A 57671-nucleotide genomic window follows, 5' to 3' on the forward strand; every position below is an offset into this window, starting at 1 on the left:
CTATTATAGACTAAATAAATATTAATACCATTTCTTCAATGCATTTATATCCGATTGCTTGGCTTCTACCCAATTTTCGCCACTAGAGGTCTGTTCCTTCTTCCAAAATGGAGCCTCATTTTTTAGTACATCCATAATAAACTCCGCAGAAGCAAAAGCATCACTGCGGTGTGCTGCACTAACACCAACAAAAACAATACTTTCATTTGCATAAATTTGACCGACACGATGGACTATTGCAACACGATTAATCGACCATCTATCTCTGGCTTGATTAATAATATTGCACAGCACCTTTTCAGTCATTTCTGCATAATGCTCTAACGTTAAACTTATAACTTGGTTTTCAAAACTACGCACCTTCCCCATAAAAGTCACTACAGCACCATCTATAGGCGATTGATAAAGCCAAGTTATTAATGAATTCACATCAATGGGAGATTGGTTAACCTGAATAATGTTCACGCTGTTAACCACCTGTAACTGGAGGGAAAAAAGCAATTTCATCACCCTTTTGAATGACATAGTTATAGTCAACTAAAGTCTGATTAACTGCACATAATACTGTTTTTTCTTTTAAAGCTAATACCCACTTATCACCACGCAAACTAAGGTGATCTAAAAGTTGATTTATTGACATTTGCTCTACCGATAATTCAAGTTTTTCAACCCCAATTAATTCTCTAATTTGTGCAAAAAAAATAATTTTGTTCATAGTATCACTGCTCTGCCGCATTAAATTCGCCCGATTTACCACCAATTTTATTCAGTAACCGAACTTGATTAATAACCATATCTTTTTGGTTAGCTTTACACATATCATATATCGTTAATGCAGCAACTGAAGCAGCAACTAAGGCCTCCATTTCGACACCTGTTTGGCCCCTTAGCCGACAAATTGTTTCAATCCTAATGCTGTGATTTTCAAATACAGGTTCAATATTGACTTCAATTTTACTTAGAAGTAGTGGATGGCAAAGTGGAATCAAATCCCATGTTCGTTTAGCCGCTTGAATACCGGCAATTCTTGCAGTTGCAAAAACATCACCTTTATGATGTTTCCCTTCAATAATTAGGTTAAATGTTTCAGCATTCATTAATACTATTGACTCGGCTCGAGCTTCTCGTAAAGTTAACTTTTTTTCAGAAACATCAACCATATGTGCATCACCATGTTGATTAATGTGTGAAAATGATGCTGACATTTTTAACTACCTTTAAATATTATGCTTTAACTTGCTGTTCAAGATAACAAATTTTGTTTATGGATACTACTATATATAAATAAAGTTTTTAGATAGTTAACTCAAAAATAATTAATTTCTCTATGTAACTTTTGCGAGTTAAATAAAATCTGCGTACAATATCAATTTTTAATAATAGTGATTGTTAATGCTGATTGCCCATGTAGCCTTACCGGTACCCCTTTATCGACTGTTTGATTACAAACTAACAGTACCTGCTGAAATTGGTGCGCGGGTTAGAGTGCCTTTTGGTAAAAGGGAAATGATTGGAATAATCATTAAAATTGATCAGCAATCGACCTTTGATAGCGAAAATATAAAATCAATTACCGCAATTATTGATACCAAAAACCCCTTTCCTCAACCAATTTGGAAGTTATTGAATTGGGCAACAAGTTATTATCACTTTCCAATTGGCGAAGTCATATTTCATGCCATGCCAGTTCTATTAAGGCAAGGTCGTCAAGCTATCAAGGATGATATAAAACAGTGGCAATTAACACCTTTAGGGCAACAAATTGATTTAAACTTATTATCACGTACACCAAAACAAAAGTTATTATTATCTTCACTTAGAAACAACTGTTTAAATGAAGACAAATTTAGTTCAAATTTATATCAAGAATTACAAAAAAAACAGCTTATAGAGTTAGTTTATCAACAACCTGACAATATTTGCTGGCAAACAAATTACTCGACCAACCCAACATCGATCCAATTAAATGATGAACAATCTAATGCCATAGAGACTATTAATAAACAGAATAAACAATTTGGTGTATTTTTGCTTGATGGTATAACTGGCTCAGGAAAGACTGAAGTTTATTTAAATATAATTGCAGATGTTTTATCACAAGGTAAGCAAGCTTTAGTTTTAGTTCCTGAAATTGGTTTAACACCTCAAACAATAAAGCGTTTTAAACAGCGCTTTAATGCCCCGATTGATATTTTACATTCAGGCTTAACAGACAAGGAACGTTTAGATGTTTGGTTAAGAAGTAAAGAGGGTGAAAATGCCATTGTCGTAGGTACTCGTTCTTCACTTTTTACTCCCTTTAAAGATTTAGGTATCATTATTATCGACGAAGAACATGATAGTTCTTACAAACAACAGGAAGGATGGCGTTATAATGCTAGAGATCTAGCAATTATCCGAGCTAGAATTGAAAATATACCTATAGTTTTAGGTTCCGCAACGCCTTCTCTTGAATCGATTAATAATGCACAAACTCATAAGTACCAGCACCTCAAGCTTACTCAAAGAGCGGGTAACGCCCAATTAGCCAAACAATCTATTTTAGATATTCGCGGCATGGCTTTAGCTTCAGGTTTATCTCAACCACTTATAGAAAAAATAAAAACGCATTTAAATAACAATAACCAAGTGATGTTATTTCTTAACCGTAGAGGGTTCGCACCATTAATAATTTGCCATGATTGTGGTTGGATAGCAGAATGCCCACGTTGTGATCGCCCTTATACTTATCATAAAAAGCAGAATAAACTGAATTGTCATTATTGTGATACGCCAAGAGAAGTACCTAAACAGTGCCCTAAGTGTGGTTCGACCCAGCTACTACCAATTGGATTTGGGACGGAGCAACTTGAAAAACAACTCAATATTCTGTTCCCAAATATAAAAGTTACTCGTATTGATCGCGACACGATCACTAAAAAAGAAGCATTGAATACCTATTTAAATGATATTCATAAAGGCGGAGCTCATATTTTAGTCGGTACACAAATATTGGCTAAAGGTCATCACTTTCCTGATGTGACCTTAGTTGGCATAATTGATGTTGATGGCGCCTTATTTTCAAGTGATTTCAGAGCAACTGAAAGATTTGCTCAGATTTATACTCAAGTATCAGGCCGAGCTGGTCGTGAAACAAAAGCTGGCGAAGTGATTCTACAAACCTATCATCCAAAGCACCCTTTATTAAATACTTTATTAAATGAAGGTTATCAGGCATTTGCAAAACAAACATTAATTGAACGTCAACAAACTTTACTGCCACCATTTAGCTATCAAGTGTTAATTCGTGCTGCTGACCGTAATAATTTACAGGCACCAAAATTTTTACAGCGTATCCATGATTGGTTAAAGTCTAATTATGACCATAACTTATGGCAACTTGGTCCAATGCCTGCTAGTCAACCTAAAAAAGCGGGTTATAATCGTTGGCAATTATTGTTACAACATACGAACAGACAATTATTACAACAAATATTAGATAATCTTATAGCTGAACAGTGGAGTGAAGCATCAAACGTAAGATGGAGTATTGACGTTGATCCAATTGATAATTAAAAATATCTTCCAACAGATAGATTATCTGTTGGAAGGTAGAATATTTATAAAGTGATTTTTCCTATATTTTTATCCAGCGTTGCTTGACCAATACCAGAAACTTCCTTTAATTGTTCTATAGAAACAAAAGGACCAAATTTTTCTCGATACTCAATAATTTTCTTAGCCTTACTCATCCCAATACCCGTTAATACTTTACTTAGCTCTTCAGCTGTTGCCGTATTAATATTGACTTGTACAATTTGCTCTTCTTTTTTAGTGACTTCTGTTTTCGAATCAGCAAAACTCACTGTTGAAAAAAGTAAAGATGAAAATAAAAGGCATAATAGTGTAAAAATTCTCATGTAAATTAACTCCAAAATAATTATGCAACTAAATTTGCTTCATAACTATCTCATGGAATTAATTTTCTAAATTTTAATATTCATAAAAATGTGAAAAGCCACCAAAGTGGCTTCTCTTTTTTTGATTTATCACCAAAATTTTTCGATCTTTATCACAAATTTGCATCAGGCATGATTTCAATCTTCGCTTTAGAACGAATATCATCAGCAAAGTAATAATGAGTATCAGCTATAGATAATGGTAATAATTCGGCAGAAATATCTTGATATTCTTTAGGCGTATCAACATCAGTTATGACGACAATATAAGCGGTATTATCCTCTAAAAATTCCGCATTAAAACGATTAGATTTTCGCCCGGAAATTGATGGTTCTAAATTAAAGACCATATCTACGACTTTTTTGTCTAAATCTGTCGAATCTCTATGTAAAACATATTTATTACTAAAGCTTATTTTATCTGATTTTCCAGTAGTATTTAACTCATTTAAAAGATTTTCAACATTAGCTTTAAAACGATTCTCAGAGATGTCTTTAGATAGTTTTCTATTAATGTCTTCTTTAACCTCATCAAAAGGAGCTACCCCTTCGGGGCGATAGTCAGTAACTTGAACAATAAAATCATAACTACCATTAGATCTTTCAACAGGAATTAAGTCTGATATATTAAGAGTCGATTGTCCATTAGCGATCATTTCTTCGCTAAAGACTAAATCACTAATTTCAGGATGAATCATGATTGTAGATATCTCTTTATAACTTGTCCAATCAGTTGTTTGAACTGGAAGACCTGTTTTTTCAGATAACTCTTCAATAGATTTAGGCGATTGAGATAAGGCATTTTTCATTTTATCTTCAATAGCATTAAATTCATTTTGTAATTTTTGTTTGTATAAATTCTCGTAAATTAAAATTGAAGCATAATCAAAATCCATAGTCTTTGATGGTACCAGACCATCAAGTTTAATTATGATAAAGCCATCATCAGTAGGAATTGGTTTTGAAATTTGGTTAACTTTTTTCAAGTTTGCTTTTTTAAAGAACTCAGGCAGAGAATCATCATCAACAAACCAACCTAAAGAACCATTTTTACCATAAGCTGAAATATTATTATTATTTTGATTTAGACTTTCAGCTATATTTTGAAAATTTGCGCCTGAAGATAACTCTTTAACGATCTTGTCTGCTTGCTCTTTGTCTGTAACAAAAATAGCACTAAACTCTTTTTTTGCTGGATAAGAATATTTTTTTAAATTTTGTTCATATTCTTTTTTGATATCATCATCAGTTACCTTAATGGTTTTAGCGATGTCATCTTTTGAATTATAGATATATTTTAATTTTACTCGATCTTTCTTTAAAAATTCATTTTGATGTTCATCATAATACTTTCTTTCATCTTCTTCAGTGATATTAACATCTTTCATATCATCTATAGATGAGTCAACTTTAGCCGCATAAATTTTTCTAGTTTGATTTTGTAACAAGTTGATTTCAGAATCAGAAGGTAAAACAAAACTAGTTTTTACTAATGCATCAATAACTTGTTCTTGTTGTAATGATGTTTTTAATATTTCAGCATAACTATCAGGAGTAAAACCGTTTTCAGCAAGTAGATTTAAATAATTTTGATTATCAAATTTACCATTTACAAAAAATACTTTTTGCTTTTTAATGAAATTTTTTACCCGTTCATTACTAATTGCTGCATGAATTTTTTGTGAAAATTGATAAGCTAAATAGTTATCTATTTGCTGAGCTAAAACACTTCGTCGGACCATTTTAATAAACGAAGCATCACCACCCTTGATATTATTTAATTGTTGTTTTACTTGAGTCTCAAATTGAGCTCGACCGATACCTTCTCCATCAACTTTAGCAATATATAATTGCTCATCATTTACATTTCTACTACTGCCACCAAAGCCTAAGAATCCAACACCAGTAAAAATAAAACATAAAATAATAATAGCAAAGATTATTTTAACAACAAGACTGTTTGCAGCTGTTCTAATTTTTTCCATCATAGCTTGTCATTCTCCATATACCTGAATTTTAATTTCGCAAGTATATCATATTTGCCAAAATTGGCTATTATCTAATTAAAAGTCAAAAAAAAGCCAACATAAGGTTGGCTTTTTGATTTTTTTATTTTAGTTCAATCGAGTTGAAATATTTGCTGTATTTTTAATTTTTTTAACAGATTTTTTAACTGGTGACTTTATTTGAACTTTTTCCTTAACTGGCTCAATACCAAATGGATTATTTTGCAATGCAATCGTCAATACGTCATCTATCCATTTAACAGGTTTTATATCAATTTCAGCTTTAACATTTGCTGGAATTTCTTCGAGATCTTTAACATTATCAATAGGAATTATAGCTGTTTTTATACCACCTCGGTGAGCAGCCAATAATTTCTCTTTTAATCCACCAATTGGTAATACTTCACCTCGTAGAGTAATTTCACCTGTCATGGCAACATCAGCACGAACAGGGTTACCCGTTAAAGTAGATACTAATGAAGTACACATTGCAATGCCTGCACTTGGACCATCTTTCGGTGTAGCACCATCAGGAACATGCACATGTATATCACGCTTTTCATAAAAATCGCTATTAATGCCCAATTTTTCAGCGCGCGAACGAACAACCGTAAGTGCTGTTTGAATGGATTCTTGCATAACGTCACCAAGTGAGCCGGTATAAGTTAATTTTCCTTTACCAACAACACTCATTGATTCAATGGTTAGCAAATCACCACCAACTTCTGTCCATGCTAGACCATTCACTTGACCGATCCGGTTTTCACTTTCGGATTTACCATAATCAAAACGCTGTACACCCAAGTAATCTTTTAAGTTAGTTTGAGTTACACTTACTTTACGTAAACGCTTGTTTAAAGCCAATTGTTTAACAACCTTACGGCAAATTTTAGCAATTTCTCTTTCTAAGCTTCGGACACCAGCTTCACGAGTGTAATAGCGAATAATGCCAATTACAGCTGAATCATCAATATCAATTTCATTTGCTTTTAGGCCATTATTAGCAATCTGTTTAGCGATTAAATGTTGTTTAGCAATGTTCAATTTTTCGTCTTCGGTATAACCAGATAGCCGAATAACTTCCATTCTATCAAGTAGTGGTGCTGGAATATTCATTGAATTAGCTGTCGCAACAAACATTACATCAGATAAATCATAATCCACTTCTAAATAATGGTCATTAAATGCATTATTTTGTTCAGGATCCAGAACTTCCAATAATGCCGATGCAGGATCACCACGCATATCAGAAGCCATCTTGTCAATTTCATCTAATAAAAATAGCGGGTTTTTTACACCAACCTTTACCATACGCTGAATTAATTTACCTGGCATTGAACCAATGTAGGTTCTTCGGTGTCCTCGTATTTCGGCTTCATCACGCACACCACCTAAAGCCATACGAACATATTGTCTTCCCGTAGCTTTAGCAATAGATTGACCTAATGATGTTTTACCAACACCTGGCGGCCCGACTAAGCATAAAATTGGGCCTTTAACTTTATTTACTCGACTTTGTACGGCCAAATACTCTAAAATTCGGTCTTTTACGCGATCCAACCCATAATGATCTTTATCTAAAACTTTTTGTGCAGAATTGATATCTTTTTTTACTTTACTGCGTTTATTCCAAGGAACTTGTAACATCCAATCAATATATCCGCGAACAACAGTTGCTTCGGCAGACATAGCGGGCATCATCTTAAGCTTATTAAGCTCAGATAGTGTTTTTTCCTTTGCCTCTTTTGGCATTTTTGCTTTAGTAATTTTTGAGTTTAGCTCTTCAAATTCATCAGGTTTATTATCTATATCACCTAGCTCTTTATGAATAGCTTTGATCTGTTCATTTAGATAATATTCCTTTTGCGCTTTTTCCATTTGTTGTTTGACGCGTTGACGGATGTTTTTTTCAACTTGCAACAAGTCAATTTCTGATTCCATTAATGAAATAAGCAACTCGAAACGTTTTTCTAAATCAGCAGTAACTAAAATCTCTTGTTTTTGTTCAACTTTTATATATAAGGTAGCAGCTATGGAATCTGCCAATTGAGATGATTCTTTAATTAAATGAATAGAATCAACAACCTCTTGAGTGACTTTTTTATTAAGTTTCGCATAATCATCAAAATTTGATAATAAGACTCTTATCATCGCTTGACTAATACTATCTGCTTTTTTAGGTTCTTTTAGTGGCTTAATATTTGCGATTAAAAAATCTTCTTCTTTTCGCTCAATAATATCAACAATTTTAGCTCGCGCGACACCCTCAACCAGAACTTTAACTGTACCGTCAGGTAATTGAAGTAATTGTAAAACATTGGCTATAGTACCAACTTCATACAAATCCTCTACATCAGGTTCATCTTGTGAAGGATATTTTTGTGTTACAAGAAAAACTTGTTTATCCATCTCCATTGCACTTTCCAAACAACGGATTGATTTATTACGACCAACGAAGAGAGGAATTACCATATGTGGAAATACAACAACATCACGCAATGGTAAAATAGGCATAATCATTTGTTTAGTTTGTTTTGTCTTCATTTTATTCTCTCGGTAGTACAAACTTATCTGTCTTATATTGGGGTGATTTTAAGATATTCAAGCTTATCCTGTTTTAAATACGTAGTACAATAAATGTACATACGTATTTCATTTTTTACATAAATGCTACTTACCAATTTGAATAGGATAATTGCTTATCTATTATGCAGATAGTTCTGTATCTTCACGAAAAATCAATTTAGGTGATTGCAAATGATTTACCGTATCTTTCTCAATAAGTACTTTTTTGACGTTTTGCATTGATGGTAAATCATACATTGTATCTAACAGTATATTTTCGACAATTGAACGTAATCCTCGAGCACCTGTTTTACGTTTCATCGCTTTAATTGCAATGGCATCTAAAGCTTCTTTAGTAAATTCCAGTTCTACACCATCCAATTCTAATAACGCATTAAACTGCTTGGTCAAAGCATTTTTGGGTTCAGTTAGGATATTAACTAAAGCATCTTTATCTAGCTCTGATAACGTTCCAATAACAGGTAATCTACCAATAAATTCAGGTATAAGACCAAATTTGACCAAATCTTCAGCCTCAATTTGAGCTAATAACTCAGATTCTGTCGCTTTATTTTTAGTGCTTTTTACATCAGCACCGAAACCAATACCTGTATTGGTTGACACCCTATTTTCAATAACTTTATCTAATCCACTAAATGCGCCTCCACAAATAAAGAGGATTTTAGAAGTATCAACTTGTAAAAACTCTTGTTGAGGATGCTTACGTCCGCCTTTAGGAGGAACAGATGCAACAGTACCTTCAATAATCTTTAATAAGGCCTGCTGAACTCCTTCACCAGAAACATCTCGCGTGATAGATGGATTATCTGATTTTCTAGAAATCTTATCAATTTCATCAACATAAATAATCCCTCGTTGCGCTTTTTCTACATCATAATCACAACTTTGTAATAATTTCTGAATAATATTTTCTACATCTTCACCAACATATCCAGCCTCAGTCAATGTAGTTGCATCAGCCATGGCAAAAGGGACATCAAGAAAACGCGCTAATGTTTCAGCTAATAATGTTTTACCACTACCCGTAGGACCAATTAATAAAATATTACTTTTACCTAATTCAACATCACTACGGTTAGAATAGCTACGTAAACGTTTATAATGATTATAAACTGCAACTGATAATACTTTTTTAGCCCGCTCCTGACCAATAACATATTCATCAAGGTGAGCTCGTATTTCATGCGGTGTCGGTAATGGTTTACTAATAAATTCTTCATGTGAAAGAAAACTTTTCGTTTCTTCTTTTAGAATATCATTACATAGTCCAATACATTCATTACAAATATAAATAGATGATGGCCCAGCAATTAGCTTACGGACTTCATGTTCACTTTTGCCACAAAAAGTACAATAGAGTAATTTTTCTGAGTTTTCTTTATCCACTTTCTTTACCTATTTATTATTAAGAGCGTTTACTGTATATGGCGTCAACTAATCCATATTCAACTGCTTTTTCTGCTGACATAAAGTTATCACGATCTGTATCTTTTTCAATTACACTAATATCCTGACCAGTATGCATTGATAAAATATTATTTAATCGGCTTTTAACCTGTAATATTTCTTGAGCATGAATTTGAATATCTGACGCTTGTCCTTGAAAACCACCTAATGGTTGATGGATCATGACGCGTGCATTAGGCAGGCAAAAACGTTTACCTTTAGTACCAGCAGTTAAAAGTAATGAGCCCATTGAACACGCTTGTCCAAGACAAATAGTACTAACATCTGGTCGAATAAATTGCATCGTGTCATAAATAGCCATACCAGCAGTCACTACGCCACCAGGAGAATTGATATATAAATGGATATCTTTTTCAGGATTTTCAGCTTCAAGAAAAAGCATCTGAGCAATAATCAAATTTGCCATATTGTCTTCAACTTGCCCAGTTAAAAATATAATTCTTTCTTTTAATAATCGTGAGTAAATATCATAAGCTCTCTCGCCACGAGAACTTTGCTCAACAACCATTGGAATCACACTCATGTATGGTTCTAAAGGCATTTTCATCTCCTAATTAAACAAAATAGCCCAAACAATTGATCCTTATTTGGGCTTATGATGAATTTTAATTAATTAAAGTGACAAGCTGCTTATTAAGCAACTTGTTGATTCATTAATTCTGAGAATGAACAAGTCTTATCTGTTATTTTTGCGCTAGCTAATAATAAATCAACTACTTGATCTTCTAGTGCAACAGAACGGATATTATCCATTGCTTTCTTATCTTTACGATAATAATCAACCACTTCTTTAGGATCTTCATAAGCAGTCGCTATTTCATCAATTAAAGATTGTACTTTTGCTTCGTCAGCCTTTAACTTGTTACTTTCAATAATTTCGCTAAATAGTAGTCCTACTAACACACGGCGTTTTGCTTCTGCTTCGAATAACTCTTTAGGTAAATCCATTGATTGTTTAACATTACCACCAAAACGAGTTAACGCTTGTTGACGTAAGACATCAATTTCGCGATCAATTAAAGCAGATGGAACTTCAATATCATTATTTTTTACTAAACCATCAATGACTTGTGTTTTGATTTTATTGCGAATTGTTGCATTAAGTTCACGTTGCATATTTTTACGTACTTCTGCTCGTAAACTTTCAACTGTGCCATCTGCAATACCAAATCTTTTCACTACTTCTTCAGTTAGTTCTGGTAACTCAAGCTCTTCAACTTTTTTAAGTGAAGCTGAAAATACTGCTGGTTTACCTTTTAAATTCTCAGCATGATAATCTTCTGGGAATGTAACATTAATATCAAATTCATCTCCAGCTTTGTGACCGATGATTGCATCTTCAAAACCAGGGATCATTCGACCTTGTCCTAATACAAGTGCAAAATCATCAGCTTTACCGCCTTCAAATTCAGCGCCATCGACTTTACCTAAAAAGTCAAGTGTGACACGATTTTGTTCTTTTGCTGTCTTTTTAACTGCTTTCCAAGTACCTTGTTGTTTGCGTAAGGTTTCAATCATTGTTTCCACATCAGCATCAACAACTTCAGCTACTGGTTTTTCAACTTCAATTTTCTCTAAATCTTTGATTTTAATTTCAGGATAAACTTCAAATTCAACAGTGAAAGTATAATCTTCACCATTTTTATATTCAGTTGGAATATATGTTGGCGCACCAGCTGGATTTAATTTTTCTTGGATAATTGCATCGATGAAATTACGTTGCATCAAATCACTTAAAGCGTCTTGTAAAATAGAAGCACCATAGCGTTGTTCAACAATTTTTAAAGGTACTTTTCCTTTACGGAAACCATCAATACGAACTTTCTTTGCTGTATTGATAAGTTCTTTATCAACTGCTTTGGTAATATCTTCTGATTTAATTGTAATTGATAAACGACGGCCTAAACCTTCTGTTGTTTCTACCGAAACTTGCATCTTTATACCTCGGAATTATTGAATATATTTGCTCATAATTATAAATTGATTAATTGAGCTAATTAAATTTATAAAATAGGGAAGCATTATACCGACCGTAATCGTCTACGTCGAGACATTTAATAGCTTCTTCTCAAGTGCTTTCAAACGTTTATTCATTTCATCAATATGTAAAACTAATGAAGCTGTTTTACGCCATACTTTATTTTGTTGTAATGGAATACCCGATGAATATACACCCGGCTCAGTAATTGGTCTCATAACCATACCCATTCCAGTCACAGTTACTTGATCACAAATTTCCATATGGCCGTTAATAACACTCGCACCACCAATTAGGCAATGGCGTCCAATCTTTAAACTACCAGCCATAATAACACCACCAGCAACAGCAGTATGATCACCAATAACATCGTTGTGCGCAATTTGACATTGATTATCAATAATGACGCCATTACCGATGACAGTATCATCTAAAGCACCACGATCGATTGTTGTTGATGAGCCAATTTCAACGTTATTACCAATTACTACCCGGCCAAGCTGAGGGATTTTTATCCATTTACCTTTATCATTTGCATAACCAAATCCATCTGCACCTATTACTGTTCCTGATTGGATCAAACAGTTTTCACCAATAATACAGTTATGGTAGATAGATACATTAGACCATATTTTTGTGCCTGCACCGATTTGAGTATCTTTCCCAATAAAACAGCCAGCACCAATACAACAGTTATCACCAAGATTTACACCACTTTCTATAACAGCATTTGGACCAATTGAGACATTTTGTCCAAGCTTAGCAGTAGAATCAATTACCGCAGATTGCGCGATTCCTTTAGCTGGTAACGGTGTCGTATCTAAAAGTTGTGCTAATTTTGCATAAGTAAGATAAGGATCTTTAACAATCAAAGCAGCCCCATTCCAATATTTAAGGCTATCTTCTGTCATAACAACTGCTGAAGCGTTACAAGTTAATAAATTGTTTTGGAATTTTTTATCCGACAAAAAAGTGATTTGACCTTTTGTGGCACTTTTCATTGATGCTATACCGGTGATAGTTAATTCACCATCACCATGTAATGTAGCATCAAGTTTGTCAGCTAATTGCTCTAAACGAAAAGCAAACATTATTTTTTAACCTTCTCCAAAACTTTGTCAGTAATATCAACAGCGTCTGAAGCATATAAAACCGTATCGACTCTTAAAATAAGATCATATTTTTCTTCAGCAACGATGGTTTTGACTGCTTCTTGAATTTTAGTTAGTAATTTACCAGCTTCTTTTGTTTCGCTTTCACGATATTCATTTGCGAAAGCTGTGGCTTTATTCTGAAAATCTGCAATAGTTTTATTTAACTTAGTTTTTTCAGAAGATGACAAAGTTAGTCCTTCTTTCTTTAAACGTGCAGCAGCTGCATCAGCAATTTTTTCTTCTTTTTCTAATGCTTTTGCTCTTGCTTCAAATTTTTGGTTCAATTCTTTACCGATCGCTTCTCGTTCTGGCATACGATCCATTACGGATTTAATATCGATAACACCAATTTTAGTTTCAGCGTTTGCAAAGCCTGTAAAAAGTAGAGCAATACTGATGCCAATAACAGATATAATTTTTTTCACTTTATTCACCTATGTGTATTTTAGTTATTAACAACATGGCATTACCATGTTGAACCTATATTAAATTGGAACTGCTGAGCTGAATCACCCTTATATTTCTTTAACGGCTGTGCATAAGAAAATACCAGTGGCCCTAATGGCGACATCCATTGAACAGCAAGACCAGCAGACATTCTAATATCAGATGGGGAACTATAATCTGGAATATTTTTGCCTTTTAGATCCCATTCGGTATCCCAAACCGTTCCTGCATCAAAAAATACTGATGTTCTAATACTATCTGCATACTTTTCACTTGCAAATGGTGTGGGGACTATTAGCTCCGTACTTCCGAATGCTAACGCATTACCACCTATTGCATCTTTAGAACTAGTACATTGAGCTGTATCACCTAAGGTTTTACATCCGGGTGTATTAAAGTATACTGCTTTAGGGCCGACAGTATTTGTTTTAAAGCCACGCAATACAGTTGAGCCACCTGCATAGAAATTCTCATAGAATGGTAATTCTTTTCCGCCAAATCCACCACCATAACCTAATCGTCCACGAGCTAAAAATACCCATTTATGGTCGTTATCAATTGGATAATAATAAGAAGCATCACTAACCATTTTATAGAATCTATTGTCAAATACTGGCGCTGTCGCTTTCAAACTAGCGGTAAGTTTTAACCCATCTGTTGGGAAATAGCCGCGATTTAACGAGTTATATGTCCAATAGGCGTTCAATAACAAATCATTGGTGTCATATGAATAAGACTTATCTTTATTTGTCATATTTTCACCCATTGATTCAAAATAGCGCCACATATTATACTGAGGTTTCATATCAGTTAATTTATGATTAGCGTATTCTGTGCCAAAACGAACAAAGTTATTTTCACTAATCGGGAAGCCGAGGTCTAAATTAGCCCCCCAAGTTTTACTTGAATACTCAGATTCATCATCATCACTATCAGTTTTATAAGTATTGTAGTAAACGCTACCACCTAAACTAACACCATCAACAGTAAAATAAGGATTAACAATCGAAACAGATGCACTTTTATCACTACTGGTTGTATTAATATCAAATGAAACGCTATTCCCCGTTCCTAACCAGTTATCTTGAGAAATTCCGGCATTAAAACTTATACCACTGTCTGAGCCAATACCCACGCCAAATTTAATACTACCCGTATTACGTTCAGCTACTTTATAAATAATATCAACTTGATCATCAATGCCAGGAACTCGTTCAGTATTCGCTTCAACGCTTTCAAAGAACCCTAATCGATTTAGACGTTCTTTACCTAGTTCAACCAAACCATTACTCAACCATGAGCCTTCCATTTGACGAAGCTCACGACGAACCACACTTTCACTTGTAATTGTATTGCCGACAATTTTAATATTGCGTACGTAAAAACGTTGCCCTACATCAACTAATACTACCAATTTAACAGTATGTGATGAGTCATCCATTTCAGGCTGAATAGCTACTTGAGGATAAGCATAGCCAAAATTAGCCAGCAATCGCTTAATATTATCCTCAATATCAGTTATTTTTTTACCATTATAAAGTTCACCTACAGTAAGCTTTTCTTTGGCTAATTTTTGTATTGCCTCTTCATGCCCAGCAAAGTTACCTTTAAAATCAAAATCGGCTAACTTATATTGTTCACCTTCATGAATATTAATAGTAACATAAATCCCTTTTTTATCTGGCGTTAAGCTAACTTGTGTAGACTCAATATTAAATCGAGCATAACCTCGATTTAAGTAAAAACTTTGCAACTCATCTAAGTCCGATGCCAATTTTTGCTTTTGATATTTGCGATCACCAAGCATATTCCACCAAGGCACATCATCACGTAATGAAAAACGTGAAATAAGCTCTTCAGATGAAAAAGCTTTTGCACCCACGATATTGATTTGATCTATTAAAGCAGATTTACCTTCAGCAATAACTAATTTTAAATCAACGCGATTTCGGGATAGTGGTGTTACGACGGCTTTGATTTGAGCATTATATTTACCAACACTATAGTAAAAATCTTCTAGACCTTTCTCGATTCCTGAAAGCATTGTACGATCTAATGCATCGCCTTCACGAATACCGGTACTATCTAAATTCTTTTTCAACATGTCGTCTTTGACAGATTTGTTACCAGAAAAGGTAATACTTGCTATAGTTGGGCGTTCTTGGACATGGATAATTAATCTATCGCCATCACGAGAAACAGTAATATCATCAAAATTACCGCTGGCGTAAAGTGATTTGATAATGCGACCTAAATCAGATTCATTTACATAGTCACCGACTTGAACAGGCATTTCAAGCATCGCAGCACCGATTGTAACTCGTTGCAAACCTTCAAACTTGATGTCCCTAACCACAAAATCATCAACACAAAATGCATTGGAACTATATACTGCTGTGCTACTAAACAGCAAAGATGCTATAAGTAATTTATTTATTTTCATCGTATATATTTATAACCTCATCCCATTACAATCGTAAAATATCATTAAATAGTGCAATTCCCATTATTACCATTAATAAAACAAATCCGATACGAAAAAAACGCTCTTGTGCTTTATTTGATAAGGCATTTCCTTTTATTTTCTCAAAAAATAAAAAAAGCAACTGCCCGCCATCTAACATAGGTAATGGAACAAGATTGATAACTCCTAAACTTATACTAATAAAGGCTAGAAAATATAAGTAAGGAGTAAATCCATAACTTGCTGTTTGCCCTGCGCTTTTTGCTATTGTAATTGGTCCTGATAAATGTTTTAGACCAATCACTCCTGTTACTAATTGATAAAGAGAACGAACCGTTAACTTGGTTGTTAACATTGTTTGTTTCATCGCTTTATCAAATCCATTAAAAAAATCATATTGTTTAATTACTGCATCAGATGTCGGATAGAAACCTGCAACACCTTCTCCATTTCTATTTCTTGTTGGCTCAAGTATAAGATCGATGTCTTTGTTGTTCCTACTTACCTTCAGTTTTAAAATTCCAGCCTTTTTTATAGTATCAGTAAAATCATTCCAATTTTGATAAAGGTGATCATTATAACTAAGTATTTTATCACCTACTTTTAAACCAGCTTGAGCCGCTGCTGAATCGGGTACAATTTTACTCACAATTGGATAAATTTCCAATTGTTTAGGTATAAATCCAAATGCTGCGATTGAAGATTCCTTTTCAATATCAAAATACCAATTACTAATATTAACATCTCGACTAACTTCTTGTTGATCAATATCAGTACTATAGGTAACCTTAATATTGCTTTTACCTAAAGCAGAAATCAATGCTGCATTTACATCATTCCAAGTGCCTATTTTAGTATTATCAATCATTCTTAACTCTGCATCTGCTGGCATATTGATAGATGCAGCTGGTGTTGAAGGTATAATACTTTTTATTTTAACAGGATAATCAACCACACCCGTCAAAAAAATAACCCAATAAATAATTAAAGCTAAAACAAAATTAGCAAATGGCCCTGCAAAAATAATTGCAGCCCGTTGCAAAATACTTTTTTTATCAAAAGCGTGTTTTTCTAAATTGGGGGATAATTCACTCGTTCTGCTATCAAGCATTCTAACATATCCGCCAAGTGGAATCATAGCGATAACTAATTCAGTTCCATTTGAAAATCTATGCGACCATATTTTTTTTCCAAACCCGATTGAAAAACACTCTACATGTACTTTACATAGCCGAGCAACAAAAAAATGCCCAAACTCATGAACTGTAACTAATATACTGATAGTAATAATAAATAACAACAGTGACCAAAGCAAAATCAGTAACCCTTTAGAATAAATGTAAAGATAATACAGTAAATACAGGAACTGCCGCGGTTAAACTATCAATACGATCCAAAATACCACCATGTCCTGGGATAATATTTCCACTATCTTTAATTCCTGCTTCACGCTTAAACATGCTTTCAGTCAGGTCACCTAATACCGAAGCCAAAATAGCCAATAGGGAGCTAAATAAAAATTGAGTAAAATTAATATTAAAATAACCAGTTAAGTAAGCGATCACACAAACTAAAGTTGCTAAACTGACACCACCGATAAAACCTTCTATCGTCTTTCCTGGTGAGACTTTAACAGCCAATTTCCGTTTACCAATCGCTCTCCCAGCAAAATAAGCACCTGTATCGGTTGCCCATACTAACACAAATACATAGAGCAACCAAATAGCCCCAGTATAACTATTAACACTGTAATTAATAGTCCGTAATTCAAGCATTCCTATAAAAAAAGGGACTAAGGTAAAAAAAGCAAACAACAGCTTAATTAATGGTGATTTAGACCAGTATTTTGCTGAGTTAGGATAACCTACAACTAATAACAAAGCGGCTAACCACCAAATAACTGATAAGCAAATTATTAAAGCAAATAACTGACTTTTTAGTGTTGACTCAATGGGTATGAAGTAAAGCAAAACTATTGAAAAAACAATAAAAAACAAAAGAACTGTTTTCTCGTTTTTTTTTGCTAAAAAATTACGCCATTCCCATGCCGCTAATGCACAAACAGCGATGATTAAATAAGAAAATATCGATAAAGGTGCAAAAAATAGTGCAATAATAACAAGGGGAATAAGTACGATGGCAGTTAAAATACGCTGGATTAGCATGAAAGGTCCTCATTTAGAACGCCACCAAAACGCCGTTCTCTAGTGTTAAAAATATTTATCGCTTCATCAAATGATGCTTGATTAAAATCAGGCCACAATGTGTCAGTAAAATACAATTCTGCGTATGCACATTGCCATAATAAAAAATTACTAATTCGGTATTCTCCACCGGTGCGAATAACTAAATCAACTTCAGGTAAATCATTCATACAAATAATCGAGCCAAAATATTCCTCATTGATATCCTGTGGCGTTATTTTACCATCTAAAGCTTGTGAAGCTATTTTTTTAGCTGATTCAACAATATCCCAACGGCCACCATAATTAGCTGCAATATTTAAGGTAAGGCCAGTATTATTTTTTGTTAAAAGCTGAGCATCAATAATAAGATTTTGAAGATTTTGATTAAATTTTGATATATCACCAATGATATTTAATCGAACATTATTTTTATTTAAATTTTTAATTTCGCGATTTAACGCATAAATAAACAGTGAAATTAAAGCAGTAACTTCATTAGCTGGACGTTTCCAATTTTCACTACTAAAAGCATATAAAGTTAGCACTTTTACATCTAATTTTGCTGCATATGTGACAATTTTACGCACCGCTTTTAAACCAGCTCGATGGCCTTTAGCGCGTAACTGATTTCTTTGCTTAGCCCATCGACCATTACCATCCATAATAATCGCCACATGATTGGGAATATATTGCGTCATGTATAATCTCGTTATATATCTATCATATTAATGATAATTTCGATAAATCAACGGGTGCCATAAACAACTATCGTTTTACCATGTGCTGAAATTAGGTGTTGATCTTCAAGCATTTTTAAAATTCTTCCAACGGTTTCACGTGAACAGCCGACAATTTGCCCAATCTCTTGGCGGGTTATTTTTATTTGCATACCATCTGGGTGAGTCATCGCATCAGGCTGTTTAGTTAAGTTTAATAGTGTTTGTGCAATTCGACCGGCTACATCCAAGAAAGCTAGATTACTGACTTTTTCTGATGTAACTTGTAATCGGCTTGCCATTTGACTAGCTAACCGCATTAATATATCTGGGTTAACTTGCACTAGCTGTTTAAATTTTTTATATGATATTTCGGCCACTTCACAACTTGTTTTCGCTTTAACCCAAGCACTACGTTCTGTGCCTTCTTCAAAAAGACCTAATTCACCTAAGAATTGATTTTGGTTTAAATACGACAAAATCATTTCATTACCTTCATCATCTTTAATCAATACCGCTACAGATCCTTTTAAAATATAATAGAGAGTTTCGGCTTTTTCACCTTGGTGAATAAGGGTACTTTTAGCTGGATATTTATGAATATGGCAATGAGATAAAAACCATTCCAATGTTGTATCTGATTGCTGTTTACCAATCATTATTCCTTCCTCTCTATTCAAATTACTACAGTAACACTATAACAAAGTTACAGAATAAATCATATACTCACTAAAATGATTTTAATCATTACTTAATAAATTTAATATCTACTGTTTCATGTAATTCAGACCAAAAAATTACAGCCGAACCATTAATTAAATGAAGTTTTACATCATTCACTTTATCTTCAAGTGATTTTTCTTCCTCCCCATAATCAGTCCCTTCACGTAAAACAAAGTATTCTATTAGATTGTTTAATGTAGTTGAATCAAGAGATTGCCAAGGAATTATCATAATTATATTTGCTAAGTTAACTTACATTAAGTTATTTTAACAAGTTAATTATAAGAAGTGCATACGGAATATTAAATAAAAAAAACCACTCAGTTGAGTGGTTTTAAATAGTTTCATTAAATAATGATTAGTTTGCAGTAACTTTAAGTTTGTAGCCTTGAAGACCTGCTTTAGTGCCCATTGAATATTTTAAGTTATGTTTAACTGTAGCAGAACGATCTCCTAATTCAATCATTCCATAGCCATGAGTACTATCTCTACCTAATCCAAAGCTAATTGCAGCAGCAGGAGCTGCATCTCCCTCATAAGTACCATCTAGATGCCATGTATAGCTATATGCTGAAGATTTATTCATATCAGGAGTAGATCCCGTAAAATTAGGGGCATTCGAAACAGTACCACCTGAATTATTCATCCATACAATAGCTGCCAATTTATCACCATACATTGGAGTTGAAGCTGCATCGGTATTTCCTGTAGTAGCAAGGTTAACTGTTAAATCTACAGAACCGTCAGCCTTATACTTGAAGATACCCAAAGCAGTAGCCCCTGGAAGTTCGACAGGACCAACTGGGTTATCTGGATCAGGATCACCTGGACCTTCGTCGCCTGTACCTGGATCGTTTGGTCGATCATCACCTGTACCAGGATTATTAGTATTAGACCAAATATCAGCAACATTTAACCATTTACCATGGTCTGGACTACCAAATTCTGTCCTTTCTTGAAGTTGGAAACCAATTTGTTCAGCCCCAGCCATTGAATTACTAATTTGGAAAGAAATATGACCTTCTTCACCATTAGTTTCATATGCTATAGCGGTGCCAGTGATATCTGTTACTTCTTGCCAAGCACCATTAACACGATCCAATTTCATCCAAACTTTTAATGTACCTGCTACTTTCCTTGCAGTTACTGGATCTTGATCCCCATCTACATCTTTTAAATTATAAAAAATGTGGATGTAATCACCAACTTTAGCTTTTTCACCATTACCAATAGCAGTTGTACCAGTAGCATTATTTGAGATACGAACGGTCATAGTATGAGCTGCTGTTCCAGCTTGAGACCACATCACAGGCGCACTACCTTGAACCGCATTCGTTGTAGTTGCAGGAGTTATTGCATAAGCACTACTTGCAGCATAACCAGCTAAAAACAAGCTTAATGCAATTTTATTTATTGCTAATTTTTTCATGTTTAACTTCCTATTTTCTCTAATAAATTAACATGTTATATTTATATGAATACACCATTTTTATTGGTGTTGCCTTTTAAATCACCTTCGATAATTCGAAGATGATTAAAATTTTTCTCTAATTAACTGAAACTTGTAATTTAAATCCTTGATCTCCAGCACATGCTACTGGTGATGCTGTTACCTGATTAAGATTTATATACCCTGGAGCTCCAGCCACAGCAGGAATGCTTGTACCTGTTGTTGCATAACTAGTCATGTTTGTTCTGATAGTGTAAGGTGCATTCGGTCCCATACTTACGTTAAACCAAGGACCATTAGGATTATCAACATAACTTGGTAATGTTGTCATTGCACTTCCAGGACATGCCAAGTTATTTGAACCAACAAGTGACCATATAATAAATGGGTTGGTAATTTCCACAGTTTCAGTATCATCAACGTAAGCTTTTACATTATATTCAGTACCTACATACCATCCAGTAATACCGGGTTCAAAATCAAGTACGTTTCCATTTTGTCTAGCAACTAAAGTCCCATCATTACGATATACTTTAATGTAACCAGCTCTACCCCCACCAAAATTAACCGAAGCTTTGTTGAAAGACTGACCATAACCATCTAATTTGATAGAAAAATCAACTGCTCCATCAAAGTTTGAAGCAACGTCGATGGTGTAAGTATCACCAATAGCTGTTGTACCCGCTGCGGTAGACGCATTTGCTGAAATGTTATCGCCCATTTTAACTTTTTCAAAAGATTTAACAATGACACAACGTTCTGATGTAGGACAACTTCTTACAGTACCGGAAGTACCATCAATTAAATTGACTTTTGTACCATTACTGGTTGCTGTCCACAAATCAACCACTGAGGATTTGAATGTATTGCTTACCTTAGACATCAATGATTGGTCACTAAAACCATCATAACCATCCCCAAAGTTTCCACTTCCAGTAGGCGTTCCAGGGGTAACCAAACTTGCTAATAGTGTTACTGAAGTCGTACCATCAGCTACAGCTTGTACAGACGTTGTTGGATTTCTTAAACTATCAATCGCCCAAACACCTACTTTACGAATATTTAAATTAGGTAGAACTTCAAATGAAACTGAATTAGATGTTGCTGATTTTCCTTTGCTATCAGTAACCGTTACTGCTAGGTTATAAACGCCATTTGTACTAATTGGCAATCTGTTCCCATTTCGGTCTACATAACTAGGTGCAACAATCTTCCAATTCTTAACATCAGCAGGAGGTGTTAACCATGAAGAGCTAGTACACACTCCCACAGCAGAACATAAGAAACCACCACCATTATCAATATCTTGCATATTGCCTGACCAAGCTAAACTTGATATACCTTTGGCATTATGAACACCTATAACTAGATCATGAGTAGTACCTTCAAGTAATTGAAGAGAATCTAACCCTAAATCAACAGTCATTTTCTTTTCTTTATATTCAAGAACAATATAGTTATTACGATCAACTAGATCATATCGACTGCCTTTTAAAGAACGAGCCGCTTGAACCATATCTGGGTCTAACTGATCTTTTAACGGTGTACCAATACGATAATTCATTGTTAATTCAGCAGATGTGATTTTTTTACTATCCTGTCCGCGCTTATGTTGAGCTTTAACGGTAAATAAAGGAACTGGGGTATAATCTAATCCGACTGTGATCGCTCTTGGATCTTTTTGTAAATTATCCTTACCAAATAAAGCGACCTTATCACCATAGTATTGTTCATACATAAGTGATCCGCCTAAATGAGGATATTGAGGTAAATAGCCCTGAAAGCGAATGTCAAAACCTCTAGCTGCTCGTTCTAAATAGTCATCAAAGTCTCTGGAATCTTTCCAGTCAGATAATGGATGATAATAGTTAGCAGCAAACTTCATATAATCAGTCCAAGCTTCAGCACCTAGACCTAAACGATTGTGTGAACGTTGGAAATCATGATCAAGAAAGGCGTTATACCCTAATAGCCATGTATTATCAGCAACATCCCAACGTTGACCAATACCAAAGTTACCAATATGACGATTATGTTCGTATTCTTGGAATGATAACTGACTAAAAATCAGCGTGCTGTCCGTATCAATCAATGGGCTAAATAATTTAACATTAATATTATTGAATTCACCCTTATCGCTTAAATCAAATTGTAATTGAGCAGTACCAAAACGGCCTAAAAAATTTTGAGCAGCGCTACGAAGAGGATCTACTACTTGTGAATGAATACCATTACGGACATAATTTTCAGCATAATCTTTACCTTTGTTTTTCAAATGTCCTGAGATACCACCATTATCCGCTGAAGTAATACTTTTCCAATCTTGAGTTGCAAGTGTTTGCAAGGTGGTAGCTATTTGGCTTGATAGTGCATCTTTGTCTTTATTTACATCGTAATTATCATCAGAGCCTAGCGAAGGTAAATTTGAGTATTTATCTTTCTTATTATTTTTATTTATTGCTGGTAATAAAGGAGAATTTTCAGGTAAAACTAATCGTTCATCGACTTCAACCATATCTTTTTTATCGAAACGACCTGCATTCATAGCACGTAATTCAGAAATTGAAATATTACTTAATAATGCAATTTGGTACAAACTACGTTTTTGATTATTAATCATTTCTCGAGCTTTAGTACCATTTTTTAATTCAATGATTTTATTGCTATCAACCACATTCGACAATTGCTGAGTATCAATAGCATAAGCATAATTCCAACTTAATGTAGCCATTACAAATGCTGAGATAACTCTTAAATTAAGATTCTTTCTCACCGTAATCATTCCTTATATTTCACCAACTTTAATAAAGGCATCGTTTTTATTTACTTTGCTATACTGTTTTTAAAGTTGCTATTATTTAATATGTTGTTTTCATTATGCGACTTTTATACTAAATATTATTCGCGTCAAAATTAAAACTTCTTTACAAAACAGCTGTATTTGGAAAGATTTTATTACATAAATGTAATTTATAAAACTATTTTATAACTTTTTTTGACATCTTTTTGTAAAGACTATTTTTTTTGATATTAATCAAAGAGTTAATTCATTATATTTTTGTGTAAAACTTACGATTTTTATTAATTAATCAACTTAATATTACTTTTTAGTAATAGAAATTAAGCAACAGAGTAATATTTCATATTGTAAAATAGGGAGGCTAATTTATGGGGTAGAAATAAGCTTGAACTATTCAGGTCAAGCTTATTCAAAATTATAGGTTATATTTTAGAAAATTAAATAACTAGTATTGACCTTCATTATAAATTTCAAGATTTTCAGATTCTGGTATGATTGATTTATTTTCGGCTCTGTGATGCTCTAGAGTATCAAAATAATTATCATCAATTCCTTCAGTAACATATTTTCCATCAAAAACAGAACATTCTAGATGATGAATATTAGGATTTTGCTCTTTAATACAATCAATTAAATCAGAAAGATTTTGAAATATTAATTTATCTGCTCCAATTTCTTTTGCAATTTGACCAACAGAACGGTTATAAGCTATAAGTTCACTAGCCACTGGCATATCAATACCATAAACATTAGGATGTCTAATTTCAGGCGCTGCCGAAGCTAGATAAACTTTTTTAGCACCAACTGAACGCACCATCTCAAGTATTTTTTCTGATGTAGTCCCTCGAACAATGGAATCATCAACTAGAAGAACATTCTTACCTTCAAATTCAATACGATTAGCATTTAGTTTTCTTCTTACTGAAAGTTTTCGTTCCGCTTGACCTGGCATGATAAAAGTACGCCCAACATAACGGTTTTTAACAAATCCTTGTCGATAGGGTTTATTTAGAATTCTGGCAATTTCAAGCGCGGCATCACATGATGTTTCAGGAATAGGAATTACGACATCAATATCAATGTCTTTCCATTCTCTAGCAATTTTTTGACCTAGTTTCTGTCCCATTAATATACGAGATTGATAGACTGAAACACCATTCATCAATGAGTCTGGGCGGGCAAAATAAACATATTCAAAAATACATGGGTAATATTGAGGATTATTTGCACACTGTTTTGAATAAAGTTGTCCATCTTGAGTAATATAGATAGCTTCACCGGGTTCTACATCACGCATAAATTCAAAATCGAGAATATCTAAAGCAACACTTTCTGATGCAACCATATATTCTGTCTTTTGATTATCAAGCACTTTTTTACCTATCACCAAAGGACGAATACCAAATGGGTCACGAAATGCGACTAATCCATGTCCAATAATCATTGCAACACATGCATAAGCACCTTTAATGATTTGATGTACCCGATTGATAGCGGTGAAAATATTTTCTGCAGTTAATGGATAGGTAGGGAATTTATCAAGTTCGCTAGCAAAAATATTAAGTAATACTTCTGAATCAGAGCTTGTATTAATGTGGCGTCTTGCTAATTCAAATACTTTATTTCTTAATTGGTCAGTATTAGTTAAATTACCATTGTGTGCAAGTGCAATACCATAAGGTGAATTGACATAAAATGGTTGCGCTTCTGAAGGACTTGAGCTGCCCGCAGTGGGATAACGAATATGCCCTATTCCTAAATTACCTTGTAAACGCAACATATGATGTTCTTGAAATACATCTTTAACTAAACCATTTGCTTTACGTAAGCGAAAACGATTTTGCTCGTCGATAGTTACAATCCCCGCAGCATCTTGTCCTCGATGCTGCAAAACAGTTAAAGCGTCATAAATAGATTGATTAACTGTACTGCATCCTACAATACCAACAACACCACACATACAATGATTACCTCAAAGTTATTGAACTAAAAATGAAGACGACTGCTGTATAAAATCAAAAAACCAACGAATAATAAAATGAAAATGCGGAATTAGCTGCGATTGCTCCCATTCAGGAGATTGGGATAACGGTGTGAAAGTATCGACAAAAAAGAGCACTGCCGCAACAACTAAAATACCCCTTAATACACCAAAACAAATACCTAATACGCGATCTGTACCTGATAGTCCTGTTTTTTGAACCAATTGCCCAATAATATAAGAAACAATGGCACACACAATTAGTGTAGCAATAAATAAAATAGCGATAGCTACAGCAATACGAATTACATCACTATCAAAATAAGTTAAGTAACTAGTGATATGCATGTAAAAACGGCTTGCTATAAAAAAAGCCAGAACCCAACTTATTAGGGATAACGCTTCTTTAACAAAACCTCTAATAATACTAATTAGTGCAGATAAAATAATCACACCAATAATCGTATAATCAACCCAATTCATCATAATAACTCACAATTTTATATTAATATTTTTATTTAATGTTTGTACTCACTAAAGAGTAAAATAATTTTTAATTTGTAACAATAACACCTTTTAATTTTGTTAAATTGTTTAGGTTACTAAGCAATTGTTCTGCTTGCTCTTTTTTTGCATAAGGACCAACCTGTAATTTTATTAATTGATTAGGTCCTGGATTACTTGGAATGATTCTAACGTCATAATTGTTTAGCCTTAATAATGCCACTAATTCCTCAATTTTTTTCTTATTTTTTAATGCTCCAAGTTGAATCATATAGGGCTTATCTGTTTGTTCAGAAATAGATGAAGAATCACTATTATCATTATCAGGTGATGCTAAAGGGCTAGTATATTGATCGGAATCAGGTGTATAAGATTGTTCAAATCGTGAACCGCCATTAATCGTTGACTCATTTTGTGATGTGATCACTTGATTTTGTTCATTTACTACTTCTGGTTGTAAAATAGGAATTGTAGGCGTATGTAAATTAGATTTATCTGTAATGATATTAGGTGCAATTATAGCAATAATTAGCAATAATGTAGCAAAACCAACTAGTTGATTCCTAATTTTATTTGAAGTAGTTTTCTCTTGATTAGTATCCATGATTACATTTGCCTAATTTATCTAACACGGCAGATACAGTATAAAATGAACCACAGACGACAATAATATCATCTTCTTTTGAATCTTGCATGGCCTTTTGATATGCATTATCAACTGATTCAAACGTAGTTATATTTTCTACTTTATTATCTTGCAAATACTGCTTTAATACCTCAGCATTACACCCACGCTCACCATAAAGTGAAGCACAATACCATTGATCAGCATTTAATAAAGATAGAGTGCTTTTAATATCTTTATCTTTCAACATACCAATCACAAACCTAATCTTACCAATAGTAGGTTGTTTCTTTACCAATAACTTAATTTGGTTAGCTAAATAGTTAGCAGCATGAGGATTATGTGCAACATCAACAATTACAATTGGTGATGTCTGTATTATTTGAAATCTTCCAATTAAATTTGTTTTTTCAAGACCCTCGATTATTTGATTCTGGTCAATTGAAAGCGAAGAATAAGTTAGTGCTGCTATTGCAGTAGCAGCATTAGCTAAAGGCACATTGGGAATAGGCAATTGATCATACTGTTTTAACGGTGAAATGAATTGCCATAATGAATCATCAATTTGTTGATATGACCAATCTTTATTAACTACATAAATAGGACAATTCACAGTTTTAGAAACATCTATAATAGATGATGGTATCTCTGGCTCACCAACAATAGCAATACTATTGGGTTTAAAAATACCTGCTTTTTCTCGACCAATACTTTCTCGAGTATTGCCTAAATATTCTACATGGTCGATACCGATTGTAGTAATAATTGCTATATCAGCATCGATAATATTGGTGGCATCAAGTCTTCCACCTAAGCCTACTTCTAGAATAACTACATCCAATTGAGCCTGTTTAAATTGATATAATGCAGCTAACGTTGCATATTCAAAATAAGTTAAGGAAATATTTCCTCTCGCTTTTTCAATTTCAACAAATGCATCAACTGTGTCTTGTTCTTTTGACTCTTGATTATTTATTCTAACCCTTTCAGTAAAACGCACTAAATGAGGAGAGCTGTAAACTCCAACACGCTTATTTGCAGCAAGCAATATCATCTCAAGCGTGCGGCAAGTCGTTCCTTTGCCATTAGTCCCTGCCACCGTAAAAATATAAGGGGCTGGCTGCAAAAGATCTAGACGCTCTGCAACTGTTCTAACACGCTCAAGTCCTAAATCAATGGTCATTGGATGTAATTGTTCCAAATAAGAAAGCCATGTTTCAAGATTAGACATGGCATCAGGAATTTCAGTTCGCATGATTAATTAAATAGTCTCATCATTAACGATAGAATCAAAAGGAACTGGGAGTTTCATTAATTTAGCTAACAGACCTGCAATTTTAGGGCGCATATCACGACGATCAATAATCATATCAATTGCACCTTTTTCTAATAAGAACTCGCTACGTTGGAATCCTTCTGGCAGTGTTTCACGAACTGTTTGTTGAATTACTCGAGGCCCCGCAAAACCAATTAACGCTTTAGGTTCAGCAATATTAATATCACCTAGCATCGCTAGACTAGCAGATACACCACCCATTGTTGGATCGGTCATCACAGAAATATAGGGTAAACCTTCATCTTGCATTTTTGCTAAGATGGCACTCGTTTTTGCCATTTGCATTAATGAAAATAATGCTTCTTGCATTCGGGCTCCACCACTGGTAGAAAAACAGATTAGTGGGCATTTATCTTCAATTGCCTGTTCTGCAGCTCGCGTAAATAAAGCTCCGACAACAGACGACATTGAACCACCAATAAAAGCAAATTCAAAGCAGGCAACAACGACTGGAATGCCCAGTAATGTGCCTTTCATTACTACCATGGCTTCTTTTTCATGCGTTTCTTTTTGAGCGGCAGTTAAACGATCTTTATATTTTTTGGTATCTTTAAACCTCAAAATATCTTTAGGAGCAAGTTCTGAACCAATCTCTACATCAGAACCTTCATCTAAAAAACGATATAAGCGAACTCGGGCAGGAATATGCATGTGATGATCGCATTTTGGGCAAACTTCTAAATTACGATCAAGTTCAGCTTGATAGATAACCTGCTCACAATTACTACATTTGGTCCAAACACCACCTGGAATATTTGCCTTTTTATGATCTGACGATATATTATTTTTACTCAGAATTTTTTCAATCCAGCTCATTATGATTCTCTCATTTGGTACTCTTTTCAATTAACAACACATTGTATAATACTTTGCAATAATTCTTAATAGTTGTTTTTATTTTTATCGCAATTAGAAGGAAAATCGATAAATTTATCGACAATTTTATAAAAATATTATTATTTCATACTTCAAAAAATTTGATTTAAAACAAAACTCAGCAAGCTTGATTGATATTTAAATTTAACATTTTTCAATAAAAGTATATTTAGTATGACCTTAAAAAATTATTGGTATATAATTAACTCAGAATCGTTTTCCATTTTTTAGAAATAAGGGGTTATAGATGGACAAGGAAAAATCAGCCGCACCATCATTTCAAGATGTACTAGAATATATTCGTTTATCACGTCGTTTAAATAAATTAAAACGTGAAATTTCAGATAACGAGAAAAAAATTCGCGATAACCAAAAACGTGTGCTATTACTTGAAAATTTAAGTGATTACATTAAACCTGATATGACTTACGAAGAACTTCAAGCTATTATTGCTAATATGAAGAGTGATTATGATGATCGTGTTGATGATTATATAATCAAGAATGCTGAAATTTCTAAAGAAAGACGTGAAATCAGCAAAAAAATGCGTAGTTACCGTTCTAATTAATGTTTTTATGAATAACAACGCCCTTTTTCTCAATAGGGCGTTATTACTTTATTTTTAATCAATTAACCGCCAGCAAATTTGACTTTAAAACCTTTATCTTCTAATAATGATTTTAATAGTTCACGTTTGTCGCCTTGAATTTCAATTTTTCCGTCTTTAACTGAACCTCCACAACCACAACGCTTTTTCAGCTCAGCAGCTAATTGCATCAACTGAGAATCCTCTAAATCGAATCCCTCAATAACACAAACTCCTTTACCTTTACGCCCTGATGTCTGGCGTGAAATACGGATAAAACCATCGCCTTTAATACGAGGTTTAGCAGCCTGCTTTGGCGTAATTCGACCATGTTCAGTTGAATAAACAATAGCGTTATCAGACATAATTATTAACTCTTTGATAAATCTAGTGTTGTTAAAATAGTATGTAATGCTTTGGTTGGGTCTTCCGCTTGAGTAATAGGACGCCCAATAACTAAATAATCTGAACCAGCAGCTTGTGCTCGTTGGGGTGTCATAATACGGCGCTGATCATCAGGTGTTGATCCTGCTGGACGAATTCCTGGAGTAACTAATTTAAAATCACTTCCTAGTCTAGTTCTAAAACTTTGTACTTCTTTAGCAGAACATACAACTCCATCGAGTCCGCAATTCTTTGCCAGTAATGCCAGCTTTGTTGCTTGCTCTAATGGTGAAACGTTAATACCTATTTCTTTAAGATCAGAAGACTCCATACTCGTTAATACAGTCACTGCGATTAACATTGGTGCATCCTTACCGTATGAATAAAGCGCATCTTTTGCAGCTTCCATCATACGAACACCACCACTAGCATGAACATTTGTCATCCAAACACCTAAATCAGCAGCAGCAGCTACTGCTTTGGCAACAGTATTCGGAATATCATGGAATTTAAGATCTAAAAAGATATCAAATCCTTTTTGTTTTATTTGCCTAATAAAGTCAGGACCTGCATGAGTAAATAATTCTTTGCCTATTTTAAGACGACAATCTTTTGGATCAACTTGGTCTATAAAGTTCCATGCTGACTTAGTATCTGAAAAATCAACAGCAACAATGATTGGAGATGACATAACTTATTTGTTCCTTTTTATAAACTCATTAAAACCAGTATAGAAAATTTTAGCACTTTCTTTGTAGCCTTGTAAGGTTTGATGTACTAAATCTGGTCGAGTCAGTCCACGTTTTTGCCAAACTTTAACTGAACCAGCTCCCCCCATAGCTGCTTGCCAATTCCAATATAGTGTCTTTTCAGATTTAGCTACTTGCTTTTGAATACTCATAATTGCTGAAAATGATTTAGGGATCTTATTTTCATTTACCATTGTATCTGGTGGTGTCATCAATAAAATGGCTGCATTAGGTAATGCTCTACGAATTTGGCGAATATTATTCACTAAGTTTTTGCGGTAATCATTAACATCTAAAGTTTCATCAAAACTTTCATTTGTTCCGTATTCAAGAATAACTAAATCACTTTTTGAAGCAGATAATTCTTTCAACCAACTTGAACCCCATTTTTGCCATATGCTCTGTTTAGCGCCATTAGTTGCAATTGAAGATACAATAACCCCTGATTTTTTTGAGCGATTTAACCAAATTCCTCCAATTTCAACATCGCGGTTTCCTTTAATCGTAAAAGGGTTTTTAGTCACAAATGACACCGTTTGCCAAACTCTACTTTTGGGTAAATAACTTATATTTATTTTTTTACCGTCAGCGTCATAAATACTCAATAAATTAGGGGTATTTTTCAATGCTCTGAAGGTTAATTTTACTTGCCAATTTTTGTTATCTAAACTTTTAGGTGTTATTTGTATAGTGGCTAAATCGTTAGTCGCTTTTGCAATAAATCCACCCATAGGAAAATCTACGTCACTTACGGTACGGCTAGTTATTACACGCCAATCTTTTGCTTTCCAACCAACAGCTGTATGGTTTTGACCTTTAATGGCAACAGGTGTAATCCAACCAATTCCGGCATCACCATATTTTTGTTGCATTAATGTTCGAAATTCACCAGTAAAAAAATCTGCTGCTGAATGCGAATCTCCAAATTGTGTAATATTAACGACTTGGTTACCATTTCTATTTCTAGCTAAGGAATTTAAACGTTGAGCAAATTGCTTTGCATTTGGGTCACCAAAGTCAACAACAGTAGATTGTGCATCTGTTTTACTTTCTGCTACACTGCATCCTACTGAAACAGTGATAGTCACTATAGTAATAATATACTTTAAAAGTTTAATCACTATCGTCATCCTCTAATTGTTTAAAAATGATTTTATCCATAATTGCTTTAGCTAAAATTTTTTGGCCTATAGGTGTAAAATGGATTCCATCATCAACTCTAACTTTTATTTTATCTTTATTAGATTCAATAAAACTATTAAATGTTTCATAAGTACAACCTAGTAATTGATTGGTTTTTAGAAAGTGTTGTTGTCTCTTTTCTACTTCAGACTGATACAGCGTATTTAAATAAACCATCCCTAAATTTAGTTGCGGTTTACGCATACAAGGAGCAGCCAGCCAAAGCACTTGAACATTATGTTCACTAGCACTATTTAAAATTGTGGCAATACGTAAACGGTATTGTTCTTCCCACAACTCGGATTTAAATTTAACGTATTTAGCATAACCTTTTACAGGAAAGTCCCAAGGATCATTAGGTCCTAAAAAAACAACAAGTAACTTGATAGAAGGATCGGCAATTAAATAATCATTGATTGTTTTTGGCCAATCGAAAGCCTTTGGATAAGCGAGACCAGTACTTTGTTTGCTTAGATTTATACTTTCTATTTTATATTCTTTAAATAACATTTTTTTAACATATGGTGCAACGCCTTGCATCAAAGAGTCGCCAACAAACAATACTTTGTCATTTTGAGTTAATACAATCGGTAATGGCTCATGAATTAATGGAATATTTTCAATTTTAGGTGATTCATCGTTAGCTTCGGTATCTATCTGTTCAGTTACTGGCGCTCCATCAAACCTAGTTTTGTTTAATTTAGTATTTTCTTGCTTAATTGATATTGGTTGAACATGAATTATTTGCCTTTTTTTATCATTTTTAATATTAACCATTCCAGATGGTGAAATAACTAACACATTTGTTACTGGTTGGTTTAAATATAACTCATCATCAATGGAGCTAATAACATTATTTTGATTAATAACTACATCTTTCGAAGATTCTTCTACTCGACCATCAGAATCGTCTAGATCCGTTTTTTGGGTCATACTTCCTGAATTAAAGAGATCATGATGATACGTTTGTTGCCAATAAATTAATACCGATTTGTGATAAATTGCTATTAATGCTATTGCGGTAATCAATAGCATAATAAAAACATATTTAGGTGAAAGTGATTCTTTTTGAGTTATTGCGGCTTCTGATACTTTAGTCTTAACATTATGCTTTCTTGATTGCTCATGTAAGCCATTTTCGAACAAATCAATTTGTTGCCTATTTTTTTGAGGCCTATTTCTTCGTCTATTTTTTGATAATGTTTTTTTATATTTCATTTTTATTGTTCTTCATAATCAAAAATTAGCATAAATAAAATATGGCACTCCAGATGGTGCAAAATAGATAGTTAGCCATAATATAAATATAAAAATGATAGGCAAATAAATCCTATTTATTTTGCTAAGTTGTAAAGCACACCAATCAGGAATATTTTTAAATAATGGGTATAACAAAAATATGACACATATACTTAGAAATACCTCAATATAATGTGACTCAATTAAAAAGTTATGACCTAGAGCCGTCAAATAATCTAATGCGTCAGGTAAGCTTACACAATAAAAAAATAACCAAGTAAAACAGATATAATGCCAAGTAATTAATCTAGCAATAATTGGGGAACGTTGAGTAATCCAACCTCTCCCCATATAACAATCTAATATATTAAGAACAATAATCCCCAAACCATGACATCCCCCCCAAATAACAAAATTAATCCCCGCGCCATGCCATAAACCTGACAATAACATAGCTGACATAACATTAATTTGAGTGCGAATAAAACCACGACGATTACCACCAAGAGGGATATAAATATAATCGCGAATCCAATGAGATAAACTAATATGCCAACGTTCCCAAAATTCGCGGACATTACAGGCTAAATAAGGAAAGTTGAAGTTGATAGGAAGTCGAAAACCTAATAATAAAGCAATACCTGTAACAAGGTCGGTATAACCAGAAAAATTCAGGTAAATTTGTATAGCATAACCGTATAAGCCTACCAATAAATCAAGAGTACTGTATTCTAATGGATTTGAAAAAATCGGAGTTATCCAGTTTTCGCTAATTAATCCACCTAAACAATAAACTTTTATCACGGACAGAATAATTAACGTAAATGCCCGAAAGGGTTCTAAAATCTCTCTAGGTTGACTCACCACAATTTGTGGAATAAATGTTTTTGCTCGATTAATTGGACCCGCAATTATACAAGGAAAAAAGGACAAAAATAAGGCAAAATCCCAGAATTTAGCAACAGGTAATTCTTTCTTTTTTATCGAAACTAAATAGCTTACCGAGTGGAACGTATAAAAGGAGATGCCTATTGGAATAAAAATGGTTATTGCTGGCAATAATATAGATAAATTTAGATAGTTAAGCAATGACTGTAATTCATATCGAAAAAAATCAAAATATTTGAACAATGCTAAATTGATTATTGCGGCACTTAATCCTAAAACCAGCCATATTTTTGCGTGTTGTTTAGACGTTGCAATCATTATTGAAAAGAAATATATCACGCAAGTGTAGCTAAAAAGGATAACAGCAAATTGAACACTATAACTAGCAACAATAAGGTAACTTGAAATCAAAAGTAAATTATTTTGGAATTTTGGTAATAATCTAAAAGCCCAATATATAGCAAAGAGAACTACAAAAATTAGACCAAACTCAATTGATAAATAACTCACTGCAATCCTTTCATATGTAAATCTACTATTGACATAAAATTTTATTATTCTATAAAGTCTATTTCTGATACCCAATTAATTGTGATTGAGCAAGAACATTATAGACAATCAACTCCCTATTTAACCCATTTATCGATAACAAGTTTTTTGCCTTTAACCACAGTTGATAAAGCGAAATAATTTCATCATTACTTTTTGTGGCAAGTAGCCTAACTAACGGAACCTGATCACGATTCACAATATATCGACCAACTTTCTGTTTAGCTTTTAACGCATCACCTAGCAATGCACAAAACCAAGTGATACGCTCAAAAAATTCCTCATGATTAAATGTCTTTGCTAATTGCCAAAAATTGTTTTGTGGCAAGACATTTAACAAGTTTTCACAAAATAATTTTCGTTGTTGCCAATTTTCGGGTTGCAACAGAAGAGCTGCATTTAGTGGCGCATTTTCACTCAATAACAGAGCAGTGGCAAGCTCATTATCACTGTATAAATCATTATGTATCTTTTTTAACCAATTAATAGATTCTTCTATTTTGGGTATTTTTAAAAAATAACAAAAACAACGGCTATGAATTGTAGGTAAAAATTGACTATTATGGTTATCACTTAAAATAAAATAGGTATTTTCTGGAGGTTCTTCTAACGTTTTAAGCAATGCATTTGCAGCGGCTTCTGTCATAAAAGCAGCATGTCTAATCCAGATGACCTTATTACCTCCCTGTTGGGATTTTTCATAGATTTTTGTAGAAATATTCCGTATTTGATCAATACCAATCGATTGTTTTCCCTGTTCATTTGTTATTTGGTAATAATCAGGATGATGTTGAGATAAAAATAACTGACAACTATGACATTTACCGCATGGTTCCAACTGTTTTGAAGATTGACAGAGTAATCGATTAGCTATTAAGTTGATTAATTCTTCTTCGCCACTACCTTGAATATAATTGATTAACAAAGCATGATGAGCACGATGATTAACAATCGTTTCTGCTAACTGTTCAAAAGGTAATTTAAGCCATGGATATTCGTTGAAAATCATAAAATCGAAACCTAATTTGTTAACCATGAATTTAATGTTGTTTCAATTTGAGCTGTCACTTCTGTAATTGATTTTGATGCATCAATAGTAATGATAGTGTTATCATTTTCAGCTAACTCTAAATAACGCTGACGGATTCGCTCAAAAAAAGGTAGTGATTGTTGTTCAATACGATCAAGTTGCCCTCGAGATCTGGCCCTCATCAATCCAAGTTCTGGTGAAATATCTAAATACAACGTTAAGTCTGGTTTAAAATTACCTAAAACCTGAGAGTGTAGTGTTTCGATAAAAACTCTGTCTAACTCTCGTCCGCCACCTTGATAAGCTTGAGTAGATAAATCATGTCGATCACCAATGACCCATTTCCCCATTTTCAGTGCAGGCTTAATCACGTTATCAACTAATTGAATACGTGCAGCATATAACATAAGTAATTCAGCTTTATCAGTTAATGGCTCATTATCTAAACCATTTTTAATAATATTACGCAATGCTTCAGCAATCGGTGTACCACCCGGTTCACGAGTAAATTGCAGATCGCAAATATGATGTTGATTCAAAACACGCGCAACAGTATTTATGGCAGTCGTTTTACCGGCGCCTTCCAAACCTTCGATGACAATAAATTTGCCTGTCATACTTATTTCCTAAACTAATTAAGCTGATGAACGAGTAAACATTGCGCTATTGTACGCTATTTTTACCAATTATTTTAGTTCGTATCGTAAATACCTTGTTAATAGTTATCAAATATGAGTACTTTTTAATATACCGACATAGTAGAACATCCTGTTTACTTATTAGCGATTCGTTTATAAGATCGAAATAAATCAAAATAAAAATAGTTTGATGTTGTTCATTAATAGGAAAATCATTGAGTATATGAACTTTGTATTTATCGCCTTCTAAAAAAGCGATATCGATTGGTATTTTTCACTCACTTATCATTTGTTTAGTAAACAATTCATAGTATTATGAATTAGTATTTAACACTGTGTTGCTAGAGAAAATAAAGTTTTTAGATTATAAAATTATTAGGCGGATTTCCAACCATACCTGAACAAGAATATAAAACAAAATTAATCCGGAATGCCAAAGAATGAAGAAAATACTCCTACTATTAGTCGCATTTATGTCAATAGTAACATTAACCAGTTGCAACAAAACACCCTTAGAAAAAGTAGCCGAATATATAGAACAAAATCACCCTAAAATTATAAAACTCTCTGATTATACTAATTTTAAATGGGATGAAGTTTGGATAATAAGCGGTAGCATCGGAGGAAAGTATATCCTATTAATGCGTGAACAAAATATTGATGTTAAGAAAGTAGAAACTTCTCCAAATTCTAGATATGGCATAGATAAAGATTATTTTAAAACTATAGTATACATATATAATAAAAAAGTAGTTTATTACGAATTTCCTCCGGATGGTAGGGGAAATTCCTTATTTGACGATATAGAAGCAATCTGGACGCGTGCTGATTTTGATTTAGAAAGAGGACAGATTATAGTTGTTTCAAGTAATAATTCTGTATGTGAAGTAAAACACAGAACATTAGTACCCATTAAGCCGATTAAGATCTATGAAAACATGGATAAAAAACTGAAATAAACCGATAATGAATTATCAGACAAAGTGTTAGATTATTATCATGAACATGGCTTATGAGAAGCGAAAAAAACAGAAAGTAGAAAATGGCAAGTATTCCAAACCAAGTTACCGAATGAACTATACAACGCACTCAAACAAGCTGTTAACCTAATGAATCGTTATGGATACTATGAAAATACTTTCGATTTCTTTTAAGCAATTTAGAGGTTAAACAAGAAGACATAGTCTGGTTTAAGACCATACTTAAAGCAAAAGAGCATTAAATAATGAAAAAAATCATACTATTGTTACTTATGTGTTTATTTCTAACCAGTTGCAACAAAACACCTTTAGAAAAAATTGACAATTTTTTGGATAATGCTAATTCATCAGATACATTAGTATTATATAATTTCACAAATTTTAACTGGGATTATTTCATAATTATTACAGCAAGAGATATAAAAAAAACGGACTCTATATTAAATCAAAAAGGAATTTCAACGAATAATATTCAAAATATAAAAGTATTAAGAGAAACTGAATCTTGGACTGAAGTAATATATTTTATTTATAAAAATGATGTTATTTATGTAGATGTTTTTCCAGATAATAACAAGTTCTATTTTGATAATATAAAAAATGGAAAAACTATCTTTAAAATAGATTATCTATGGCCTAGAGAAAAAAGTATTTTTAAGATAAATAAAGATTCTTTGCAAGGGAATTCTTATAAATTAACACCTATAATTAAATAGATAATGAATTATTAATTTATCAATAAGTTACTTCTTTTGTTATTTTTCATATTATCAGGATGTCAGGAAGGCGAACCTCTTGATTCTAGAATTTGGGGTTCATCAAATATTGATAATAGAAAATATGATATGTCAATTTGGATGATAAAAAATAATGAGTAAGGAATGCCAAATGATTAAAAAAATCATACTATTATTATTTATGTGTTTATTTCTAACCAATTGCAACAAAACACCTTTAGAAAAGGTTTTAAAAGATGTAAAAAACAGTCATCCTAAAACCATAACCTTATCTGATTATACTAATTTTAAATGGGATGAAGTTTGGTTAATCAGTGGCAGTATTAGTGGAATGTACATTACGTTAATGCGAGAACAAAATATTGATGTCAAAAAAGTGGAAATGGCTGATGATAATCCTGACTTTGGAAGAACTCAAGAATTCTCTAATACAGTTGTATATGTATATAATAACAAAGTAGTTTATTACGAATTTCCTCCAGATGCCAGGGATTATGTGGGCTTAGCTTCAGAAGGAGCATTAGCTCTTTTAGATTTTAAACTAGATAGAGGGCAGATTATAGTTGTTTCCAGTAATAATTCTGAGTTTGAAGTAAAAGGCAAAACATTAATCCCCATTAAGCCAATTAAGATCTATGAAAATATGGATAAAAAACTGAAATAAACTGCTAACAAATTGTTTTAAACAATTTAGAGGTTAAACAAGAAGACATAGTCTGTTTTATGGCCATACCTAAAGCAAAAAAATATTAAGAAATTAGAAATGAATAAAATAATAATACTATTAGTGATAACATTCATATCAATAGTAACATTAACCAGTTGCAACAGTGAAAGACCTTTAGAAAAAGCATTAAAAGATATAGAAGAAAATCACCCTCAAACCATAACCTTATCTGATTATACTAATTTTAAATGGGATGAAGCATGGTTAATCTATGGCAATATTAGCGGACGTTATATTACATTAATGCGGGAACAAAATATTAATGTTAAGAAAGTAGAATTTTCTGATAAAAATCCTGATTTTGGAAAATATCAAGAGCATTCTGATGCTGTAGTGTATGTATATAATAAAAAAGTAGTTTATTACGAATTCCCTCCGGATAACAGGGACAGGGAATTTTCTCCTTTAGGTTTTGTAGAGCCATTTCCACTTTTAGAGTTTAACTTAGAAAGAGGTCAGATAATAGTTGTTTCCAGTAATAATTCTGAGTTTGAAGTAAAAGGCAAAACATTAATCCCCATTAAGCCAATTAAGATCTATGAAAACATGGATAAAAAATTGAAATGATCCCTAATGCATTAACAATTCTAGATATTCTGAAAATTTCAAATGCCATGATTTTTATATTTACTTATTGAAATATTATCCCCAATTAAAAAATATAAAAATCTATCGTACACAATTTAGTTTTTATGATATCTAGTGTTTAATCATACTAATTATCTGCTTAAAGGTAATTTGTTAATCTCGCAACAATGCGATATAGATTTCTTTTATACTTAATATGAATTAAGCCCAACGCACTTTCTGCCTAGTGTTGATAAGTAAAAAACCGATATCATTCGTGACTTTAATTTGACGATATTAATCACTTAGTGTTTATAATACTGAAATGAACATTGATCGCTTAAAAGATTAATAACGTGATAATACTACCTCCATTGAGAATGTTATGATTAAAAAAAATAATGAAAATTATCAATCCAATACTAAGTTAATTAATACTAACAATCAGCCTGAACATATTAATTTATCAAAAAAACAGGCGCGATTTTTTTCAATTGTTAATAAATTAACCCCTTTTTCCATGATTTGGGTAAGTATAATATTGATGTATGGGGTTATTTGTATGTACACAAACGCAATGGGGCAAGACGAGTTTTATCGTTTTATCTTTTTCTTGCAAAAGCCTTTAGTGGTTGTCATCAATTCTATTGCTTTATTACTTGCTTTATTTCATTCAATTAATTGGTTTAGATTAATACCGAAAGTTATTTTTAAGCAAGATTCGCATAAAAAGGGTAAAGTATATTTACTTATTATTGGCTTTTGGTGTGTAACACTTTTACTTTCATATTACTTACTATTATTGATTATTAAATAAGTGGTGTTTGATTAATGAAAAAACAAGAAAATCAACCAATACGCTCTGATTCAACAGTGGCAAAAGGACTATTTGCTTTAGGTGGACTTTGGGCAGCTATTTTTGCTCCCGTGGTATTGGGTATCATTGCATTTATTATCCCTTTTGGTGATGCAATAACGCGTTCATCAATTCTTAAATTAGCCAACACTGAATTAGGCAAACTATTTTTATGCTTAATGATTTCGCTACCAATTTGGTGTGGATTACAACAGATTCTAACTTTGCTGCATCATTTCAACATACATCCAAAACGAGAAAAGCTACTAACTTTCTGTTTAGCATTCGCATGGACTGCTCATGCAATTTATATTTTATTTGTCAGAGTCTAAAGCTACTTTGATATTAATTTATTGGCGCTATCGATTACTTTTGATAACGCCATTTAAATTTGATTAATAATAGGTAATTTGTCGAACAATATTAGTCTGTTTGTTTTTTCTATTTTGTTTAGACTGACTTGCACTAAGCCAATCATTTTTTTCATTAAAAGTTAAGAAATCGGTTATATAATTTGTTGTATCTTTACCCACCATTGAATAAGCTGAATGAATGGCAATTAATCGGTTAATTTCATCAAATTGGTAAGAAAAATTACTTTCATTTTGGGTTTTATTGCTATATTGCGCTGACACTTTTGCTAATTGATGGTTTTGGTAAGTAAATGAATATACCGAGGCACCTTTTTGAACAGTTCCAACTACATCTCCATTAGCATTCAACTCTTTTAGCTGCCATTGAACATTTTTATTAACTAAACAATTGTTATTATCAAACTGATAATTGTCATTCTCAATAAATGTAAAATCAGGAGCCTTCTTTATTTGTTCCGACGCAATAATACGGCCCTTTTCATCTGTTTTGAATTGAATCGTACTGTTAGTTTTATCTTCAATATCTTGAATAACATTTTGCCAACCAAATTCTGTTTTTTGTAGATGCTCAGAATAAAGTTTTTCATTTTTATCAGAATAAAGGTCGTAATGACTTTCAGTAATTAAGCCATTAGAATCATAACTTAAACTATGTTTCGCAATTGAATGAATCGCACCTGTATCTGACGTGATTGTTGAAGTTCTAACTTCTTGTTTTATACCTTTAGCTTTAGAATCAATAAAATCTAATATTTTGAAGATATAATTATTTGCCTCAACTTTATTTTGCTCAACATCATCAGAACACGTTAATGCCATGACATTTATTGAGACAAATGATAAACATGAAGCAGTTAAAAATCGTAATACTCGTTTTTTCATAATTAACCTGTTGAATATTTTACTAAATTAAATTTTTTAATTATAGTTTATACCTAAGCCTATACATTTATTTTTTACGCATTAACAATGCATCTTCCCAATTGACCTTTTTTTCTTCTTCACCATCATGCTTTTCAACCTTTTCTATATTTTCTTCTGTTTCAGCTTTCTGCGTTTTTTCAAGAATATCAGCATGAATTAGGGTTTTAGTCACTTTTCTAGGTGGTTTATCTAAAAATGAAAGCAAATCTTTCGTATAGTCTGTTTCAGGCGTATAGAAGATTTGTTCACGAGAGCCTTGTTCAATAATTTTTCCCTCTTTCATCACAACAATTTGGTGGCAGAAAGAATAAACTAAGGCAAGATCATGACTAATAAATAGATAGCTAATATGGTGTTTTTCTTGCAATGATTTAAGCAAATTAATTATTTGCTTTTGAATAGTATGATCTAATGAAGAAGTTGGCTCATCTAAAATCAATAATTCTGGTTGTAAGATTAAAGCTCTAGCAATGGCAATTCGTTGTCGTTGTCCGCCAGAAAATTCATTTGGGTAACGAAAACGCATTTCAGGATCTAATCCAACTTCTTGCATAATATCAATCACGGCTTGTTCACGCTCTGTTTTACTCAATTTCTTATGAGTAATTAAGCCTTCACTAATAATTTGTTCAACGTTTAAGCGCGGATTAAGTGAAGAGTATGGGTCTTGAAATACCACTTGGATTCGGCTGCGAAATGGTAATAATTTTTTAGCGGATAAATTCTGTATAGGATGGCTATCGAATAAAATATCACCTTGTGATTGAATTAAACGCAAAATAGCTAGTGCAGTAGTACTTTTACCTGATCCTGACTCGCCAACTATACCCACAGTTTCACCTTGGTGCACCGTGAAGCCAATATTATCAACAATTTTCTTCTTTTTACTACTAAATAATCGTTTTTGCGCGATAACTTCAACATTCAGATGATTAACACTGAGCAATATACCCGGTGTATCAGGTAAAGGAACGGGTTCACCACTAGGTTGTGAATTTAATAATGTTTGGGTATATTCTTGTTGAGGGCGCAAAAAGATGCGTTGTTTATTATTGAATTCAACAATTTGCCCATTTTGCATTACTGCCACTTTATCTGCCAGTTTTTTTACAATCCCCAAATTATGTGAAATAAATAGCATACTCATATTAAGTTCTTTTTTAAGTTCTTTGAGTAAATCAATAATTTGTGCTTGAACTGAAACATCTAAGGCTGTAGTTGGTTCATCGGCTATTAATAATTTAGGATGCGTTAAAATTGCCATTGCAATCATGACCCGTTGTCTTTCGCCGCCAGACAATTGATGAGGATAAGCAGAAAGTTTAGTTTTAGGCTCTTTGATTCCAACACGATCTAAATATTGTAAAATCTCCTCCCGAGCAACATTACGTCGCATACCACGATGTAATGATAGTACTTCGTAAAGTTGTTTTTCCACTGTATGTAATGGATTAAGTGATACCATTGGTTCTTGGAATATCATACTTATTTCATTACCACGAATTTTGCGTAACTCTTTTTCAGGCGCATGTAATAACGATTTATCCTCAAAAATAATATCGCCAGATGGATAGATCACCTGCTCTTTGGGTAACAATCTTAAAATCGATAGTGCAGTCACACTTTTACCAGAACCTGATTCACCGACTAATGCAACCGTTTCTTGTTCGCCGATATCAAAGCTAATATTTTCGACAATTTGACTTTGCAAGTCATGACCAGTTTTAAAAGCAATACTTAAATCAACAATCGATAATAAAGGAGAACTCATTTATATACTCCTTTGTTTGGATCAAATGCATCTCTAATTCCTTCACCAATAAAAATTAAAAGTGACAATAATATAGAAATAACTAAAAAAGAACTAATACCGAGCCAAGGTGCTTGTAAATTGTTTTTACCTTGTAGAAGTAATCGACCTAAGGATGGTGAATCAATGGGCAAACCAAAACCTAAAAAATCCAATGCAGTTAACGTTGAAATTGAACCACAAAGAATAAATGGTAAATATGTTAATGTCGCAACCATCGCGTTGGGCAACATATGTCGAAACATAATTTTACGATCACTCACTCCCATTGCTTTGGCAGCTCGAATATAATCAAAGTTACGAGTACGTAAAAACTCGGCTCGCACAATACCAACTAAAGCCATCCATCCAAATAATACTGTAATAGCTAATAACCACCAAAAATTAAGTGGTAAGATACTTGCAAGTAGAATAATTACAAATAATTCTGGTAATCCACTCCAAATTTCAATGAATCGTTGTCCCAATAGGTCGACTTTTCCGCCATAATAACCTTGGATTGCACCGATTAGTACACCAATAATGGAAGTGAAGAAAGTTAAAAATACCGCAAAAAACATCGATATTCTAAATCCGTATAAAATATTGGCTAATACATCAAATCCAGCATCAGTTGTGCCAAGCAAATGCGTTTTAGATGGTGGTGTTGGAAATGTGCTAGCTGTATCATGAATTACAGTATTATAGGTATATCGGAATGGAGGCCAAAATATCCAACCATCTGATTCAATCTTATTTTGTACTGCAGGATCTAAATAATTAGTTTGCGTTTGAAACTGCCCACCAAACTCTGTTTCCGGATAAAAATGAAATATTGGCGAATAATAGTTATTTTGATACTTTATGAATATGGGGCGATCATTAAATATAAAATCAGAAAATAGACTTATTATAAATAATATTGAAAATAGCCATAACGAATAATACCCACGTCGATTGCGTTTAAATCGTTGCCAACGTAGCTGATTAATTGAATAGTGCATAGTCATCAGTTGCGAGCCTCAAAGTCAATACGTGGATCAATTAACATATAAGTTAAATCTGATAAAAGTTTAGTGAGTAGGCCAATTAATGTAAATATATATAATGAGCCAAAAATAACAGGATAATCTCGTTGAATAATTGCCTCATACCCTAATAAACCTAATCCTTTAAGTGAAAATATCGCTTCAATAAGTACTGAGCTAGTAAATAAAATTCCGACAAATGAGGTTGGAAAACCCGATACGATAAGTAAGGTTGCATTGCGGAAAACATGTTTATACATAATTTGCCTTTCACTCAAACCTTTAGCTCTAGCAGTCACAACATATTGTTTGCGAATTTCATCTAAGAATGAGTTCTTAGTTAGCATAGTTAATGTTGCAAAACCACTAACCACCATAGCAATAGTTGGTAAGCAAATATGCCAACAATAATCTTTGACTTTGCCCCAAAAATCTAATTGTTCAAAATTATTTGAGATTAATCCTCGAAGCGGGAAAATATCCCAATAACTCCCCCCAGCGAAAAGGACTATTAGCAACACGGCTAATAAAAAAGCGGGTATTGCATAACCAATAATGATTAAAGTACTTGTCCAAAAATCAAATATTGAACCATCTTTAACTGCTTTACGAATCCCTAATGGAATTGAGATTAAATAAATGATTAATGTACTCCATAACCCCAATGAAATAGAAACAGGTAAACTTTTTGCAATTAAACTTAGCACTGATTCACTTTTGAAAAAGCTGTTACCAAAATCAAACTGAATAAATTGTTTCAATGTATTAATGTAGCGTTCCCAGATCGGTTTATCAAAACCATATTGCTTTTCAATCATTGCCACAATTTCAGGATCAAGGCCTCGCCCGCCCTGATAATTTGATTGTTTTTTTTCTTCTTTTAATATTGTTGGGCTAGTTTCACTGCCTGGTAACAAGGTTTGTCCTGCTTCTGGTCCATTTTCAATCATAGACAATGCTTGATCTACAGGACCGCCGGGTGCAATTTGTACGATAAAAAAGTTGATCGTCAAAATGATTAGTAATGTTGGAATAATTAGCAATAATCGACGGATAAAATAATTCAGCATATTAGTGTTCTCTATTCTTTGATAAGCTAGCTGCTTTATCTTCATCATACCACCAGCTATCAATTCCTATTGCATAAGTTGGTTGTTGGGTTGGCTGGCCAAATTTATTCCAATATGCATAAAAAGTTTTACTGTTATACCACATTGGAATCATCGGATATTCTTGCGTCAAAATTCGATCTAACGCTCGCCCAAGAGGAATTAATTCCTCCTTGTTCCCAACATTTTTAATTATTTCATTAATAATTGAATCAATTGCCTGATTATGTAAGCCTGAGCCATTATATGTAGAGTTTAAATATTCGGTTCCCCAAAAAATCATTAAACTTGAGGATGGATAATCTATCGAACTATAATTACGTGGCATCATATCATAATCACGTTCACGCATTCTGCGATTGATCTGCGCGTAATCAAGTGAGATTATATTCATTTTAATACCTAAACGAGCTAAATTTTGCTGGAAAGGGATCGCATATTTGATGTCGTCACCAAGGTAAGTTAACAATTCAAATTCAAAAGGTTGTTGGGTTTTAGGATTAATTAATTTACCGTCTTTAATGATCCAACCTGCTTCTTCCAATAATTTAGCAGCTGTTAATAAGTTATTGCGATTAAAACCTTGCCCATCACTTTTAGGAATAGTATAAGCTTCATCAAACGCTTGTTCAGGAATAATATCTTTATAAGGAGTTAACCATTTAAGCTCAAGTTCACTCGGTTTACCTTTAGCGGCATAAATAGTATTTTCAAAAAAGCTAGATGGTCTTTTATAACTATCATAATAAAATGCATGATTTAACCATTCAAAATCAAAAGCTAAGGTAATCGCTTTTCGAACTTTTATATCTTTAAAAAAATCTTTCTGCAAATTAAACGCTAACCATTTAGTATCTACTGCTGTTTCAACGATTTTTTCTTTTTTAATGATATCCTTTGAATCAAAGTATTTTCCTTGATATTGAGTAAACCAATTTTTCGGTTGCCCTTCACCTCGAAAATCATACTCCCCAGCTTTAAAAGCCTCTAAAGCAATGCTCGTATCCATATAATAATCGATACGTTTTTCATCAAAATTATTTAGACCTTTATTAACCGGTAAATCTTTTGCCCAATAATCAGGATTTCGCTTATAAACGACATACTGTCCGATTTTATAATCACTAATATAATAAGGTCCGCTACCAACCGGAGGAGTACTTACTGGCTCGGAAAAATTACGATCTTTCCAATAATGTTCAGGAATAATATGCATATTACCAACAAAGGATAGTAATTTTTCACTGTCGGCTTCAGGTAAGTCGACACGAACGCGATAATCGTCTATGGCTTTAACATTTATCCCTTTGTTGTAAACTCGATATTGCGAAACACCTTCAGTCATAAATTTTTGAAAAGTAAATTCCACATCATGTGCGGTTATTGGCTTACCATCTTGAAAACGCGCATTAGGATTAATTTCTACCTCTGCCCAACGATAACTATCTGAATAAGTGATTGAGGTCGCAATTAGTGGATAAAAACTCGAAATATCATCAGCTGTTGTGGTAAATAGAGAATCATATAAGGAGCCGGAATAATGTTCAGGTGCGCCACGACTTGCGAAACGATTAAAATTATCAAAAGTACCTATTTCATACAATTTAATAATTCCACCTTTAGGAGCATTGGGATTGACATAGTTAAGATGTTCAAAATTTTCAGGGTATTTAGGTTCACCTAACAATGAAAATATAGTTTTGTGATAAATATGTTCATTAGGTTGAGAAGGCTCAACATTATCAATTGATTCTATAGTCTCAGTTGAGGAATTAACCTCTTCTACCGTCTCGGTTTGCAACGTGAGATTTGAGTCTTCGGCATAAGCAGTCATTGAACAAAGGAATAATCCACTCAAACAGCTTGAGATGAATAACCTCTTAATAATTTTTTTTCTTTGACTAATCATCCTAATTTAGTTCCTGTTTTATCTTCAACCTATCAATATGAGATTTTACTTTAATTGAAAATTTTAAATTATCTAAAGTACTTAAAATAATACATAGTAAGTTAGCTATTTTGCCAAACTTCAATCAAATGAGCAAAACCTAATTAATAAACTTAATAGCTAATATTAATTATCCCATTAATATTTATCGATATTTGTTTAAGATATATCCTGCTATCGTTAACCGAATATTTTTTAGTACACAAATGTGATAGCCAATTAAAAAAAGTTGAGGAACGGGGTTTTTGAGTATAAAAATTTAGCAATTTAGCCAATATTCTTTTATTATTCTAATATTAATGGTGATACTCAGCTTCACATTTCAAACAATTGGCTGATAAAAATAGGGATATCCTTTTTAATGTGCGAATCATTTTATCAATATTGGGGAAAGTGCCAACCAGTCGATCAATCAAGTGATTATCATCTTTTACCTTACCACAATTTAGATGTCGCCGCTTGTGGATACCATATTGTCAAAAATAATGACTTAAAATTAGGATTTATCACGTCTATATAGAGACAAATTTAATAGTTACAGCAAAAAAATCAATTAACATTGATTGACCAAAGCCAAAATATTTTGGATTGCGGTTTTTGCCTGATGGCTGTTTTTCCAACATGATGATCTGGTTAATAAGGCACCTTTATTCAGTATTTCATCTAAAGTAGTATTACGCAACTTTTCAAATGAATCGAATCCCATCTGTTGTAATCTTTCTATGATTTTATCGCCAACGTATTTTAGTTCTAAAAGGTGTTTCTTTTCTTGTTCTGAAAAAGCCATACAGTTCCTTATCTTTTTGGAAATAAATGTTATGATTTTACTGATTTGAATTTAATTTTTTCCATTTTCTAATTTTAGCTCTAAAGGATTTAAATGGTGCAACAGAATTAATGTGGATAAATCGTGCAACAGTCCATGCTAAAGGAAAAGGTTTAGTCCAATTACGCGTGTCTTTTATGAAAAGTGTACTATCATCTAATGAGTTAATCCAATTATTCCAGATAACAAGTTTCTCATTAAATAATTTAATCAGTTCTTGTAATGAATAATCCTGATAAATCTTATAAAAGTGTTGATATAATGTGCCTAACTGATTCCATTTGTAGCCTTCTGCTGGTAATGTTGGGGTTTGTCCAGCAAGTTCAAGATCATCCCAAGACTTAACAAGATCCAACCATCCTAACTGATAAGCAATCATTTGACTTGGAGTTCGATCTACTCCATCTATTAACTTATCTTTATCTAGTTCGGATAATTCGCTGAATTCATTAATAAATAGCTTAGCAGTTTTATTTATCTCATCCAATAGATGCTGTTTGTTTTCATAATTCATCTTATTTATTTGCCTTATTAAAATGTTTCATTTCTTCATTGATAAAATATTTAACTAAGTTAGCATACAATTGTTTAATCACTTCACCATCAAGTCCCAACTCATTAGCCCAAAGCATACGTTGCTCTAACATACTGTTAAAACGAGCTTGAGCCTGCACATCAGTGACATTTTTTTTGAATTGGCTTGCAGCTTTAACATACTCGAACCGAGCGGCTAATAATTGAATTACCAAATGATCTATTCTATCGATTTCAGCTCGAATATCATTCATATCACGACATTCATTAGCTAATATTTTTGAATGGTATTGAATCATATAGAGTACTCAATAGTGAATAGTTTTGCTATCTTAGCACTAGATATATGTATTTGAAAGAATTTGATTTAAGAAATGGGGAATTGGTGGAGCCAAGGGGGATCGAACCCCTGACCTCAACGCTGCCAGCGTTGCGCTCTCCCAGCTGAGCTATGGCCCCAAATAGGTAAAACTGTGGCTAATAATATGCAACTAGTTAGAGGGTGTCAAATGGTTTGGTATTATTCGCTTAAAAAACAGTCTAATAAAGCTCTGTCAACCTATGACAGAGCTTAAGTAGTTAATGAATAATTGCGTTTTGATCTGCACCTTCAACTTCAACTTTTGGTGGCATAAAGTGCTCACGTTTAACACCCAATTTAAGTGACATATATGCGGCCACATAGATCGATGATATCGTGCCTAACACAATCCCTACGCCTAATGTTTCAGAAAAACCTTTTAACATTGAACCGCCAAATATATACAAAATAATAACAACAGCTAAGGTTGTACCTGATGTCATTAAGGTTCGATGTAATGTTTGAGTTAGTGAGATGTTGATCACATCGTATGGCGACGCACGTCGAATTTTTCTAAAATTCTCACGAATTCGGTCAAATACAACGATGGTATCATTAAGTGAATAACCAATGATAGATAACATCGCTGCGATAATAGTCAAATCTAACTCTCGATTAAATAACGATAAATATCCTGCGGTTATTACAACGTCATGCGCTAATGCGACAACAGCACCTGTACCAAATCGCCATTCAAATCGAAACGCAATGTAGATTAAAATACAGATTAAAGCAGCACAAATCGCTAATATTCCATCTTGAGCTAATTCAGTACCAACTGTTGGGCCAACGAATTCAATTCGTTTAATTTCAGCATTACTATCAATATTTTTATGCACTAAATTTGAAATTTTCATACCTAATGCATTATCAATCGTTGATGATACACTACCTTCACTTTGGTTGGCAGTTGGTAGTCGAATAATGATATCTTTACTGCTACCATAATATTGAACGATTGGTTCATGATAGCCCTCATCACGTAAACTGTTACGTAGGTCATCAAGGTTTATAGCTTTAGTAACAGTTAACTCAACAGTTGTCCCACCAGTAAAATCTTGTCCAAGATTAAATCCTTTAACAAAAATTATTACAAATGACGCCACAACTAATATCATTGAGATAGCAAAAGCAATAAAACCAAATTTTAAAAAGTCGAGGACTCTGCGGCCATGATTTAGCTCTCTAACATCATGATTTTCTTTTTTATCAACAATCACAATAAACCTCTAAATTGATAACTTATCAACACGACGACCACCATAAATAAGATTGGCCAATGCTCGAGTCCCTACGATCGAGGTAAACATCGATGTTACAATACCGATACCTAATGTAATAGCGAAGCCTTTAATTGAGCCAGTACCAACCGCATAAAGAATAACCGCAGTAATCAGTGTGGTGATATTGGCATCAAAAATACTACTCCAAGCACCTGCATAACCTTCGCTAATTGCGTGTTGAACACCTCGTCCGTTACTTAGTTCTTCTTTTATTCGCTCGTTAATCAATACATTAGCATCGACTGCCATACCTACGGTTAAAACTATACCGGCAATACCTGGCATACTCAATGTCGCACCTGGTAATAATGACATGGTACCAACAATCAAAATTAAGTTCGCTACCAGTGCAAGACTTGCAAATACTCCAAATAGGCGATAAACCACCAGCATAAATATGACAGAAATTAATAATCCCCAAACACAAGATTCTAAGCCTTGTGTGATATTTTCTTGCCCCATTGAAGGACCAACGGTTCGTTCTTCAATTATTTGAATCGGAGCAATCAACGCACCAGCTCTAAGTAATAATGATAAATTCTTAGCTTCATCAATACTACTTATGCCTGTTACTTGGAATCGGTCACTAAAAATACCTTGGATAGTTGCGACATTGATGACTCTCTCTTGTTTTTCAAGAATAGGTTTATCATTTTCATCACGTTTTCCAGTATCTTTATACTCGACAAAAAGTGTTGCCATTGCTTTTTTCAGATTTTTTTGCGTGAAACCAAGCATGGTTTTACCACCAGCACTATCAAGAGTGATAGAAACCTCTGGTTGGCTATATTCGTTTACTCTAAATGAAGAATCGGTAATATGATCACCTGTTAATACTACACGTTTATAAAGTAAAACTGGTCGGCCGTTTTCCATATATTTAATTTCAGAACCATATGGAACACGCATATTGCCGTTTAAAATTGCAGCTAAGTCAATTGAGCTATCATCATTCACTTGCCTAAATTCAAGGGTAGCTGTCGCACCTAAAATGCGTTTAGCCAATGCAGTATCTTGGATACCTGGTAATTCAACCACAATACGATCTGAGCCTTGGCGCTGAACAATTGGTTCAGCCACACCTAACTGATTAACTCGATTACGTAAAATGGTAGTATTTTGTTGAACTGCATCATTTTTCGCTTGTTGCAGTCTCTGTTGACTAACACTAATGACAATGCTGTTTTCATCTTGTGAAGTTAACTCATAATCTTGTAATCCATTGATCTTAGTAATAGCTTTATTACGATCTTCAACATTATCAAATTGCATTGTTATTTGTTGATTAGGATTTTTGTTGATTGTTTTATATATAAGATTGTTTTTATTAAACTCAGCTTTTAAATTTTCAATCGACTGGTCTGTCAATTTACTTAATGCAGTAGTCATATCTACTTCCATTAAGAAATGAACACCGCCGCGCAAATCGAGGCCTAATTTCATTGGCTCTGCGCCAATCACAGCTAACCACGATGGTGTTGCTGGTGCTAGATTTAGCGCAACAGTATAATCTTCACCTAATTCTTGTGATATTAATTCTTTAGCTTTAAGCTGAGTATCATTATCACTTAATCGAATTAAAATAGATTTATTTTCATATACGAGTGATTTAGGTTCAATTTTGTTTTTCACCAAAAGTTGCTTAACTTTATCTTGCATAGCAACATTAATTTCGGTACCGTTTGAACCTGAAATTTGTATAGCAGGATCTTCACCATAAATATTTGGAAGCGCATAAAGCAGGCCGACGCAAATTACGACGACCAACATAATGTACTTCCACAAAGGATAGCGATTTAGCACGACATTTTCTCTTGTGGAATTAGATAATTAATACAATGAAATTTATTATAATGATTTCATTGTTCCTTTTGGTAAAACAGATGTGATAAAGTCACGTTTGATAACAACTTCTGTTGTATCATTTAACTCTAACGCAATATAACCATTGTCGTTAACTTTTGAAACTCGACCAATAAGTCCACCATTAGTTAATACTTCATCACCTTTAGAAATTGATGCCATTAACTCACGATGCGCTTTAGCGCGTTTTTGTTGTGGGCGCATAATCATAAAATAGAAAAATAACCCGAATACCACTAACATAATTGGCATTAAATAATCAGCACCAGGCTGAGCGCCATCGGCTGCATATGCATTAGAAATAAAAAAGTCCATATCGGTCCTCTTAATTTTTACAAAAATATTAAAGTTCAGAATTATAACACAATAAATATGTCGATAATTAACTATTTCTTGTCAATGTCTTTTTAATCAATCTCAAGAAAGTAACAAAAATAATTAAGTCGTTAAATATTGAGCCATACTAACTAAGTTAACTAACCATTTTGGATAGACACCACATACAATCGTTAAAACTGCTGCAAGAACAATTAGCAATTCGCTCATTTTTATATCCTGCCATTTTAATCTGATGTTCGAATTCAGCTGCTCATCATTGGATGGTTTGATATAAAGGTTGAGAATAAGTCTTGCATAAAAATAAAGTCCTAGTGTGCTACCAATAACCACTGCCGCAATTAACCACCATAATTCAGCCGTTACACCCAACAATATTAGAAGGAAACGCCCAACAAAACCAGCTGTCAGTGGAGCACCTGCTAAAGAGAGTAAACCTATACCCATTGCTAATGCTAAAACAGGACGACGCCAAAATAATCCTGAAAGATCAACTTCGTTTTCATGATCCTGTAACTCGTTGGAATGTGATTCTAAACTGATCACGCCCAAAATACAGATATTGGCAAGAATGTAACCAATCAAATATACACCAATGGTTTCTAAGGCCAATACTTGATATTGCACAGCAATTAAAGCAAGTAATAAATAACCAAAGTGAGCTATGGATGAATAAGCTAATAACCGTTTTAAGCTACTTTGCATTAAAGCAGATAAATTACCCCATAGTATTGAACAAAAAGCCATTATCACCAAAATAATACGAATTGTTTCATTATTCACAATTGGTGCAAGTAAAAATAATCTGGCAATAGCACAAAATACTGCCACTTTCCCTACTGTTGATAATAATAATGCTACAACAGTCGGTGCACCTTGATAAACGTCAGGCAACCAAAGTTGAAAAGGTACCAGTGAAAGCTTGAAACCAATTCCCACTAATATTAAACAAATGCCAATTAATAATAATGTACTTTGATAATTCATGGTTGAAAGCTGGTAACTTAAACCACTAAATGTAAGCTCTCCAGTTGTTGCATAGTAGAAGGCTATTCCCATTAACAAAAATGAACTCGCTATTGCAGATAAAATCATATATTTGATCGCTGCTTCTAACGCATGTGTTTGTATATATTGATAACCGATCAATCCAATAAATGGTATCGAAAGTAATTCTAAGCCTAGGAAGAATGACATCAAATGACTTGCATAAACTAAAGTTACGCCGCCTAATGCCATAAGTAATAAAATTACATAGAATAAACCATGTGCGACCAGTTCTTGTACAAACCATTGATAAGCGAGTGAAGCAACTACAATAGAAATAATCAAAATCAAACTGGTATAAAGTAATCCATAGCCATCACAGGTAAATAATGCTGTAACTTGATGGGCTCGCCATTTATTATCAGTATTATCATCAGTTTGTGTAGTATCAATAACATTCTGAGGTGGGCCTACAAAATCTTGTTGAACCATCGGTTCAGAGCTTTGGTCATTTTGAAGGGGTGATGTTTCCGTTGGAACCTCATCAACGGCTATAGTTTGCTCACTTGATAAATCAGTATCAGTTGAACCTTGTGAAGTAGGTACAGATATTTGCATATTGTCACTACTAATATCAGTTATTGCAGGTGTGTTATGAGAAATTTTAAAGCCTAGAATTGATGAACAAATTAAAGCGCACATCAACCCTAATATAGCTAAAATAGCGCATTTTTTAGTTCCTACTTTAAAAACAAAAAGCGCTATGAGCAAAACAATTATGGCAAAGCTCAATATGAATATTGGCAATAAAGCTATCATAAATTTTTACTCTCCCACTCGTTCTGCTGTTATATACTGCTGTGTTTGGTTGACAGTAGAATAAGATATATCTAACACTATCTTAGGGTACAACCCGATAAAAATTAGAATAATCAATACACTAGATAATAATAAAATATCTTTTTTACTTAAAAAGTGTTTGGTTACATCTACTTTATCAACTACTCCATAAAAAATAGGTTGCATACGAATAATTAAGGAAATTGACAGTAACAGCAACCCAATTACCAACAAAATTGTATAATATGAATAAGAGGTATAACTACCTAATAACATCATATAATTACCAACAAAATTAGCTGTACCTGGTATGCCTAATACAGCTAACATAAAAAATAAAGTAAAAGAGGACAGATATCTCACTTGCTCTTTTAATCCAATAAATTGGTTTATATTCCGAGTTAAATAGCATTCAGCCAATAATCCGCTAATCATAAACATGCCAACGATAGCTAGGTTTATGGCTATCATTTGAATAACAACGCCTTGAAATGCTATTACAGATCCACTATAAATAATTGTAGTAACAAATCCCATTAACGCGATATGGATATAAGCAATTAATTTTTTTATATCTGTTTGGTTAAATGCTAGTAAAGCAGCATAAAAAACAGTAAACATAGCTAGTATTGAAATAACAGGCATAATGGCCAAAGACGCGTTTGGAAAAAGGGGGATTACAAAACGTAATAAACCAAATGTTGCCGTATTAAGTAATAAACCACTTATCATCATTGAACCACTTGTTGAAGATTCAATATGTGCTTCAATAAACCAATTGTGAAAAGGAACTAAAGGAATACGTATAAGGAAAGCTGCTAGAAATCCTAACATTAATAAAAATTCAGTATTACTTGAAATTGGTGTTTTAGTTAAAATTTGATAGTCAAAAGTCCATTGACCGGTTAAATTCCAATTAATTAGTGCTAATGAAACAATAGATATTAGCATTAATAAACTACTTATTTGTGTGTAGATTAAAAATTTATTAGCACCATTGAAGCGTTGTGAATTTAAATCTCTCCTTCCCCACAATGAAATTAAGAAATAAATCGGAATAGCTACCGCTTCCCAGAAGAAAAACATCAAAAACAGATCAGTAATGACAAATAACATCATAATGGCTGATGTCATAAATAATACACATAAGTAAAACAACCCAAGGTTATTTAGGTTTTCTTTGCTAGAATAAATAATAACTAGTAGTACAATGAAAAGTGTCGAAGTAATTACTACCAATGATAAACCATCCAATAGAAGATGAAAATGGATACCAAGTAATGGGATCCAGTCATAATTAACCTCTTTACTCCAACTTGAATCTGGTTCTACATTTATTGCATTCGCCCATAAAATTATGGCTAAGATTAATGTGATTAATATAGTCGTGAAAGCAACCATAATTGGTAAACGTTGCCAACGCAATTGTACATCAGTTGATACTACGATTCTTTGTAAGAATACTTGACATAACCAACCAATGAATCCGCCAATTACAGGTAAGAAGACAAGCCATAACAACATGAAAGTTCACACCTTTATTAAATAAAAATCAATAACATTAATATAATAATGCTACCTATGACCATTGAAACCATATACCATCGTATCTGTCCATTTTCTAGGCTAACAATATATGAGTTTATTTTTTTAATTCCCCACATTATCCAATTGTCCCATATCGCTAACGGATCTTTTTTCAGGAAATCCGCTAAATAGATATAAGGTTTTACGAAGATATTGTTCAAGACAAAATCAAATCGCCAATTGCTTTTACATAATCTTCCTAAAAATTTGACCATCGGAGTATTAAGTATTTCATGAACCTCACTATTAAGATGCCCATAAAGAATATAAGCAATAACTAAACTCAATAAAGTCACTGCACTTAATAATATCCGAAATGGTAACTGTTCCTGAGTATCAAGATAGGCTATTGGAATTATTCCTTGTATTGGCAATGGGAAATAAATAAATAATGCAGTAGTAAATATTAACAATATAAAAATTGGAAAATAATTTATCGTTTTAATTTTTATAATATGATCCATTTTATGGGTATGATGGAAAACTAAAAAGATTATGCGCCAAATACCCAAACTTGATAATAAAACACCTAACAAACCTATGGTGCCAGCCATCAAGCTATCTTGTGCCATTAATCTCCAAATAATATCGCCTTTAATATAAAAAGATGCAGAAATATAAGGGAATGCACTAAGTGAAAGCATTATAATTAGAAAAATAGCATATAATATTGGGTTAGATTTTAATAAACCACCAATTTTGCTAATGTCTCTTTCACCTTGGCATTGTTTTAATAAAATTGCTGAAGCTAGTATTAATAATGTACTGGTTACAGAATAATTTATCAAACAATTTAATGATAAATTCCAACTTTGAGTTGAAAAGGCAAAAAATAGGTAACTAATTTGAGCTAAATTAATATAGGTTATAATTCGTTTTATATCATTTTGAACCAAAGCAATACTACTAGCAAATATAATAGTTAAAGATGCAAATAAAAGCATTATATAAAGTGTATCACTAGACATCATAAACAAATTGCTTAATCTTAAAACAAGATAAACTCCGGCCAATATGACTGTTGAAGACTGTAATAAAGCAACAGCTGGCATTGGTGCTAATGTGGTTTCTGTGAACCATGTATGCATTGGAAAAAGAGCCGATTTACTCATAGCGCCAAGGAACAACATAATGGTGATCCAAAAGATAATATCTGAATCGATAGCTAAATCGTTATGTGCTTTAAATAAAATCTCGCTGATTTTTAATGTTTCTACTGTTTGATAAAGTAAAAATATACCAATAATTAGAAATATGTCGGTTAAATGCATCATAACAAAAGCTTTAACTGCAGCATAACCATTACGAGCCTGTTTGTAATAAATACCAATAAGTAAGTAAGTACTTATACTCACACCTTCCCAACCGAGTAGCATTACAAACAAATTATCAACAAGCACAACTGTTAACATGCTAGTTATGAGTAAATTACTATATGCATAGAAAGTATAAATATCTTCCCGTGATTTTAGATAACTGGCAGCAAAGATAGAGATCAATAAACCAAAGAAAGAAATTAGCACTAAAAAAGTT

Annotated in this window: 54 protein-coding genes and 1 tRNA gene (1 of these 55 running past the window's edge); 9 read left to right on the forward strand and 46 right to left on the reverse strand. The window is 33.1% G+C overall.

Translation table 11 applies throughout. The features are described 5' to 3' along the window. Positions 1-21 precede the first annotated feature (21 nt). Genes moaE through moaC form a run of 3 tightly spaced genes read right to left on the reverse strand, consistent with a single transcriptional unit; the run spans position 22 to position 1205 of the window. Complete coding sequence (moaE, locus tag A9G08_RS03675) at positions 22-465, reverse strand: molybdopterin synthase catalytic subunit MoaE (protein ID WP_255305717.1); 444 nt, start codon at positions 463-465, stop codon at positions 22-24. Between the two features lie 4 nt (positions 466-469). Then, on the reverse strand, positions 470-715 hold the full coding sequence (moaD, locus tag A9G08_RS03680; RefSeq protein WP_065562377.1) for a molybdopterin synthase sulfur carrier subunit: 246 nt from the start codon (positions 713-715) through the stop codon (positions 470-472). Between the two features lie 4 nt (positions 716-719). Next, positions 720-1205 (reverse strand): cyclic pyranopterin monophosphate synthase MoaC, encoded by a 486-nt coding sequence (gene moaC, locus A9G08_RS03685; protein WP_065562378.1) that lies wholly within the window; start codon positions 1203-1205, stop codon positions 720-722. A 187-nt stretch (positions 1206-1392) separates the two neighbouring features. Between moaC and priA the strand changes: the two genes are divergently transcribed. After that, the gene (priA, locus tag A9G08_RS03690; RefSeq protein WP_065562379.1) at positions 1393-3555 is read left to right on the forward strand and encodes a primosomal protein N'; all 2163 of its coding nucleotides are present in this window, start codon (positions 1393-1395) and stop codon (positions 3553-3555) included. A 44-nt stretch (positions 3556-3599) separates the two neighbouring features. Here priA and A9G08_RS03695 read toward each other — a convergent pair whose 3' ends face one another. The 21 genes from A9G08_RS03695 to accD form a co-directional block, all read right to left on the reverse strand. Then, positions 3600-3899, reverse strand: coding sequence for a ComEA family DNA-binding protein (locus tag A9G08_RS03695; RefSeq protein ID WP_065562380.1), 300 nt, complete (start codon positions 3897-3899; stop codon positions 3600-3602). 152 nt (positions 3900-4051) lie between these two features. Next, positions 4052-5926 (reverse strand): SurA N-terminal domain-containing protein, encoded by a 1875-nt coding sequence (locus A9G08_RS03700; RefSeq protein ID WP_065562381.1) that lies wholly within the window; start codon positions 5924-5926, stop codon positions 4052-4054. Positions 5927-6052: 126 nt separating this feature from the next. Further along, positions 6053-8488, reverse strand: a complete 2436-nt coding sequence (gene lon / locus A9G08_RS03705) for an endopeptidase La (RefSeq protein WP_065562382.1) — start codon at positions 8486-8488, stop codon at positions 6053-6055. 162 nt (positions 8489-8650) lie between these two features. Further along, positions 8651-9916: an ATP-dependent protease ATP-binding subunit ClpX gene (gene clpX, locus A9G08_RS03710; RefSeq protein ID WP_065562383.1), complete on the reverse strand. Its 1266-nt coding sequence runs from the start codon at positions 9914-9916 to the stop codon at positions 8651-8653. Positions 9917-9935: 19 nt separating this feature from the next. Then, positions 9936-10538: an ATP-dependent Clp endopeptidase proteolytic subunit ClpP gene (clpP, locus tag A9G08_RS03715; protein ID WP_304363924.1), complete on the reverse strand. Its 603-nt coding sequence runs from the start codon at positions 10536-10538 to the stop codon at positions 9936-9938. 92 nt (positions 10539-10630) lie between these two features. Continuing rightward, entirely contained in the window at positions 10631-11932 is a 1302-nt protein-coding gene (gene tig / locus A9G08_RS03720; protein WP_065562385.1) for a trigger factor, read from the reverse strand. Positions 11933-12037: 105 nt separating this feature from the next. Then, on the reverse strand, positions 12038-13066 hold the full coding sequence (gene lpxD, locus A9G08_RS03725; protein WP_065562386.1) for a UDP-3-O-(3-hydroxymyristoyl)glucosamine N-acyltransferase: 1029 nt from the start codon (positions 13064-13066) through the stop codon (positions 12038-12040). Further along, entirely contained in the window at positions 13066-13554 is a 489-nt protein-coding gene (locus A9G08_RS03730; protein WP_065562387.1) for an OmpH family outer membrane protein, read from the reverse strand. The genes lpxD and A9G08_RS03730 overlap by 1 nt, the downstream gene beginning before the upstream one ends. A 41-nt stretch (positions 13555-13595) precedes the next feature. Continuing rightward, positions 13596-16019 (reverse strand): outer membrane protein assembly factor BamA, encoded by a 2424-nt coding sequence (gene bamA, locus A9G08_RS03735; protein ID WP_065562388.1) that lies wholly within the window; start codon positions 16017-16019, stop codon positions 13596-13598. A 25-nt stretch (positions 16020-16044) separates the two neighbouring features. Beyond that, complete coding sequence (gene rseP, locus A9G08_RS03740) at positions 16045-17355, reverse strand: RIP metalloprotease RseP (protein ID WP_176701512.1); 1311 nt, start codon at positions 17353-17355, stop codon at positions 16045-16047. A gap of 13 nt (positions 17356-17368) precedes the next feature. Next, a complete protein-coding gene (locus tag A9G08_RS03745) occupies positions 17369-18205 on the reverse strand; it encodes a phosphatidate cytidylyltransferase (RefSeq protein ID WP_065562390.1) in 837 nt (278 codons plus the stop codon). Beyond that, complete coding sequence (locus A9G08_RS03750) at positions 18199-18924, reverse strand: isoprenyl transferase (protein WP_065562391.1); 726 nt, start codon at positions 18922-18924, stop codon at positions 18199-18201. The genes A9G08_RS03745 and A9G08_RS03750 overlap by 7 nt, the downstream gene beginning before the upstream one ends. 47 nt (positions 18925-18971) lie before the next feature. After that, the gene (crp, locus tag A9G08_RS03755; RefSeq protein WP_034903327.1) at positions 18972-19604 is read right to left on the reverse strand and encodes a cAMP-activated global transcriptional regulator CRP; all 633 of its coding nucleotides are present in this window, start codon (positions 19602-19604) and stop codon (positions 18972-18974) included. Between the two features lie 85 nt (positions 19605-19689). After that, entirely contained in the window at positions 19690-19896 is a 207-nt protein-coding gene (locus tag A9G08_RS03760; RefSeq protein ID WP_065562392.1) for a YheU family protein, read from the reverse strand. Between the two features lie 127 nt (positions 19897-20023). Continuing rightward, on the reverse strand, positions 20024-21094 hold the full coding sequence (locus tag A9G08_RS03765; protein WP_065562393.1) for a hypothetical protein: 1071 nt from the start codon (positions 21092-21094) through the stop codon (positions 20024-20026). A gap of 118 nt (positions 21095-21212) precedes the next feature. After that, complete coding sequence (locus A9G08_RS03770; protein WP_065562394.1) at positions 21213-23888, reverse strand: inverse autotransporter beta domain-containing protein; 2676 nt, start codon at positions 23886-23888, stop codon at positions 21213-21215. Positions 23889-24360: 472 nt separating this feature from the next. Continuing rightward, positions 24361-25875: an amidophosphoribosyltransferase gene (purF, locus tag A9G08_RS03775; RefSeq protein ID WP_065562395.1), complete on the reverse strand. Its 1515-nt coding sequence runs from the start codon at positions 25873-25875 to the stop codon at positions 24361-24363. Between the two features lie 18 nt (positions 25876-25893). Next, positions 25894-26379 carry a CvpA family protein gene (locus A9G08_RS03780; protein ID WP_065562475.1) on the reverse strand — a complete coding sequence of 162 codons (486 nt, stop codon included), beginning with the start codon at positions 26377-26379 and terminating at the stop codon, positions 25894-25896. 70 nt (positions 26380-26449) lie between these two features. Further along, positions 26450-27004: an SPOR domain-containing protein gene (locus A9G08_RS03785; protein WP_065562396.1), complete on the reverse strand. Its 555-nt coding sequence runs from the start codon at positions 27002-27004 to the stop codon at positions 26450-26452. Further along, a complete protein-coding gene (gene folC / locus A9G08_RS03790) occupies positions 26994-28283 on the reverse strand; it encodes a bifunctional tetrahydrofolate synthase/dihydrofolate synthase (protein ID WP_442902903.1) in 1290 nt (429 codons plus the stop codon). Before folC ends, A9G08_RS03785 begins: the two co-directional genes overlap by 11 nt. Positions 28284-28286: 3 nt before the next feature. After that, a complete protein-coding gene (accD, locus tag A9G08_RS03795) occupies positions 28287-29177 on the reverse strand; it encodes an acetyl-CoA carboxylase, carboxyltransferase subunit beta (RefSeq protein WP_065562398.1) in 891 nt (296 codons plus the stop codon). 307 nt (positions 29178-29484) lie between these two features. Here accD and tmaR point away from each other — a divergent pair, with 307 nt between their 5' ends. Then, positions 29485-29805 carry a PTS system regulator TmaR gene (gene tmaR, locus A9G08_RS03800; RefSeq protein ID WP_065562399.1) on the forward strand — a complete coding sequence of 107 codons (321 nt, stop codon included), beginning with the start codon at positions 29485-29487 and terminating at the stop codon, positions 29803-29805. 62 nt (positions 29806-29867) lie between these two features. Here tmaR and yciH read toward each other — a convergent pair whose 3' ends face one another. The 7 genes from yciH to tmk are packed head-to-tail and all read right to left on the reverse strand — an operon-like array spanning position 29868 to position 36461. Then, positions 29868-30188, reverse strand: a complete 321-nt coding sequence (gene yciH / locus A9G08_RS03805) for a stress response translation initiation inhibitor YciH (RefSeq protein ID WP_065562400.1) — start codon at positions 30186-30188, stop codon at positions 29868-29870. 5 nt (positions 30189-30193) lie between these two features. Next, positions 30194-30898 (reverse strand): orotidine-5'-phosphate decarboxylase, encoded by a 705-nt coding sequence (gene pyrF / locus A9G08_RS03810; protein ID WP_065562401.1) that lies wholly within the window; start codon positions 30896-30898, stop codon positions 30194-30196. A 3-nt stretch (positions 30899-30901) separates the two neighbouring features. Next, positions 30902-32077, reverse strand: coding sequence for a GDSL-type esterase/lipase family protein (locus A9G08_RS03815; protein ID WP_065562402.1), 1176 nt, complete (start codon positions 32075-32077; stop codon positions 30902-30904). After that, positions 32070-33356: an SGNH/GDSL hydrolase family protein gene (locus A9G08_RS03820; RefSeq protein ID WP_065562403.1), complete on the reverse strand. Its 1287-nt coding sequence runs from the start codon at positions 33354-33356 to the stop codon at positions 32070-32072. The genes A9G08_RS03815 and A9G08_RS03820 overlap by 8 nt, the downstream gene beginning before the upstream one ends. Before the next feature lie 18 nt (positions 33357-33374). Then, positions 33375-34775 (reverse strand): MBOAT family O-acyltransferase, encoded by a 1401-nt coding sequence (locus A9G08_RS03825; protein WP_065562404.1) that lies wholly within the window; start codon positions 34773-34775, stop codon positions 33375-33377. A 58-nt stretch (positions 34776-34833) separates the two neighbouring features. Continuing rightward, positions 34834-35823 carry a DNA polymerase III subunit delta' gene (holB, locus tag A9G08_RS03830; RefSeq protein WP_065562476.1) on the reverse strand — a complete coding sequence of 330 codons (990 nt, stop codon included), beginning with the start codon at positions 35821-35823 and terminating at the stop codon, positions 34834-34836. An 11-nt stretch (positions 35824-35834) separates the two neighbouring features. Then, complete coding sequence (tmk, locus tag A9G08_RS03835; protein ID WP_065562405.1) at positions 35835-36461, reverse strand: dTMP kinase; 627 nt, start codon at positions 36459-36461, stop codon at positions 35835-35837. 494 nt (positions 36462-36955) lie between these two features. Here tmk and A9G08_RS03840 point away from each other — a divergent pair, with 494 nt between their 5' ends. The 6 genes from A9G08_RS03840 (at position 36956) to frdD (ending at position 40681) form a co-directional block, all read left to right on the forward strand. Continuing rightward, on the forward strand, positions 36956-37441 hold the full coding sequence (locus A9G08_RS03840; RefSeq protein WP_141673913.1) for a hypothetical protein: 486 nt from the start codon (positions 36956-36958) through the stop codon (positions 37439-37441). A 266-nt stretch (positions 37442-37707) separates the two neighbouring features. Beyond that, positions 37708-38178 carry a hypothetical protein gene (locus tag A9G08_RS03845; protein ID WP_065562407.1) on the forward strand — a complete coding sequence of 157 codons (471 nt, stop codon included), beginning with the start codon at positions 37708-37710 and terminating at the stop codon, positions 38176-38178. Positions 38179-38350: 172 nt separating this feature from the next. After that, entirely contained in the window at positions 38351-38863 is a 513-nt protein-coding gene (locus tag A9G08_RS03850; RefSeq protein WP_065562408.1) for a hypothetical protein, read from the forward strand. A gap of 99 nt (positions 38864-38962) precedes the next feature. Further along, complete coding sequence (locus A9G08_RS03855; protein ID WP_065562409.1) at positions 38963-39493, forward strand: hypothetical protein; 531 nt, start codon at positions 38963-38965, stop codon at positions 39491-39493. Positions 39494-39878: 385 nt separating this feature from the next. Beyond that, positions 39879-40310 (forward strand): hypothetical protein, encoded by a 432-nt coding sequence (locus A9G08_RS03860; protein ID WP_065562410.1) that lies wholly within the window; start codon positions 39879-39881, stop codon positions 40308-40310. A gap of 14 nt (positions 40311-40324) precedes the next feature. Beyond that, on the forward strand, positions 40325-40681 hold the full coding sequence (frdD, locus tag A9G08_RS03865) for a fumarate reductase subunit FrdD (RefSeq protein ID WP_065562411.1): 357 nt from the start codon (positions 40325-40327) through the stop codon (positions 40679-40681). 63 nt (positions 40682-40744) lie between these two features. Here the strand turns inward: frdD and A9G08_RS03870 are convergent, their stop codons facing one another. The 5 genes from A9G08_RS03870 to A9G08_RS03890 all read right to left on the reverse strand — a co-directional run bounded on the left by A9G08_RS03870 (position 40745) and on the right by A9G08_RS03890 (position 47431). Then, positions 40745-41605, reverse strand: a complete 861-nt coding sequence (locus A9G08_RS03870) for a hypothetical protein (RefSeq protein WP_065562412.1) — start codon at positions 41603-41605, stop codon at positions 40745-40747. A gap of 67 nt (positions 41606-41672) precedes the next feature. Continuing rightward, the gene (yejF, locus tag A9G08_RS03875) at positions 41673-43418 is read right to left on the reverse strand and encodes a microcin C ABC transporter ATP-binding protein YejF (RefSeq protein ID WP_065562413.1); all 1746 of its coding nucleotides are present in this window, start codon (positions 43416-43418) and stop codon (positions 41673-41675) included. Then, the gene (locus tag A9G08_RS03880) at positions 43415-44446 is read right to left on the reverse strand and encodes an ABC transporter permease (protein ID WP_065562414.1); all 1032 of its coding nucleotides are present in this window, start codon (positions 44444-44446) and stop codon (positions 43415-43417) included. The genes yejF and A9G08_RS03880 overlap by 4 nt, the downstream gene beginning before the upstream one ends. Continuing rightward, positions 44446-45534, reverse strand: coding sequence for a microcin C ABC transporter permease YejB (locus A9G08_RS03885; RefSeq protein WP_065562415.1), 1089 nt, complete (start codon positions 45532-45534; stop codon positions 44446-44448). The genes A9G08_RS03880 and A9G08_RS03885 overlap by 1 nt, the downstream gene beginning before the upstream one ends. 1 nt (position 45535) lies before the next feature. Continuing rightward, positions 45536-47431 carry an extracellular solute-binding protein gene (locus tag A9G08_RS03890; protein ID WP_218058391.1) on the reverse strand — a complete coding sequence of 632 codons (1896 nt, stop codon included), beginning with the start codon at positions 47429-47431 and terminating at the stop codon, positions 45536-45538. Between the two features lie 451 nt (positions 47432-47882). Between A9G08_RS03890 and A9G08_RS11650 the strand changes: the two genes are divergently transcribed. Then, on the forward strand, positions 47883-48041 hold the full coding sequence (locus A9G08_RS11650) for an HD domain-containing protein (protein ID WP_176701513.1): 159 nt from the start codon (positions 47883-47885) through the stop codon (positions 48039-48041). Positions 48042-48074: 33 nt separating this feature from the next. Here A9G08_RS11650 and A9G08_RS03895 read toward each other — a convergent pair whose 3' ends face one another. The 10 genes from A9G08_RS03895 to A9G08_RS03940 form a co-directional block, all read right to left on the reverse strand. Next, positions 48075-48308, reverse strand: coding sequence for a hypothetical protein (locus A9G08_RS03895; RefSeq protein ID WP_065562416.1), 234 nt, complete (start codon positions 48306-48308; stop codon positions 48075-48077). A gap of 37 nt (positions 48309-48345) precedes the next feature. Next, complete coding sequence (locus A9G08_RS03900) at positions 48346-48861, reverse strand: ClbS/DfsB family four-helix bundle protein (protein ID WP_065562417.1); 516 nt, start codon at positions 48859-48861, stop codon at positions 48346-48348. A gap of 1 nt (position 48862) precedes the next feature. Continuing rightward, positions 48863-49180: a chorismate mutase gene (locus tag A9G08_RS03905; protein ID WP_065562418.1), complete on the reverse strand. Its 318-nt coding sequence runs from the start codon at positions 49178-49180 to the stop codon at positions 48863-48865. Between the two features lie 84 nt (positions 49181-49264). Continuing rightward, positions 49265-49340, reverse strand: a tRNA-Ala gene (locus A9G08_RS03910). A 120-nt stretch (positions 49341-49460) separates the two neighbouring features. Continuing rightward, positions 49461-50459 carry a protein translocase subunit SecF gene (gene secF, locus A9G08_RS03915; RefSeq protein WP_065562478.1) on the reverse strand — a complete coding sequence of 333 codons (999 nt, stop codon included), beginning with the start codon at positions 50457-50459 and terminating at the stop codon, positions 49461-49463. Positions 50460-50471: 12 nt separating this feature from the next. Next, a complete protein-coding gene (gene secD, locus A9G08_RS03920; protein WP_081299476.1) occupies positions 50472-52328 on the reverse strand; it encodes a protein translocase subunit SecD in 1857 nt (618 codons plus the stop codon). A gap of 45 nt (positions 52329-52373) precedes the next feature. Next, positions 52374-52703, reverse strand: coding sequence for a preprotein translocase subunit YajC (yajC, locus tag A9G08_RS03925; protein ID WP_065562420.1), 330 nt, complete (start codon positions 52701-52703; stop codon positions 52374-52376). A gap of 123 nt (positions 52704-52826) precedes the next feature. Continuing rightward, positions 52827-54530, reverse strand: coding sequence for an NADH-quinone oxidoreductase subunit N (locus A9G08_RS03930; protein ID WP_065562421.1), 1704 nt, complete (start codon positions 54528-54530; stop codon positions 52827-52829). Positions 54531-54536: 6 nt separating this feature from the next. Further along, positions 54537-56075: a complex I subunit 4 family protein gene (locus tag A9G08_RS03935; protein WP_065562422.1), complete on the reverse strand. Its 1539-nt coding sequence runs from the start codon at positions 56073-56075 to the stop codon at positions 54537-54539. 17 nt (positions 56076-56092) lie between these two features. Then, positions 56093-57671: the 3' portion of an NADH-quinone oxidoreductase subunit 5 family protein gene (locus tag A9G08_RS03940; protein ID WP_065562423.1), read on the reverse strand. It continues 269 nt past the right edge of the window; the window shows 1579 of its 1848 coding nt (coding positions 270-1848); the start codon falls outside the window, past its right edge — the gene reads right to left on this strand; it ends in the stop codon at positions 56093-56095.

The sequence above is a fragment of the Gilliamella sp. wkB195 genome (assembly GCF_001690445.1).
Classification (GTDB): Bacteria; Pseudomonadota; Gammaproteobacteria; order Enterobacterales; family Orbaceae; genus Gilliamella; species Gilliamella apicola_E.

Bases quoted from the DNA above. Each gene is read 5' to 3' on its own strand.
- moaD (WP_065562377.1), bottom strand. From the start codon at position 715: ATGAACAAAATTATTTTTTTTGCACAAATTAGAGAATTAATTGGGGTT.
- moaC (WP_065562378.1), bottom strand. From the start codon at position 1,205: ATGTCAGCATCATTTTCACACATTAATCAACATGGTGATGCACATATG.
- priA (WP_065562379.1), top strand. From the start codon at position 1,393: ATGCTGATTGCCCATGTAGCCTTACCGGTACCCCTTTATCGACTGTTT.
- A9G08_RS03695 (WP_065562380.1), bottom strand. From the start codon at position 3,899: ATGAGAATTTTTACACTATTATGCCTTTTATTTTCATCTTTACTTTTT.
- A9G08_RS03700 (WP_065562381.1), bottom strand. From the start codon at position 5,926: ATGATGGAAAAAATTAGAACAGCTGCAAACAGTCTTGTTGTTAAAATA.
- lon (WP_065562382.1), bottom strand. From the start codon at position 8,488: ATGAAGACAAAACAAACTAAACAAATGATTATGCCTATTTTACCATTG.
- clpP (WP_304363924.1), bottom strand. From the start codon at position 10,538: ATGCCTTTAGAACCATACATGAGTGTGATTCCAATGGTTGTTGAGCAA.
- tig (WP_065562385.1), bottom strand. From the start codon at position 11,932: ATGCAAGTTTCGGTAGAAACAACAGAAGGTTTAGGCCGTCGTTTATCA.
- lpxD (WP_065562386.1), bottom strand. From the start codon at position 13,066: ATGTTTGCTTTTCGTTTAGAGCAATTAGCTGACAAACTTGATGCTACA.
- bamA (WP_065562388.1), bottom strand. From the start codon at position 16,019: ATGAAAATAAATAAATTACTTATAGCATCTTTGCTGTTTAGTAGCACA.
- A9G08_RS03745 (WP_065562390.1), bottom strand. From the start codon at position 18,205: ATGCTAATCCAGCGTATTTTAACTGCCATCGTACTTATTCCCCTTGTT.
- A9G08_RS03750 (WP_065562391.1), bottom strand. From the start codon at position 18,924: ATGACGCAATATATTCCCAATCATGTGGCGATTATTATGGATGGTAAT.
- A9G08_RS03760 (WP_065562392.1), bottom strand. From the start codon at position 19,896: ATGATAATTCCTTGGCAATCTCTTGATTCAACTACATTAAACAATCTA.
- A9G08_RS03765 (WP_065562393.1), bottom strand. From the start codon at position 21,094: ATGAAAAAATTAGCAATAAATAAAATTGCATTAAGCTTGTTTTTAGCT.
- purF (WP_065562395.1), bottom strand. From the start codon at position 25,875: ATGTGTGGTGTTGTTGGTATTGTAGGATGCAGTACAGTTAATCAATCT.
- A9G08_RS03780 (WP_065562475.1), bottom strand. From the start codon at position 26,379: ATGAATTGGGTTGATTATACGATTATTGGTGTGATTATTTTATCTGCA.
- A9G08_RS03785 (WP_065562396.1), bottom strand. From the start codon at position 27,004: ATGGATACTAATCAAGAGAAAACTACTTCAAATAAAATTAGGAATCAA.
- accD (WP_065562398.1), bottom strand. From the start codon at position 29,177: ATGAGCTGGATTGAAAAAATTCTGAGTAAAAATAATATATCGTCAGAT.
- tmaR (WP_065562399.1), top strand. From the start codon at position 29,485: ATGGACAAGGAAAAATCAGCCGCACCATCATTTCAAGATGTACTAGAA.
- yciH (WP_065562400.1), bottom strand. From the start codon at position 30,188: ATGTCTGATAACGCTATTGTTTATTCAACTGAACATGGTCGAATTACG.
- pyrF (WP_065562401.1), bottom strand. From the start codon at position 30,898: ATGTCATCTCCAATCATTGTTGCTGTTGATTTTTCAGATACTAAGTCA.
- A9G08_RS03820 (WP_065562403.1), bottom strand. From the start codon at position 33,356: ATGAAATATAAAAAAACATTATCAAAAAATAGACGAAGAAATAGGCCT.
- holB (WP_065562476.1), bottom strand. From the start codon at position 35,823: ATGATTTTCAACGAATATCCATGGCTTAAATTACCTTTTGAACAGTTA.
- tmk (WP_065562405.1), bottom strand. From the start codon at position 36,461: ATGACAGGCAAATTTATTGTCATCGAAGGTTTGGAAGGCGCCGGTAAA.
- A9G08_RS03840 (WP_141673913.1), top strand. From the start codon at position 36,956: ATGTCAATAGTAACATTAACCAGTTGCAACAAAACACCCTTAGAAAAA.
- A9G08_RS03845 (WP_065562407.1), top strand. From the start codon at position 37,708: ATGAAAAAAATCATACTATTGTTACTTATGTGTTTATTTCTAACCAGT.
- A9G08_RS03850 (WP_065562408.1), top strand. From the start codon at position 38,351: ATGATTAAAAAAATCATACTATTATTATTTATGTGTTTATTTCTAACC.
- A9G08_RS03855 (WP_065562409.1), top strand. From the start codon at position 38,963: ATGAATAAAATAATAATACTATTAGTGATAACATTCATATCAATAGTA.
- A9G08_RS03860 (WP_065562410.1), top strand. From the start codon at position 39,879: ATGATTAAAAAAAATAATGAAAATTATCAATCCAATACTAAGTTAATT.
- frdD (WP_065562411.1), top strand. From the start codon at position 40,325: ATGAAAAAACAAGAAAATCAACCAATACGCTCTGATTCAACAGTGGCA.
- A9G08_RS03870 (WP_065562412.1), bottom strand. From the start codon at position 41,605: ATGAAAAAACGAGTATTACGATTTTTAACTGCTTCATGTTTATCATTT.
- yejF (WP_065562413.1), bottom strand. From the start codon at position 43,418: ATGAGTTCTCCTTTATTATCGATTGTTGATTTAAGTATTGCTTTTAAA.
- A9G08_RS03880 (WP_065562414.1), bottom strand. From the start codon at position 44,446: ATGACTATGCACTATTCAATTAATCAGCTACGTTGGCAACGATTTAAA.
- A9G08_RS03885 (WP_065562415.1), bottom strand. From the start codon at position 45,534: ATGCTGAATTATTTTATCCGTCGATTATTGCTAATTATTCCAACATTA.
- A9G08_RS11650 (WP_176701513.1), top strand. From the start codon at position 47,883: ATGTGCGAATCATTTTATCAATATTGGGGAAAGTGCCAACCAGTCGAT.
- A9G08_RS03895 (WP_065562416.1), bottom strand. From the start codon at position 48,308: ATGGCTTTTTCAGAACAAGAAAAGAAACACCTTTTAGAACTAAAATAC.
- A9G08_RS03900 (WP_065562417.1), bottom strand. From the start codon at position 48,861: ATGAATTATGAAAACAAACAGCATCTATTGGATGAGATAAATAAAACT.
- A9G08_RS03905 (WP_065562418.1), bottom strand. From the start codon at position 49,180: ATGATTCAATACCATTCAAAAATATTAGCTAATGAATGTCGTGATATG.
- yajC (WP_065562420.1), bottom strand. From the start codon at position 52,703: ATGGACTTTTTTATTTCTAATGCATATGCAGCCGATGGCGCTCAGCCT.
- A9G08_RS03930 (WP_065562421.1), bottom strand. From the start codon at position 54,530: ATGATAGCTTTATTGCCAATATTCATATTGAGCTTTGCCATAATTGTT.
- A9G08_RS03935 (WP_065562422.1), bottom strand. From the start codon at position 56,075: ATGTTGTTATGGCTTGTCTTCTTACCTGTAATTGGCGGATTCATTGGT.